General features: G+C 44.3%; 54 protein-coding genes, 1 pseudogene, 1 riboswitch and 1 other annotated feature (2 of these 57 running past the window's edge). Of the genes and pseudogenes, 31 read left to right on the top strand and 24 right to left on the bottom strand.

The genetic code is table 11. The annotated features are described in order from the left end of the window. The 5 genes from IHV80_RS05490 to IHV80_RS05510 all read left to right on the top strand — a co-directional run. Positions 1 to 1965: the 3' portion of a DNA translocase FtsK 4TM domain-containing protein gene (locus IHV80_RS05490; protein WP_192890337.1), read on the top strand. The gene continues 1155 nt to the left of window position 1, outside the view; the window shows 1965 of its 3120 coding nt (coding positions 1156-3120); the start codon falls outside the window, past its left edge; it ends in the stop codon at positions 1963 to 1965. A 75-nt stretch (positions 1966 to 2040) separates the two neighbouring features. Continuing rightward, complete coding sequence (gene lolA, locus IHV80_RS05495) at positions 2041 to 2637, top strand: outer membrane lipoprotein chaperone LolA (protein ID WP_192890338.1); 597 nt, start codon at positions 2041 to 2043, stop codon at positions 2635 to 2637. 64 nt (positions 2638 to 2701) lie between these two features. Continuing rightward, positions 2702 to 4057, top strand: a complete 1356-nt coding sequence (locus tag IHV80_RS05500; protein WP_318842412.1) for a replication-associated recombination protein A — start codon at positions 2702 to 2704, stop codon at positions 4055 to 4057. Positions 4058 to 4200: 143 nt separating this feature from the next. Continuing rightward, positions 4201 to 5508, top strand: coding sequence for a serine--tRNA ligase (serS, locus tag IHV80_RS05505; RefSeq protein ID WP_017093537.1), 1308 nt, complete (start codon positions 4201 to 4203; stop codon positions 5506 to 5508). Between the two features lie 220 nt (positions 5509 to 5728). After that, entirely contained in the window at positions 5729 to 5995 is a 267-nt protein-coding gene (locus tag IHV80_RS05510) for a DksA/TraR family C4-type zinc finger protein (RefSeq protein ID WP_192890340.1), read from the top strand. A gap of 103 nt (positions 5996 to 6098) precedes the next feature. On the opposite strand, the gene bioA is transcribed toward IHV80_RS05510, so the two are convergent. Further along, a complete protein-coding gene (gene bioA / locus IHV80_RS05515; protein ID WP_192890341.1) occupies positions 6099 to 7376 on the bottom strand; it encodes an adenosylmethionine--8-amino-7-oxononanoate transaminase in 1278 nt (425 codons plus the stop codon). 160 nt (positions 7377 to 7536) lie between these two features. Here bioA and bioB point away from each other — a divergent pair, with 160 nt between their 5' ends. The 4 genes from bioB to bioD are packed head-to-tail and all read left to right on the top strand — an operon-like array spanning position 7537 to position 11271. After that, positions 7537 to 8589 (top strand): biotin synthase BioB, encoded by a 1053-nt coding sequence (bioB, locus tag IHV80_RS05520; protein ID WP_192890342.1) that lies wholly within the window; start codon positions 7537 to 7539, stop codon positions 8587 to 8589. After that, on the top strand, positions 8576 to 9787 hold the full coding sequence (bioF, locus tag IHV80_RS05525) for an 8-amino-7-oxononanoate synthase (RefSeq protein WP_192890343.1): 1212 nt from the start codon (positions 8576 to 8578) through the stop codon (positions 9785 to 9787). The genes bioB and bioF overlap by 14 nt, the downstream gene beginning before the upstream one ends. After that, positions 9788 to 10591, top strand: a complete 804-nt coding sequence (gene bioC, locus IHV80_RS05530; protein ID WP_192890344.1) for a malonyl-ACP O-methyltransferase BioC — start codon at positions 9788 to 9790, stop codon at positions 10589 to 10591. Further along, on the top strand, positions 10588 to 11271 hold the full coding sequence (bioD, locus tag IHV80_RS05535; RefSeq protein ID WP_192890345.1) for a dethiobiotin synthase: 684 nt from the start codon (positions 10588 to 10590) through the stop codon (positions 11269 to 11271). The genes bioC and bioD overlap by 4 nt, the downstream gene beginning before the upstream one ends. Positions 11272 to 11381: 110 nt before the next feature. On the opposite strand, the gene IHV80_RS05540 is transcribed toward bioD, so the two are convergent. Together IHV80_RS05540 and IHV80_RS05545 are read right to left on the bottom strand one after the other, a co-directional pair. Then, positions 11382 to 11603: a hypothetical protein gene (locus tag IHV80_RS05540; protein ID WP_192890346.1), complete on the bottom strand. Its 222-nt coding sequence runs from the start codon at positions 11601 to 11603 to the stop codon at positions 11382 to 11384. A 36-nt stretch (positions 11604 to 11639) separates the two neighbouring features. Further along, positions 11640 to 12887 carry an MATE family efflux transporter gene (locus tag IHV80_RS05545; RefSeq protein WP_264158415.1) on the bottom strand — a complete coding sequence of 416 codons (1248 nt, stop codon included), beginning with the start codon at positions 12885 to 12887 and terminating at the stop codon, positions 11640 to 11642. 238 nt (positions 12888 to 13125) lie between these two features. On the opposite strand from IHV80_RS05545, the gene IHV80_RS05550 reads away from it, so the two are divergent. After that, positions 13126 to 14016 carry a LysR family transcriptional regulator gene (locus tag IHV80_RS05550; RefSeq protein WP_192890348.1) on the top strand — a complete coding sequence of 297 codons (891 nt, stop codon included), beginning with the start codon at positions 13126 to 13128 and terminating at the stop codon, positions 14014 to 14016. Between the two features lie 109 nt (positions 14017 to 14125). Here IHV80_RS05550 and IHV80_RS05555 read toward each other — a convergent pair whose 3' ends face one another. Next, on the bottom strand, positions 14126 to 14293 hold the full coding sequence (locus IHV80_RS05555; RefSeq protein ID WP_017078977.1) for a hypothetical protein: 168 nt from the start codon (positions 14291 to 14293) through the stop codon (positions 14126 to 14128). Between the two features lie 277 nt (positions 14294 to 14570). Here IHV80_RS05555 and htpX point away from each other — a divergent pair, with 277 nt between their 5' ends. Continuing rightward, entirely contained in the window at positions 14571 to 15434 is an 864-nt protein-coding gene (htpX, locus tag IHV80_RS05560) for a protease HtpX (RefSeq protein WP_192890349.1), read from the top strand. A gap of 309 nt (positions 15435 to 15743) precedes the next feature. Here htpX and purB read toward each other — a convergent pair whose 3' ends face one another. From purB to mnmA, 3 genes are all read right to left on the bottom strand, one after another. Next, complete coding sequence (purB, locus tag IHV80_RS05565) at positions 15744 to 17114, bottom strand: adenylosuccinate lyase (protein ID WP_065103839.1); 1371 nt, start codon at positions 17112 to 17114, stop codon at positions 15744 to 15746. A gap of 144 nt (positions 17115 to 17258) precedes the next feature. Continuing rightward, positions 17259 to 17876 (bottom strand): high frequency lysogenization protein HflD, encoded by a 618-nt coding sequence (gene hflD, locus IHV80_RS05570; RefSeq protein ID WP_017073329.1) that lies wholly within the window; start codon positions 17874 to 17876, stop codon positions 17259 to 17261. 40 nt (positions 17877 to 17916) lie between these two features. Then, positions 17917 to 19053, bottom strand: a complete 1137-nt coding sequence (gene mnmA / locus IHV80_RS05575) for a tRNA 2-thiouridine(34) synthase MnmA (protein WP_054546659.1) — start codon at positions 19051 to 19053, stop codon at positions 17917 to 17919. Between the two features lie 204 nt (positions 19054 to 19257). Between mnmA and IHV80_RS05580 the strand changes: the two genes are divergently transcribed. After that, positions 19258 to 19527 (top strand): hypothetical protein, encoded by a 270-nt coding sequence (locus IHV80_RS05580; RefSeq protein ID WP_192890350.1) that lies wholly within the window; start codon positions 19258 to 19260, stop codon positions 19525 to 19527. Positions 19528 to 19629: 102 nt separating this feature from the next. Then, the gene (locus IHV80_RS05585; protein WP_004734568.1) at positions 19630 to 20934 is read left to right on the top strand and encodes an inosine/guanosine kinase; all 1305 of its coding nucleotides are present in this window, start codon (positions 19630 to 19632) and stop codon (positions 20932 to 20934) included. A gap of 171 nt (positions 20935 to 21105) precedes the next feature. Here the strand turns inward: IHV80_RS05585 and IHV80_RS05590 are convergent, their stop codons facing one another. Next, positions 21106 to 21516, bottom strand: a complete 411-nt coding sequence (locus IHV80_RS05590) for an H-NS family histone-like protein (protein WP_017109924.1) — start codon at positions 21514 to 21516, stop codon at positions 21106 to 21108. Between the two features lie 364 nt (positions 21517 to 21880). Continuing rightward, positions 21881 to 22058, top strand: a riboswitch (Lysine riboswitch). A 112-nt stretch (positions 22059 to 22170) separates the two neighbouring features. Between IHV80_RS05590 and IHV80_RS05595 the strand changes: the two genes are divergently transcribed. From IHV80_RS05595 to hisIE, 9 genes are all read left to right on the top strand, one after another. Continuing rightward, positions 22171 to 23763: a Na+/H+ antiporter NhaC family protein gene (locus IHV80_RS05595; RefSeq protein WP_065103837.1), complete on the top strand. Its 1593-nt coding sequence runs from the start codon at positions 22171 to 22173 to the stop codon at positions 23761 to 23763. Between the two features lie 190 nt (positions 23764 to 23953). After that, positions 23954 to 24089: a sequence feature (His leader region), on the top strand. 53 nt (positions 24090 to 24142) lie between these two features. Further along, positions 24143 to 25039: an ATP phosphoribosyltransferase gene (gene hisG / locus IHV80_RS05600; RefSeq protein ID WP_017060264.1), complete on the top strand. Its 897-nt coding sequence runs from the start codon at positions 24143 to 24145 to the stop codon at positions 25037 to 25039. A gap of 5 nt (positions 25040 to 25044) precedes the next feature. Continuing rightward, positions 25045 to 26340 carry a histidinol dehydrogenase gene (gene hisD, locus IHV80_RS05605; protein WP_192890351.1) on the top strand — a complete coding sequence of 432 codons (1296 nt, stop codon included), beginning with the start codon at positions 25045 to 25047 and terminating at the stop codon, positions 26338 to 26340. Between the two features lie 9 nt (positions 26341 to 26349). Continuing rightward, positions 26350 to 27390: a histidinol-phosphate transaminase gene (gene hisC, locus IHV80_RS05610; RefSeq protein WP_192890352.1), complete on the top strand. Its 1041-nt coding sequence runs from the start codon at positions 26350 to 26352 to the stop codon at positions 27388 to 27390. 130 nt (positions 27391 to 27520) lie between these two features. Continuing rightward, positions 27521 to 28609 (top strand): bifunctional histidinol-phosphatase/imidazoleglycerol-phosphate dehydratase HisB, encoded by a 1089-nt coding sequence (gene hisB, locus IHV80_RS05615; protein WP_192890353.1) that lies wholly within the window; start codon positions 27521 to 27523, stop codon positions 28607 to 28609. 9 nt (positions 28610 to 28618) lie between these two features. Beyond that, complete coding sequence (gene hisH / locus IHV80_RS05620; protein WP_017109918.1) at positions 28619 to 29233, top strand: imidazole glycerol phosphate synthase subunit HisH; 615 nt, start codon at positions 28619 to 28621, stop codon at positions 29231 to 29233. Between the two features lie 43 nt (positions 29234 to 29276). Then, complete coding sequence (hisA, locus tag IHV80_RS05625; protein WP_102278365.1) at positions 29277 to 30014, top strand: 1-(5-phosphoribosyl)-5-[(5-phosphoribosylamino)methylideneamino]imidazole-4-carboxamide isomerase; 738 nt, start codon at positions 29277 to 29279, stop codon at positions 30012 to 30014. After that, positions 29996 to 30769, top strand: a complete 774-nt coding sequence (gene hisF, locus IHV80_RS05630; protein ID WP_192890354.1) for an imidazole glycerol phosphate synthase subunit HisF — start codon at positions 29996 to 29998, stop codon at positions 30767 to 30769. The genes hisA and hisF overlap by 19 nt, the downstream gene beginning before the upstream one ends. After that, positions 30766 to 31416, top strand: a complete 651-nt coding sequence (gene hisIE, locus IHV80_RS05635; RefSeq protein ID WP_192890355.1) for a bifunctional phosphoribosyl-AMP cyclohydrolase/phosphoribosyl-ATP diphosphatase HisIE — start codon at positions 30766 to 30768, stop codon at positions 31414 to 31416. Before hisF ends, hisIE begins: the two co-directional genes overlap by 4 nt. Positions 31417 to 31599: 183 nt before the next feature. Here hisIE and IHV80_RS05640 read toward each other — a convergent pair whose 3' ends face one another. The 4 genes from IHV80_RS05640 to IHV80_RS05655 all read right to left on the bottom strand — a co-directional run bounded on the left by IHV80_RS05640 (position 31600) and on the right by IHV80_RS05655 (position 34894). Beyond that, entirely contained in the window at positions 31600 to 32124 is a 525-nt protein-coding gene (locus IHV80_RS05640; RefSeq protein ID WP_192890356.1) for a YchJ family protein, read from the bottom strand. Between the two features lie 117 nt (positions 32125 to 32241). After that, on the bottom strand, positions 32242 to 33459 hold the full coding sequence (locus tag IHV80_RS05645; protein WP_192890357.1) for an EAL and HDOD domain-containing protein: 1218 nt from the start codon (positions 33457 to 33459) through the stop codon (positions 32242 to 32244). A 123-nt stretch (positions 33460 to 33582) separates the two neighbouring features. Further along, positions 33583 to 34317, bottom strand: a complete 735-nt coding sequence (lpxH, locus tag IHV80_RS05650; RefSeq protein ID WP_192890358.1) for a UDP-2,3-diacylglucosamine diphosphatase — start codon at positions 34315 to 34317, stop codon at positions 33583 to 33585. Positions 34318 to 34399: 82 nt separating this feature from the next. Further along, complete coding sequence (locus tag IHV80_RS05655) at positions 34400 to 34894, bottom strand: peptidylprolyl isomerase (protein WP_004734582.1); 495 nt, start codon at positions 34892 to 34894, stop codon at positions 34400 to 34402. A gap of 190 nt (positions 34895 to 35084) precedes the next feature. Between IHV80_RS05655 and cysS the strand changes: the two genes are divergently transcribed. Next, positions 35085 to 36470: a cysteine--tRNA ligase gene (cysS, locus tag IHV80_RS05660; RefSeq protein ID WP_192890359.1), complete on the top strand. Its 1386-nt coding sequence runs from the start codon at positions 35085 to 35087 to the stop codon at positions 36468 to 36470. Positions 36471 to 36571: 101 nt separating this feature from the next. Next, positions 36572 to 37150 carry a thymidine kinase gene (locus IHV80_RS05665; protein WP_017109910.1) on the top strand — a complete coding sequence of 193 codons (579 nt, stop codon included), beginning with the start codon at positions 36572 to 36574 and terminating at the stop codon, positions 37148 to 37150. A 134-nt stretch (positions 37151 to 37284) separates the two neighbouring features. Here the strand turns inward: IHV80_RS05665 and IHV80_RS05670 are convergent, their stop codons facing one another. From IHV80_RS05670 to IHV80_RS05680, 3 genes are all read right to left on the bottom strand, one after another. Then, complete coding sequence (locus IHV80_RS05670) at positions 37285 to 37944, bottom strand: YdcF family protein (protein WP_192890360.1); 660 nt, start codon at positions 37942 to 37944, stop codon at positions 37285 to 37287. Continuing rightward, positions 37937 to 38791, bottom strand: a complete 855-nt coding sequence (locus IHV80_RS05675; protein WP_192890361.1) for an NAD(P)H-binding protein — start codon at positions 38789 to 38791, stop codon at positions 37937 to 37939. Before IHV80_RS05675 ends, IHV80_RS05670 begins: the two co-directional genes overlap by 8 nt. A 114-nt stretch (positions 38792 to 38905) precedes the next feature. Further along, entirely contained in the window at positions 38906 to 39136 is a 231-nt protein-coding gene (locus tag IHV80_RS05680) for a TIGR02647 family protein (protein ID WP_004734587.1), read from the bottom strand. A 260-nt stretch (positions 39137 to 39396) separates the two neighbouring features. Here IHV80_RS05680 and IHV80_RS05685 point away from each other — a divergent pair. Together IHV80_RS05685 and focA are read left to right on the top strand one after the other, a co-directional pair. After that, positions 39397 to 40645 (top strand): annotated as a pseudogene (locus IHV80_RS05685) (ATPase). 363 nt (positions 40646 to 41008) lie between these two features. Next, positions 41009 to 41851, top strand: a complete 843-nt coding sequence (gene focA, locus IHV80_RS05690) for a formate transporter FocA (protein ID WP_192890362.1) — start codon at positions 41009 to 41011, stop codon at positions 41849 to 41851. A 299-nt stretch (positions 41852 to 42150) separates the two neighbouring features. Here the strand turns inward: focA and IHV80_RS05695 are convergent, their stop codons facing one another. Further along, positions 42151 to 42945, bottom strand: coding sequence for an ABC transporter permease (locus IHV80_RS05695; protein ID WP_192890363.1), 795 nt, complete (start codon positions 42943 to 42945; stop codon positions 42151 to 42153). Positions 42946 to 43383: 438 nt separating this feature from the next. Here IHV80_RS05695 and torE point away from each other — a divergent pair, with 438 nt between their 5' ends. The 3 genes from torE to torA are packed head-to-tail and all read left to right on the top strand — an operon-like array spanning position 43384 to position 47284. Beyond that, complete coding sequence (torE, locus tag IHV80_RS05700; RefSeq protein ID WP_017630464.1) at positions 43384 to 43566, top strand: trimethylamine N-oxide reductase system protein TorE; 183 nt, start codon at positions 43384 to 43386, stop codon at positions 43564 to 43566. Between the two features lie 52 nt (positions 43567 to 43618). Next, on the top strand, positions 43619 to 44797 hold the full coding sequence (gene torC, locus IHV80_RS05705) for a pentaheme c-type cytochrome TorC (RefSeq protein ID WP_192890364.1): 1179 nt from the start codon (positions 43619 to 43621) through the stop codon (positions 44795 to 44797). A 24-nt stretch (positions 44798 to 44821) separates the two neighbouring features. Then, a complete protein-coding gene (gene torA, locus IHV80_RS05710; protein WP_192890365.1) occupies positions 44822 to 47284 on the top strand; it encodes a trimethylamine-N-oxide reductase TorA in 2463 nt (820 codons plus the stop codon). Between the two features lie 354 nt (positions 47285 to 47638). On the opposite strand, the gene IHV80_RS05715 is transcribed toward torA, so the two are convergent. Further along, on the bottom strand, positions 47639 to 48853 hold the full coding sequence (locus IHV80_RS05715) for a putative manganese transporter (protein WP_192890366.1): 1215 nt from the start codon (positions 48851 to 48853) through the stop codon (positions 47639 to 47641). Positions 48854 to 49053: 200 nt separating this feature from the next. Between IHV80_RS05715 and IHV80_RS05720 the strand changes: the two genes are divergently transcribed. Together IHV80_RS05720 and IHV80_RS05725 are read left to right on the top strand one after the other, a co-directional pair. Beyond that, a complete protein-coding gene (locus IHV80_RS05720) occupies positions 49054 to 49959 on the top strand; it encodes a manganese-dependent inorganic pyrophosphatase (RefSeq protein WP_192890367.1) in 906 nt (301 codons plus the stop codon). Positions 49960 to 50099: 140 nt separating this feature from the next. Continuing rightward, positions 50100 to 50489 (top strand): DUF2750 domain-containing protein, encoded by a 390-nt coding sequence (locus IHV80_RS05725; protein WP_004734596.1) that lies wholly within the window; start codon positions 50100 to 50102, stop codon positions 50487 to 50489. A 169-nt stretch (positions 50490 to 50658) separates the two neighbouring features. Here the strand turns inward: IHV80_RS05725 and IHV80_RS05730 are convergent, their stop codons facing one another. The 7 genes from IHV80_RS05730 to pspF form a co-directional block, all read right to left on the bottom strand. Beyond that, positions 50659 to 51498: a DUF2927 domain-containing protein gene (locus tag IHV80_RS05730; RefSeq protein ID WP_404818317.1), complete on the bottom strand. Its 840-nt coding sequence runs from the start codon at positions 51496 to 51498 to the stop codon at positions 50659 to 50661. A gap of 38 nt (positions 51499 to 51536) precedes the next feature. Further along, positions 51537 to 52319, bottom strand: a complete 783-nt coding sequence (locus IHV80_RS05735) for a peptide ABC transporter ATP-binding protein (protein WP_017108396.1) — start codon at positions 52317 to 52319, stop codon at positions 51537 to 51539. After that, positions 52316 to 53317, bottom strand: a complete 1002-nt coding sequence (locus IHV80_RS05740; RefSeq protein WP_192890368.1) for a peptide ABC transporter ATP-binding protein — start codon at positions 53315 to 53317, stop codon at positions 52316 to 52318. The genes IHV80_RS05735 and IHV80_RS05740 overlap by 4 nt, the downstream gene beginning before the upstream one ends. Continuing rightward, positions 53317 to 54204, bottom strand: coding sequence for an ABC transporter permease subunit (locus IHV80_RS05745; protein ID WP_017108394.1), 888 nt, complete (start codon positions 54202 to 54204; stop codon positions 53317 to 53319). The genes IHV80_RS05740 and IHV80_RS05745 overlap by 1 nt, the downstream gene beginning before the upstream one ends. Further along, a complete protein-coding gene (locus IHV80_RS05750) occupies positions 54191 to 55153 on the bottom strand; it encodes an ABC transporter permease (protein ID WP_192890369.1) in 963 nt (320 codons plus the stop codon). Before IHV80_RS05750 ends, IHV80_RS05745 begins: the two co-directional genes overlap by 14 nt. Then, entirely contained in the window at positions 55153 to 56775 is a 1623-nt protein-coding gene (gene sapA, locus IHV80_RS05755; protein ID WP_192890370.1) for an ABC transporter substrate-binding protein SapA, read from the bottom strand. The genes IHV80_RS05750 and sapA overlap by 1 nt, the downstream gene beginning before the upstream one ends. 102 nt (positions 56776 to 56877) lie before the next feature. Further along, positions 56878 to 57671: the 3' portion of a phage shock protein operon transcriptional activator gene (gene pspF, locus IHV80_RS05760; protein ID WP_192890371.1), read on the bottom strand. The gene runs 229 nt beyond the window's last position; the window shows 794 of its 1023 coding nt (coding positions 230-1023); its start codon lies off the right edge, out of view — the gene reads right to left on this strand; the stop codon is at positions 56878 to 56880.

The raw sequence follows: 57671 nt of genomic DNA on the forward strand, positions 1-57671 counted from the left end.
AATGAGCAACCTGCAGTTAATCCTACTGAAACGGTAGTTGAAAGTGCAGAACCAGTAATGGATAGCTCATCAGAAGTAAATAATGAGTTCGATGCAGAAGATGTTCAACCAGAGTCTCTATACGCTTCGCCAATGGGTGAAATAGAAGAAACACCACAAGAATTCTCATCGTCTTTCGATACAACGGAAGAGCAAAGCTGTGAACCTAATTCAGAGCTAGACGTTGAACCTATTGATAATGACGAAGACCAACTTGCTTCTTCGGCTTACGAACAAGAGCCTACGCAAACGACTGAACAGAACCAAGAGCCAGTTGTTGATCTTCCTTGGGAAGAAGTCATAGAAGACGAATCGCAAAACCAAGATAAAGATGTAGAAGCGTTCCAAAATATTGTCTCTGAAGCACAAGCAAACATGGCTGCAGCGCAAAATCCGTTCCTAGTTCAGCAAGATGTTAACTTGCCTAAACCAGCAGAACCATTGCCAACACTTGAGCTGTTGTTCCATCCTGAAAAGCGTGAAACCTTCATTGACCGTGATGCACTTGAAGCAATCGCTCGTTTGGTTGAATCTAAATTAGCCGACTACAAAATCAAAGCTGATGTGGTTGATATTTTCCCTGGCCCTGTTATCACTCGATTCGAGTTAGACCTCGCTCCGGGTGTGAAAGTAAGTCGTATTTCTGGCCTTTCTATGGACTTAGCGCGCTCACTTTCTGCATTGGCAGTGCGTGTCGTAGAGGTAATACCGGGTAAACCTTATGTTGGCTTAGAACTGCCGAACATGAGCCGTCAAACGGTGTTCTTCTCTGATGTGGTTGCTAGCCCGCAGTTCCAAGAAGCAAAATCACCAACGACTGTCGTGCTAGGGCAAGACATCGCAGGTGAAGCGGTCATTGCTGACCTATCGAAAATGCCACACGTTCTTGTCGCGGGTACAACCGGTTCTGGTAAGTCGGTGGGTGTGAACGTGATGATCTTGAGTATGCTTTACAAGGCATCGCCTGAAGACGTTCGTTTCATCATGATTGACCCGAAAATGTTGGAATTGTCTATCTATGAAGGTATTCCACATCTGTTGTCTGAAGTAGTTACTGACATGAAAGATGCGTCTAACGCCCTTCGTTGGTGTGTGGGCGAAATGGAACGTCGTTACAAGCTGATGTCGGCGCTTGGTGTTCGTAACATTAAAGGCTACAACGACAAATTGAAGATGGCAGCGGAAGCCGGTCACCCAATTCATGACCCATTGTGGAAGCCGGGTGATAGCATGGATCCTGAAGCGCCATTGTTGGAAAAACTGCCTTACATTGTGGTTGTCGTCGATGAATTTGCCGATTTAATCATGGTAGTCGGCAAAAAAGTTGAAGAACTGATTGCACGTTTGGCGCAGAAAGCGCGTGCCGCTGGCGTACACTTGATCTTAGCAACTCAACGTCCTTCGGTTGATGTTATTACGGGTCTTATTAAAGCAAACATCCCGACACGTGTTGCCTTTACCGTATCGACTAAAACGGACTCTCGTACCATTTTGGACCAAGGTGGTGCTGAATCACTACTTGGTATGGGTGATATGTTGTACTTACCACCGGGTTCAAGTCACACAACTCGTGTACACGGTGCGTTTGCTTCTGATGATGATGTTCACGCGGTCGTGAACAACTGGAAAGCACGCGGTAAGCCAAACTATATTGAAGAGATTACTAACGGCGATCAAACCCCAGAGACACTATTACCGGGTGAGAAGATGGAAGGCGATGAAGAAGTCGACCCTCTGTTTGATCAAGTTGTCGAGCACGTGGTTCATTCACGCCGTGGTTCGGTTTCTGGTGTACAACGTCGATTTAAGATCGGCTACAACCGTGCCGCACGAATTGTCGAGCAATTAGAAGCTCAAGGTATTGTAAGTGCTCCAGGACATAACGGTAACCGAGAAGTCTTGGCGCCAGCGCCACCAAAAGATTAGTTCCGATAGGAACTCATAACAATTCAGTCGGTCAAAACCAAAACATGACCGACTTATGATTTAACAGGACTATTGATGAAAAAAGTATTCGCACTTTTATTTATGAGCTTCTCAGTATTTGCTTCTCCGAAAGAAGAGTTGAGTAGCCGCTTGTCGCTGAATGCAGGTTTTAGCGCTGACTTTAAACAAGTCGTAACCAGCCCTGACGGTGATGTTGTGATGGAAGGCGAGGGCACGGTAGAGATTGCACGCCCAAGCTTATTCCGTTGGGAAACCACTTTCCCTGATGAAAACCTATTGGTATCCGATGGTCAAAGCTTGTGGTACTACAGCCCGTTTATTGAACAAGTGAGCATTTACTGGCAAGAACAAGCCACATCGCAAACACCGTTTGTATTGCTGACTCGTAACCAAGAAAGTGATTGGGACAACTACAACGTCGCGCAAACGGGTAACCAATTTACGCTAACGCCAACGGCTGTGGATTCTAATCAGGGCGATTTCCAGATTAACATCACTGAGAAAGGCATTGTTCAGGGCTTTAATGTGATTGAACAAGACGGCCAAAAAGGTGAGTTTACCTTTAACAATGTTGATTTAGGTAAACCTTCTGCAGACCGCTTTACTTTTGTGGCGCCGGAAGGTGTCGAGGTCGACGACCAAAGAAACTGATCCAAACTGGCAGATCGTTTGGTAGTAAGTCGATAGGCATTGATGCCATCAACGAATCAAGAGATTGCAATTGAGTAATTATAGCTTAGATTTTGCAGGGGACGAAGATTTTCGTCCCCTTGCTGCTCGTATGAGACCTGAAACTGTTGAACAGTACATCGGTCAGCAGCATATATTAGGTCCAGGTAAACCCCTTCGCAGAGCGTTGGAAGCGGGCCATATCCACTCCATGATTTTATGGGGGCCTCCGGGCACCGGTAAAACCACGCTGGCAGAAGTGGCAGCAAATTACGCCAATGCAGAAGTTGAGCGCGTATCAGCGGTGACATCGGGTGTAAAAGACATTCGTATCGCCATTGAAAAAGCGCGAGAGAACAAGCAAGCAGGGCGCAGAACGATCCTGTTTGTGGACGAAGTCCATCGCTTTAACAAAAGTCAGCAAGATGCGTTCTTACCTCATATCGAAGATGGCACGGTTACGTTTATTGGCGCGACCACAGAAAACCCTTCTTTTGAATTGAACAACGCTTTGTTGTCGCGTGCGCGTGTCTACAAACTGACTTCTCTTAATACTGAGGATATCTCCCTCGTTATTCGCCAAGCTATTGAAGATAAACAGCGTGGTCTGGGTGATGTGACGGCTGATTTTGCTGATAACGTATTAGATCGCCTTGCGGAACTGGTCAACGGTGACGCTCGTATGTCGCTCAACTATCTTGAGCTGCTGTATGACATGGCAGAAGACAACGATAAGGGCGAGAAAGCGATAACGTTGCAGTTGTTAGCTGAAGTGGCGGGCGAGAAGGTTGCTCGTTTCGATAACAAGGGCGATATTTGGTACGATCTAATCTCTGCCGTTCACAAGTCGATTCGTGGCTCTAATCCCGATGCTGCGTTGTATTGGTCGGCGCGAATGATTGCTGCGGGTTGCGATCCTCTGTATATCGTAAGGCGTTTATTGGCGATTGCTTCTGAAGATATTGGTAACGCCGACCCAAGAGCAATGCAGGTCGCGATGTCGGCTTGGGATTGCTTCACGCGTATTGGTCCAGCAGAAGGGGAGCGTGCAATTGCACAAGCGGTTGTCTATTTAGCGTGTGCACCTAAGAGTAATGCCGTTTACACCGCTTGGAAGCAAGCCTTAACGGATGCACATAATCTCCCTGAATATGAAGTGCCGCATCATTTGCGAAATGCACCCACAACTTTGATGAAGGACATGGGCTACGGGCAAGAATACCGTTATGCTCATGACGAACCAGGTGCCTACGCGGCTGGAGAAAAGTATTTGCCGCCTGAAATGGGCGAAACACAATACTATTTCCCGACAAAACGAGGCTTAGAGACCAAAATTGGCGAGAAGCTAGATTATCTGGCGGATTTGGACGCAAAAAGCCCACAAAAACGCTATGAAAAGTAGTCTTTTTTGGATATCGTTACCTAGTCATAAAATTTATATTAAATCGTTAAAAATTGGTCGAAATAGCACCACTTTTAAGGGTTTAGCAGTGATTCAGTAGTCAAGCTACTGAATATTCAAATAACTAAAGCATAGGATTAGCAATGCTGGATTCTAAATTACTTCGAGCTGAGCTGGATGAAACAGCGGCAAAATTAGCACGTCGAGGCTTCACCCTTGATGTAGAGACAATTCGTGAACTTGAAGAAAAACGTAAGTCCCTTCAGATGAAAACTGAAGAGCTACAAGCGTTACGTAACTCTCGATCGAAGTCCATTGGTCAAGCGAAAGCAAAAGGCGACCATGAAGAAGCTGAGCGTATCCTTGCAGAAGTAGGCAACTTAGGCGCAGAACTAGACCAAGCTAAAGTAACATTGGCTGAGCTTCAATCTGAGCTAGAAACGATCACAATGTCGATTCCTAACCTGCCTGACGCAGAAGTGCCAGATGGTAAAGATGAAGACGACAACGTAGAAGTTTCTCGTTGGGGTCAACCTAAGACTTACGACTTTGAAGTGAAAGATCATGTGGATCTTGGCGAAATGTCTGGCGGTCTTGATTTTGCAAGCGCAGTTAAAATCTCTGGTTCTCGTTTCATCGTGATGAAAGGCAAATTCGCACGTCTACATCGTGCTATTGCTCAGTTCATGTTGGACCTTCACACTGATGAGCACGGTTACACAGAAATGTACGTACCGTACCTAGTGAACCACGATAGCCTATACGGTACTGGTCAACTTCCTAAGTTCGGCGAAGACTTGTTCCACACAAGCCCGCTAACAGAGCAAGTAAGTGATGTACCTCTTAAGACGCTATCGCTTATCCCTACTGCGGAAGTACCGGTAACGAACATGGTTCGTGACACGATTACTGATGAAGCTGAACTGCCACTTAAGATGACAGCTCACACTCCATGTTTCCGTTCTGAAGCGGGTTCTTACGGTCGTGACACTCGTGGTCTTATCCGAATGCACCAATTCGATAAAGTTGAATTAGTACAAATCACTAAGCCAGAAGACTCAATGGCAGCGCTTGAAGAGCTAACTGGTCACGCTGAGAAAGTACTTCAACTTCTAGAGCTTCCTTACCGTAAAGTGATTCTATGTACAGGTGACATGGGCTTCGGTTCTGCGAAAACTTACGACTTAGAAGTATGGGTTCCAGCACAAGAGACTTACCGTGAAATCTCATCTTGTTCAAACATGTGGGACTTCCAAGCGCGTCGTATGCAAGCTCGTTTCCGTCGTAAAGGCGAGAAGAAGCCTGAACTAGTGCATACACTAAACGGTTCTGGTCTTGCTGTTGGTCGTACTATGGTTGCTATCTTAGAAAACAACCAAGAAGCTGATGGTCGTATTGCGATTCCAGCAGTACTTCAACCATACATGGGCGGCGTAACGCACATCGGTTAATTAGACTGATTCAGCATTAGATTGCTAATAAAACCCAGCCAGCAGGCTGGGTTTTTTATTGCCTATAGAATAGGGCAATGGTGAGAAACAAATAAGTTTGTTACCTGTGCGTAATAGTGTTTTCTTAATTTTGATGATTATTGCAAGTCGATAATGTGGTTATAATATGCTCTTACCGCGGTAGGTATAGATTTTCTCGTTCAAATACTGAGGAGGGCTTATGGCCGTAGGATGGGCTGGTGACGATAGTGTGAGCCAGCAAATTCAAAATACCATTGATGATGAGATCTCTCGAGTTAGAGGTAACATTCAAGGCGGAGAAAGCTTACGTTATTGTGATGAATGCGGTGGTGAGATACCAGAACAAAGGCGGCTTGCGATAAAAGGCGTACGTTTCTGTATTGAATGCCAGTCAATGTTAGAGCATGCAGCACATCGACATTCATTGTTTAATCGTCGAGCAAGTAAAGATAGTCAATTACGTTAAATTATTAGCTATCACCGAAAATAGAGTAAGGCCTTACGTTCACGTAAGGTCTTTTAATTTATGAGATTCACCAACAAAGAAAGATAAGGGTAAACTTCGTTTTTTACTTAAAGCAGTTCTTATCTTGTAATGCACTTTCAATGGCTGAAACAAGTTGTTCGATATGTTCAGGTTTGCTAATGAAAGGAGGCATCATATAAATCAATTTACCAAATGGGCGAATCCAAACACCTTGTTCAACAAAGTGAGCTTGGATGGTTTCCATATCGACTGGTGTGTGTGTCTCAACAACGCCAATCGCTCCTAGCCAGCGTACGTCTTTCACCAGATCATGCTCCCGCAGAGGTGGCAGCAATTCTGAAAAGATCTGTTCAATCTGTAGAGTCTGATTTTGCCAATGGCCTTGCTCTACGATGGACAAACTTGCCGCACCGACTGCACAAGCCAATGGGTTGCCCATAAAGGTTGGCCCGTGCATAAAACAGCCCGCTTCACCGCCACATACCGTGTCAGCAACTTCTTTACTAGCCAGTGTTGCTGAAAGGGTCATATAGCCGCCAGTTAAAGCCTTTCCAACGCATAAGATGTCCGGTTGAACATCTGCATGCTCGCAAGCGAACAGTTTCCCAGTGCGGCCAAAGCCGGTCGCAATCTCATCCAAGATCAGTAAGACGTTAAATTCATCACACAGTAAACGTACTTGTTTCAAGAATTCAGGGTGGTAAATGCGCATACCGCCAGCACCTTGAACGATTGGCTCTAAGATCACGGCTGCGACTTCTTGACGGTGTGCTGCTAGCTTTTCTCGAAAGCTGTTGATGTCGTTCGCGTTCCATTGATCCCAAAAACCTGTTTTTGGCGAATCAGCAAAAATGTGTTCCGGCAAAAAGCCTTTGTAGAGGCTGTGCATCGAGTTATCTGGATCGGTCACCGACATCGCAGCAAAGGTATCACCGTGGTAGCCATCTCTCAGTGTTAAGAACTTTGAACGAGGTTGCCCTTTAGCGTGCCAGTATTGAAGTGCCATTTTAAGGCTAACTTCTACGGCGACTGAGCCTGAGTCGGCTAAGAATACATGCTCTAGGTTATCCGGGGCTAAGCTAAGAAGCTTCTTACATAAATCGATAGCGGGTTGGTGGGTGATACCACCAAACATAACGTGTGAAACTTTATCGATTTGGCTGTGAGCCGCAGCGTTTAGAGCTGGATGATTGTAGCCGTGGATGGTTGACCACCAAGACGACATGCCATCAATAATTCGTTTTCCGCCTTCTAATTCTAAGTAAACACCGTCTGCGTTGGTGACTGGGTAGCAGGTCAGAGGTGTTAACGTTGATGTGTAGGGATGCCAGATATGCTGGCGATCAAAGGCGAGATCCATAGTAACTTCCATTCTTGATGTGATTAAAAAATAACCAAGTGTAAACTTTTGATATTATCAATGTGTTGACAGTCTAAAGCTTGTCGGTAGACTAGCCAAGCATAAATGCAAACTCTAGACACAGAGTTGTAACATCAAAAAAATAAAAAAGGATCGACACGTGGAAGTTCGTCATGACTGGACAGTTGCTGAAGTAACAGCGCTGCTTGAAAAACCGTTTATGGATTTAATGTTTGAAGCTCAAGTCGTTCATAGACAGTACCAAGAGCACAACCACGTGCAGGTGAGTACGCTTTTATCGATAAAGACAGGTGCTTGCCCTGAAGATTGTAAGTACTGCCCTCAAAGTGCTCACTACCGAACGGATGTCGACAAAGAACGCTTAATGGAAGTTGAGCGTGTTTTGGATGCGGCGAAAAAAGCTAAGAATGCGGGCTCAACTCGCTTCTGTATGGGCGCGGCATGGAAAAACCCGAAAGAACGCGATATGCCTCACCTAACTGACATGATCAAAGGTGTGAAAGGCATGGGTCTAGAAACCTGTATGACACTGGGCATGTTAACGCCGGAGCAAGCAGGTGAGCTAGCAGACGCAGGTTTGGACTACTACAACCATAACCTTGATACGTCTCCAGAATTCTATGGCAGCATTATTACCACTCGTACTTACCAAGATCGTTTAGATACGTTATCTCACGTACGTGATGCCGGGATGAAGATCTGTTCTGGTGGCATTATTGGTATGGGCGAAAGTACCAATGACCGCGCAGGCCTTCTTGTAGAGCTAGCGAACCTTCCTGTACACCCTGAGAGTGTACCAATCAACATGCTCGTAAAAGTGAAAGGCACACCGATGGAAAACGTCGACGATGTTGAGTCTTTCGACTTCATTAAGTTGATTGCGATTGCTCGTATCATGATGCCAATGTCTGCGGTTCGTCTATCTGCAGGTCGTGAGAATATGAACGAACAGATGCAGGCGATGTGCTTCATGGCAGGCGCGAACTCAATTTTCTACGGTTGTAAGCTACTGACGACACCGAATCCAGATGAAGACACGGATATGCAGCTGTTTAAGAAGCTGGGTATCAACAGCCAACAAGTGGCTCAAAAGCCTGACGAAATTCAAGAAAACGAACTGTTAGATCAAGTGGTGGAGCGCGTTGCGGCTCGTCCAACTAAAGATGACATGTTCTACGATGCCACTGTTTAAAGCTCGCATTAAAGAAGCTCTTGTTCATCGCCATGAGCAAGGGTTGACTCGTCAGCTCAAGGTGCTCGAAAACAGTAATGGACCTTTGCTTACTTGCGAAGGTTCTAGTTTCATCAATTTTTCGAGCAATGATTACTTAGGCTTGGCGAACGACCCTGAATTGGTGAATGCATGGCAAACAGGGCTCTCCCAATATGGTGCTGGAAGTGCGGCATCGCCATTGGTCACAGGGTTTAGTTCCGCTCATCGAAATCTAGAGGCTCAGCTGTGTGAATGGCTTGGTTTCGACCGTGCCATTCTCTTTAGTTCTGGTTTCAGTGCTAACCAAGCTTTGTTGTTTTCTCTGCTCGAAAAAGACGACTCATTGCTGCAAGACAAACTTAACCATGCCTCTTTGATGGAAGCGGGGATGCTTTGTCCTGCAGCAATGAAACGCTTTAAACACAACGATACGCAACATCTAGAGTCGTTGTTAAGCCGTTCTCCACAATCCTTGATTGTGACGGAAGGCGTGTTCAGCATGGATGGCGACCAAGCTCCCCTCAATCAAATATCTAACTTGACCAATCAATACGACAGTTGGCTAGCGGTTGATGATGCCCACGGTATTGGCGTATTGGGTGATAAAGGGGCTGGGAGTTGCAGTGTGGCACAAATCTCACCCGATATTTTGGTGGTGACCTTTGGTAAAGCATTTGGCCTTTCTGGTGCTGCGATTCTTTGTTCGTCAGAAGTGGGTGATTACTTAACTCAGTTTGCTCGTCATCATGTGTACTCGACGGCGATGCCACCTTCACAAGTGGTGGCTTTGTCTCATGCGTGTCAGATGATTCAGACGCAAGAGTGGCGGCGACAGAAGCTCATGGAGTTGGGTGCTCTTTATGCTGAGCAGATGAGTGGCGTGAAAGGTTTCATTGATACTCATACTCCGATTAAGCCGTTTGTGATTGGTGAAACTCAAGCTGCATTATCTATTGCCGAAGAATTGAAGCGTAACCAAGTTTGGGTAACGGCGATAAGGCCACCAACAGTTCCGACCGGGACTGCTCGTTTACGAATTACGTTAACGGCCAACCATAGTCAGAAGCAGATTCTTCAGTTAACTGATTCGTTACTTCAAGCAATAGATCGAAGCAACGATTCTGGAAGCAAATCAAACATAGAATCTAGCTTTGAATTAGAGAAAGAGGCTCAGTAAATGTCACAAGAAGCAGTAGTGCATAATTACGTAGGCCAAGATAAGAGTGCGATTGCTGAAGCTTTCGGTAAAGCAGCAACAACGTATGATAAACACGCAGAGTTTCAGCGCGATGTCGGCCACCGACTTCTGGATAAGCTATCGACAGACCTCTCAGGTTTAAAGGTGCTTGATTTAGGTTGCGGGACTGGCTACTTCTCTGAGCAGCTGGTGAAGCGCGGTGCTGATGTGGTATGTGCCGATCTTTCTGTTGGAATGTTAGAAAGGGCAGAGCAACGTTGTGGCGCATCGGTCTCTTTATACCAACAAGCCGACGCAGAGCAATTACCGTTTGAAGATGGGTGTTTTGACATCGTTTTTTCTAGCTTAGCGTTGCAATGGTGTGATGATTTATCGTCGCCTCTAAAGGAGATGAAGCGCGTTGTAGCGGTTGGTGGACGTGTGATTTTTTCAACTTTGCTTGATGGATCACTGTTTGAACTGGAAAAATCATGGTCCAAAATTGACGCACATCAACACGTTAACCATTTTATTACAATCAATCAGGTAAAAATTGCGTTAGCGCAATCTAGCTGTACTGCTCATCAACTAGACTTGCCCACCATCACCGTTTGGTACGACACTGCGTTTGAACTGATGCGCGACCTTAAAGGTATCGGCGCTAATCACGTAAGTGGTCGCTCACAAGGTTTAACAAGTCGCCACATGTTGCAGCTTGTTGAACGGGAATATCGAGAGTTTAAAAACCATCAAGGTTTCTTACCAGCAACATATCAAGTTTGTTTAGGGGTTATTCAATTATGATTGATGCATTATTCATTGCAGGTACGGATACCGAAGTGGGAAAAACTGTGGTTTCAAAAGCGATTCTTCAAGCTTTGGCCGCACAAGATTTATCAACAATTGGTTATAAACCAGTTGCTGCAGGGTGTGAAGAATACCCTGAAGGGTTACGTAACAGTGATGCATTACATCTTCAAGAAGCGGCGACGCAAGATGTTGCTTACGAAGACGTTAACCCGTACGCATTGTTACTACCATCCTCACCTCACATTGCGGCAAAGCATGACGGTGTCGTGGTTGATGAAGCGGTATTATCAGCGAAGCTAGAACAGCATAAGCAAAACTCTGACATCGTTTTAGTTGAAGGTGCTGGTGGTTGGCGTGTGCCAGTTTCAGATGACGAATACTTGTCTAGCTGGGTTAAGAAAGAGCAGCTTCCTGTGGTGCTAACTGTAGGTATTAAGCTTGGCTGTTTGAGCCATGCTTTGTTAACCGCAGAAGCGATCCGTGCAGATGGTCTAAACCTAGTAGGTTGGGTGGCGAACCGCATTAATCCAGGCACGGAACATTATGCCGACATTATTGCGATGCTTGAAGATAAGCTAGGTGCGCCGAAATTAGGTGAAATCCCTTATGTGCCAAAAGCCAAGTCTAAGAACATTGGTAAATACATCGACGTAACGCCTCTACTCAACCTTTAACAAGTGATCTTGCCTAATAGAGGCTACTGTTATCGGCTTGTAGTCGTTTCTACGTATTAACTTTATAAAAGCCGAGTGAAGTCAATTCACTCGGTTTTTTGTATTTCGGGCTAAGCCTTTCGATCTTCTTTTTTATCATCCGGCTTATAACCCATGGTACGAATATGCTCGCCGTGGATGGTGTTTTTCATTAACGCCCACAAAGCTTCAAGAAATCGTTTATGTGCTGCTTGATGTCGAATGTACTTAATATGGATAAATATATAAATGGCGATGAAAAGTAAGATCGCAATGGTGACACCATAGGCTTCATATAAAGTAATTATATTCATTTTTAATCTCTTAATTTTTGTGTAGGTAAATTGTGTCTATTGAGCTAAGTAGTTAAACCAACGCTTACTGCGGAATCGATAGATACAAGCGAACCACTTAAACAAAGTTTCTAAAAAGAAAAGCGCGAAGATCCACTCTGGGCGCAACCCCATCAGTAAAGCGCCTATTGCGGCTAAAGGGATGCCAAAACACCATTGAGTGATCAGGTCTTGGTATAAGCAAAACTTTACATCACCCCCGGCTCGGAGCACGCCAACGACCATGGTTGTTGGGAGGGAACGCAAAATAATGCCTAAACACAAAATCACATAGAATTTGTTCGCTAGTTCGGTGGTCGTTGTTTCTAAGGAAGTGAAGAGACCGAGAATGGTGTCTTTTAGTGCATACAATGATAATGAAACACATAAAGTAACAATGAATGCGACCACAGTGATCATGATGGCGTGGCGGTATGCAGAATCAAAGTCATTGGCACCGATGTGGTTACCGACAATAACAGCAGACGCATTTGCAATACCGATCAAGAAGCTAAGAGAGAAAGCTTCAATCGGGGTGATGATCGACAAGACGATAAGCCCTTCATCGCTAGACCGCCCCATGATTGCGGTATAAGCAAATAAACCGCCCGACCATAATGCAAAGTTGATGGTTGTAGGAAGAGCCAAACGGGTAAGCTGTTTTATATGAGAAAACTGTAGCGCTTGTTTTATATCTGACAAATTAAACAAGACTACATTTTTGTTCAGCTTCAGGTAAATAATCGTTATTACCACTTCGAGCAAGCTACTGATTAACGTTGCAACCGCAGCTCCTTTTAATCCCATTTGGGGGGCGCTGAAGTGACCAAATATCAATACCCAGTTAAGTAAGATATTGAGAATGATGCCAAGACTACTCAGATATAAACTGATTGAAGCTTGATGTATTGACCGTAGGTAAGCTGCGATGCTCCCCGTAAATGCCATGCAAAATAAACTAAAGCTAGTAATAAATAGATATTGAGAGCCCAGAGCTTGAACTTCGATGTTATTGGAAGAGAGCCCCATAACGTGCGAATTAGCCAGTGCTAGAGCACAGAAAGGTATTAGTGCCAGTAAACTTGATAGCACCCAAGTTAATGTAGTACTTCGTTTGGTTCCTTGGTCGTCCTTTTTCCCAAAGTACTGAGCAATTAAGATTGCTCCAGCTGTTGTCACACCGGAGAGGATGATGGTCGCAACAAACAAGGCTCGGCTAGAAACACCTGCCGCTGCGATATCGTTCTCGCTCAATTGACCAATCATGATCAGGTCAATGACTCCTTTGCTAGAAAAAAAGATACTCTGTAGCGTTATAGGAATTGCGAGAGCAAAAAGCGGCTTTAAGAGCGGAGCATTAAATTGCATCAATGGGGTTGAGGTTATTGATCGAGTTTTGGGAGTCATAGCACCAACAAGTAAGAAATACTGCTGGTAATTATGCTAGGAGTTTAACACTCTAAAAAACCACTTATGATGGGATTGTACGTTCAAAAGGTGTTTTATGCATACGTTAGAACAATTGCGAGCTTTTATTGCTGTTTACCAGAATCATTCATTTAGCTCGGCCGGCAGGTTTTTAAATAAAGATCGTACAACGGTTAGAGAGTTGGTGAAGTCTTACGAAGATGCTTTAGGTTATGATCTTTTTAATATCGTAGGGAGGAAAGCAGTAGCTACATTTGCGGCAGAGACGCTTTATCCACATGTGATCTTGGTAATTCGGCAGGAGAGTAAACTGGCCGAAGTGAGTCAGTTCTTATTCTCTACGTCGAGAACACATTTTAATATTGGATATGATGTTGATTTCCCATTTGATTTTTTGAAGAGTGTCGAATTGTGGGCGGCCAAATGCTTTCCATTAGTGAGTATTAACTGGTTGGCGAGAAATCGTGAGGTTGGCCTTGATGAGCTGAAATGTGGCGAACTCGATTTTGCTTTTTTTCCGACTAGAGGTGCAATTACCTTAGGTTTTCCTGCTCATTTCCAACACCTTGGATATATTGATTATGGTTTATACGTTGGGAGCAATACTTCATTGGCGCATAAACCTACTTTTGATCTCGAAGATGCTCAGTTGGAAATTCAATATCTGAGTGAAAATGCATTGAAAGCCGAGGGGGCGATAAAAGCGTTTTCATATAGTACTCGTATTGTCAGCAGTAGCGACTTAATTATACAGCTGCTTCAATATCAAGGGTGGGCATTATTGCCGAATCGAGCTGCTGAGAGTGGCGTTAAAATGGGTAATATAGAAAAGAAAGAGACGAGCTTGCTAAGTAATGATTTGAAAGTGCCGTTTAGCTTGTTTCACACCATTGAATTAGAAAGAGACCCATTTATTAAGGCTCTTCGAAATGAGTGTGATTTGTTGGCGAAGAGATATTTCAATTAATGTTGCTGTGATTAAAACAGTGAAAGGGCTGCGATTGCAACCCTTTCACTGTTTTAAGCCTTTAGACCTTAGGTTGATAAACAACCGATCTTTTTTAAGCAAGCAGGGATTAATGTTCTTTTGTCAGTCCCATTAAAGCTTGTTGTGTTTCTGTGATTTTTGTCTGTGCCGTTTGTGGTGTTAGGATTCCAATCTGCTTTTTCGCTTCTTCTTCAGTAATCCCTAGGTGACAGCACAGTAAATCAATAGCCATTTGAGTGTTAGTACCTTCAACCATGATCGTTCCCTTTTTGTACATGGACTAGCCAATAAATCATCTGAAGTCACTGTAAACGGATTGTTATATCGACACCATACGACTTAGGTCTAATAGACTAAGATTAATTCGGACATAGTCTCGTAATCAAATGTTGCAATTTAATGCTTAACCTTGTTTTCTTAATCTAAGACTATATGTATAAGTAAGTATAAGTCTTCAAGGTTGGAATAAATTGCTGTCTGCCTTGTCTATAACAATAAGTTTTATAAAAACAGCTTTCATGCGGAGATAAGTAATGAAGCGAGTAATGTTGTTCCTTGCAACCAACCTTGCGGTTGTATTGGTACTAAGTGTTGTTATTAATATTGTATACGCAGTCACAGGTATGCAACCAGGAAGCCTCTCTGGCTTGTTGCTAATGGCTGCGGTGTTTGGTTTTGGCGGCTCATTCATCTCATTAATGATGTCAAAGAAAATGGCGCTACGCTCAGTTGGCGGCATGGTCATTGAAAGCCCACGTAACGAAACAGAACATTGGTTGATGGAGACGGTAAGCCGTCAATCTCAACAAGTTGGTATTGGTATGCCAACAGTGGCGATCTACGACTCGCCTGACATCAACGCATTCGCGACGGGTGCTAAGCGTGACGATTCATTGGTAGCGGTATCAACAGGCCTGCTACACAACATGACGCGTGACGAAGCTGAAGCGGTATTAGCTCATGAAGTGAGCCACATCGCGAATGGCGATATGGTGACCATGACGTTAATGCAAGGTGTAGTGAACACGTTCGTTATCTTCCTATCTCGTTTCATCGCCAACATTGTTGCGTCGAATGACAACGAAGAAGAGGGCGGCAGCAACATGATGGTGTACTTCGGTGTGTCTATGGTGTTGGAATTGGTATTTGGTTTCTTAGCAAGCTTCATTACGATGTGGTACAGCCGTCATCGTGAATTCCATGCCGATGCAGGTGCAGCGAACCTTGTGGGTAAAGAGAAGATGATTGCAGCGCTAGAGCGTCTAAAGGTGAGCCACGAGCCACAGCTAGAAGGTTCTATGATGGCATTTGGTATCAACGGTAAGAAGTCTCTTACTGAGCTTCTAATGAGCCATCCACCGCTAGACAAGCGTATTGCGTCTCTACGTAACATGTAATCGCGGCGTAATTTATAGCTAAGCGGCAATATGTATTTGAAAGGCTTCCTTCGGGAGGCCTTTTTTGATCTTGGTGTTTAAGACAGTAAGTATCCGAGGGATATGTGTTTAGCGATAGAGGGTTACTGGTGATGAAGCGTTGTGATATTTATTGGTTGATATCGCACGGACTAATATGTGTAGGGAAATAAGGAGGGAGAGCTTAGTGTTCTTTTGATGACAGATCGTGCTTAGTACACTTTGTTCCGCTCAACAAAAAGGCTTCCACATGGGAAGCCTTAGTCTATTCTGTGATTCGAAATTCGAACCTTACAGCTTGTCAGTTAGCTCGATAGCTTGACCGATGTAGTTCGCTGGAGTCATCTCTTTCAGGCGAACTTTCTCGTCTTCAGGGATCTCAAGACCATCGATGAATGCACGCATGCCTTCGCCATCTACACGTTTACCACGAGTTAGCTCTTTCAGCTTCTCGTATGGCTTCTCGATGCCGTAACGACGCATCACTGTTTGTACTGGTTCAGCCAGTACTTCCCAGTTCTTGTCTAGTTCAGCAAGTAGTGCAGCTCGGTTAACTTCAAGCTTGCTAATACCTTTCAGAGTCGAAGTGTATGCAATGATTGCGTAGCCAACACCAACACCTAGGTTACGAAGAACCGTAGAGTCAGTAAGGTCACGCTGCCAGCGAGAAACTGGAAGTTTTTGTGCAAGGTGGCTGAATACTGCGTTAGCTAGACCAAGGTTGCCTTCAGAGTTTTCGAAGTCAATTGGGTTAACTTTATGCGGCATTGTAGAAGAGCCGATTTCGCCAGCAATAGTCTTCTGCTTGAAGTGACCAAGAGCGATGTAGCCCCAAACGTCACGGTCGAAGTCAAGAAGGATAGTGTTGAAACGAGCAACTGCATCGAATAGCTCAGCGATGTAATCGTGAGGTTCGATTTGAGTTGTGTACGGGTTCCAAGTTACGCCAAGAGATTCAGTGATGAACTCTTCGCTGAACTGGTGCCATTCAACTTCTGGGTATGCAGAAAGGTGTGCGTTGTAGTTACCTACAGCACCGTTGATTTTCGCTAGGATCTCAACGTTTTCGATTTGCTTGTATTGACGTTCCATACGGTACGCAACGTTAGCCATCTCTTTACCCATAGTAGAAGGAGAAGCTGGCTGACCGTGTGTACGAGATAGTAATGGAATATCACGGTACTCGTTCGCAAGTGCTTTGATAGCATCAATTACGTTACGGATTTCTGGAAGAATCACTGTGTCACGAGCTTCTTTAAGCATAAGCGCGTGAGAAGTGTTGTTGATGTCTTCAGAAGTACATGCAAAGTGAATAAATTCGTTTACAGCGTGAAGTTCAGGAACGCCAGCAACTTTCTCTTTCAAGAAGTACTCAACAGCTTTAACGTCGTGGTTAGTCGTGCGCTCGATCTCTTTGATACGTAGAGCATCTTCTTCACTGAAGTTAGCAGCTAGTTCATCAAGAAACTGGTTAGCTTCTGCACTGAACGCTGGTACTTCTTTGATTGCATCTGTAGCTGCAAGCTTTTGTAACCAACGAACTTCAACGATAGAGCGGTACTTTAGTAGGCCAAACTCACTAAAGATGCTGCGTAATGCAACAGTCTTACTTCCGTAACGGCCGTCTACTGGTGAAACAGCAGTCAATGCTGACAGTTCCATGGTGTTCTCCTGAATTGAGTTTTCTAAATTTTGAGAGGTTTATACCAGTAACAATCTCAATTGTCACGCACATTGCGCAATCGTTTGCGTGAGAATTGTGTTGGTACAAAAAAACAAGCTCGCGACGAGGCGCGAGCTAATAAATTACATGCGAGCTAGCAGGATTTGAGCCTGCTCGATCATTTTTTTGCGACCGAAGATAAGGTGGCGACGTTTGCCGCCAACTTGACGCCATAATACAGCGCTTCGAATTCCTGATAGCAGCAGAGCACGAACCTTATGCTGGCTCGATGTCTGTTGAAGTACTGCTGGCGTACCAGAAACCTGAATACGAGGGCCAATAGGGCTCACTACATCTAAGTAGATGCTCGCAAGATTGCTGATCATTTGCTCGTCAAACAGATCGAAGTGTTCAGTTTGACGCTCTGCAGTTTGAATACGATCGCCAAGCTGTGACATAGAGTCATTGCGTGAGGATAGTTTGCGTTCAAGCGCCATCAAGCTGATGATGTAGCGAGTAATGTCGCTACCAGCAGGAGTACTGTCGATACCTTTTACTAAGCATTCAAGACCTAGCTTTAGGTTTGCCTCACGGCCAAATACACCCACAGTGTTCGCTGGGTTAGTATTTAAAATGGCATTGAGTGAAGCTTCGAAGGCATCTTTATCACAACGGCCGTCTTTCGCTACTTGTTGAACCAAAGCCACAGCTTGGCAAATTCCAGCGAAAGCAATAGTACGGTCATAAAGTGTATTAGCCACGTAGTAACTCCTAGTTGTTTTCTATCGTTTGTTCGAATAGTTAGATGCGTTTTTCGATGATACCACCACCAAGACATACCTCATCTTGGTAGAACACAGCCGATTGGCCTGGCGTTACAGCGATTTGCGGCTCATCGAAGATAACCTTAATGTTATCATCGTCAATTGGGATGATTGTACAAGGAATATCGGTTTGACGGTAACGTGTTTTTACCGTGCATGTCATAACTTCAGTAATTGGTGTGCGATTAACCCAATGAAGCTGAGATGCGAACAAACCTTCTGATTTAAGAAGCGGGTGGTCTTTACCTTGAACCGCGATCAGAACGTTACGCTTAAGATCTTTTTCACCAACAAACCATGGTTCTTCGTTACCGCCGCCACCTTTAGTGCCACCAATATGAAGACCTTTACGTTGACCCAAAGTATGGTACATCAAGCCTTGGTGTTGACCAATTACTTGACCGTCTGGCGTCTCGATATTACCCGGTTGAGCAGGTAGGTATTTGCCTAAGAACTCAGTGAACTTACGCTCACCGATAAAGCAGATACCGGTAGAGTCTTTTTTCTTCGCAGTGATCAAGTCTTGCTCTTCAGCAATACGACGCACTTCAGGCTTCTCTAATTCACCCACAGGGAATAGGCTGCGTGCCACTTGATCTGAACTTAGCGTGTATAGGAAATAGCTTTGGTCTTTATTGCCGTCTAGGCCACGTAGCATTTCTGGTTTCACGCCAGCGTCTAGCTCTTCTTGAGTTGGGAAAGTACGACGAACGTAATGACCCATAGCAATGTAGTCTGCGTCTAATACTTCATCCGCAAACTCTAAGAATGCTTTGAATTTGATTTCTTTGTTACAAAGGATATCTGGGTTCGGTGTACGACCCGCTTTGTATTCTTCAAGAAAGTACTCGAATACATTATCCCAGTACTCTGCTGCAAAGTTGATAGTGTGAAGGTGGATACCTAACTTGTCACATACCGCTTGAGCATCAGCAAGGTCTTCAGCTGCCGTGCAGTATTCTTCGTTATCGTCTTCTTCCCAGTTTTTCATGAAAAGGCCTTCTACCTGATAGCCTTGTTGCTGAAGAAGATACGCCGATACTGACGAATCTACACCGCCGGACATACCGACAATTACTTTCTTTTCGCTGTTTCCAGAGCTGATATCTGACATGTCTAAACACCGTTACTATTACTTGGTCGCAGATTCTAACAGAAAGAGAAACACCGTGACAGATCCGAGACCGGAATCACAGTTTCATTTGCACAAATATTGCGCTGACTTCGTTAGAGAATCGCATGAACGCGAGGAGACTCGCTAGGATGTCAGATCTATATGTGGCATAGTCGCTCGAAATCCAAGACCCGAGATAAAAAAATGTCTGAACAAAATGAGTTTATGCAAGAAGAACAGTTGATCGAGATTATCGAGAACCAACTTGAAGACGGACAACCCGTAAAAGTGAAAGAGACACTGATGCGTTTAATGATGACAGGTACTCCTCGTGAAGAGGCAGTTGCTGCGATGGCATGTGCACTGGCAATTGAAGTATTTGACGTGATGAAAAACGGCGCTGAATTTAATCAAAAACGTTACGCCGAGCATTTGAACATGCTGCCTGATTTAAGCTTTATGGAAGGCGAATAAAAAAATAGCCTGGCAAACGTTTGCTATAGTTTGAAAGATTGCCGCGTTAAATATAGCGCGGTAGAATCCGCCACCTATTTCCCCTTGACTTAGACTAGCCTTATGAAATTCCCTGGACAACGTAAATCAAAGCACTATTTTCCGGTTCACGCTCGTGATCCTTTAGTAAGCCAAGCTCAAACTAGCAAAAGAATGTCACGTACTCATATTATCGGTATTGACCAAACTTTGGTGGATATTGAAGCGAAAGTGAGTTCTGAGCTAATCGAAAAATACGGCCTAAGTAAGGGACATTCACTGGTTATTGGTGATGAAGCTGCTGAATCCTTATATCAAGAATTAAAAGAACAGTGCCTGATTACTAATGAATACGCTGGTGGCACGATCGGTAACACATTACACAATTACTCAGTATTGGCGGATGACCGTTCAACACTGTTAGGTGTAATGAGCCAAGATATTAAAATTGGTAGCTACGGTTACCGCTATTTATGTAATACATCAAGCAGAATGGATCTGAACCATTTACAAGGGGTAGATGGCGCAATCGGTCGCTGCTTTGCATTAATTACAGAAGATGGTGAGCGTACTTTTGCAATTAGCGAAGGACAAATGAACCAATTAAAACCAGAAAGCATCCCTGAGAAAATTTTCAAAAGTGCTTCTGCTTTAGTATTAACGGCGTATTTAGTTCGTTGTAAACCAGGTGACCCTATGCCTGAAGCAACTATGAAGGCGATTGAATATGCGAAGAAATACGATGTGCCTGTTGTTTTAACTCTTGGTACTAAATTCGTTATTCAAGATGATCCAGAGTTTTGGAAAGATTTCCTTGAACAACACGTAACCGTTGTTGCAATGAATGAAGACGAAGCAGAAGCCTTAACTGGTGAAAGCGATCCTCTTGCTGCTTCAGACAAAGCATTAGAGTGGGTAGACTTAGTTCTATGTACGGCTGGCCCAGTTGGCTTGTTTATGGCGGGTTACACTGAAGACGCTGTGAAGCGTGAAACGTCATTGCCGTTGTTACCAGGCTCGATTGCTGAATTTAACCGTTATGAGTTTAGTCGTCCTGCGCATAAAGAGTTATGTGACAACCCAACGAAAATTTATTCGCATATCGCACCTTACATGGGCGGTCCAGAAAAGATCAAAAATACCAATGGTGCAGGGGATGCGGCGTTGTCGGCTTTATTACATGATATGGCAGCAAATAAATATCATAAAGAAAATGTGCCGAACTCTAGCAAGCATCAACATGCATTCTTAACGTATTCATCTTTCTCGCAAGTATGTAAATATTCAAACCGTGCAAGTTATGAGGTGTTGGTTCAGCACTCTCCACGTTTGTCTCGCGGCCTTCCTGAAAGAGAAGACAGTCTAGAAGAAGCATACTGGGAAAGATAAGATATTTTTATCGTTTCCATTTATATTTCTAATAATGAAATATAAAAAAGGCTCCGAAAGGAGCCTTTTTGTTTCTGAATATATTGAAGCCGTAAATAATACTTTAGTCGACTTTAATATTAATTCTATTGCTTAGCGTGTAATTGATTACTCACTAAGTAAACTAAATGTTTAGATAGCAAACTCTTCTAGAGATTTACCAGCATCTAGTTGTTCTTGGATAGCTGAAGGCGTACGACCTTGACCAGTCCAAGTTTTCTCATCGCCATTGCCATCTACATATTTGTATTTAGCTGGACGAGGAGCACGTTTAGCTTTTGCTGTTTTTGTTTTTGCTTCACCAGAAAGCGCAGCAATAAGATCAGCAACATCGATGCCGTCTTTTGCAATTTGTTCAGCAATAGCAGAAAGCTTAGCTTCTTGCTCTGCTTTAGCAGCTTGTTCTTCAGCTTCAGACTCTTGACGCTCTTGTACAACAATAGTTAGCTTGTCTAGCGCTTCTTCAAGTTGTTCAAGAGTTAATTCACGTGAGAATGCGCGAAGGCTACGGATATTCAATAAAGTTTTTGTTAATTCAGACATGATATTTTCCATCAAGGTAAACTAAATAATCTTCCTAATAATAAACAGAGCCTAGGAATAAAACAAATAGTATTTCTCGTATTGGTTATTTAAATATAAAAGTGAGATGAATAGTTGAAAAAGAAACGGCTCACTTTTGATGAATTTATAATAATTATTAAGAATCTCTTAAAAATCGATATGTGACTGGTGGAGTAATTGCTTTATGTAGACTATTTTTGTATTGATTAGTTCATTAACAAAAAGCTATTTTTCTCGGAATGATATGTTGCATTGTTGCTCTTGATGAGTACAATTGCGGCTACCTGATGCGATGCTTTGGTTAATTTGTTGTTAAACTCTGGTTTGCACGGTTAATAATGTTATCGCACGTAGAGGTGCAATTATAAAAAGTAGTTTTCGTTGGGGTGATGCCAATGAACGGGAATGAAAGGTCTAATTGCCGAAGTAAATTGTATATCTAAGCAATTTGCTGGGGTTGTGCTCAATAGGTACAACACTGCCATAGTCTTAATTTTAAACTATGGAGCGCTACTGTAGGGTTGGGTGAAGTGTTCACTTCCCTTTCGCTTAGTTCAACATGAGCTTGATAAGTCGTATCAAGTTTGTCTGCAGTAGATCTCTAGCCAAATAAAAAACTGGTTTTTGAAGATCATGAATTTAATAGATTTTGCAACATCGCCTTTATCGCTGCTTCCTCCTTTGGTTGCATTGACTCTTGCTATTGTTACCCGCCGTGTATTGGTTTCTTTGGGTGTCGGTATCGTCATGGGTGCGATTCTACTTGCTGACTATTCAGTAGGTAACGCAGCTAGCTACGTGTTTACTAAAGCATCTGGTGTTTTCATCGAAGATGGTGGTATCAACACTTGGAACATGAGCATTATCGCATTCCTACTTATCCTTGGAATGATGACCGCTCTATTGACACTTTCTGGCGGTACTCGCGCATTCGCTGAATGGGCACAGTCTCGCGTGAAGAGCAAACGTGGTTCAAAACTACTTGCTGCCTTCTTAGGCGTATTCATCTTTGTTGATGATTACTTCAACAGCTTAGCGGTAGGTGCTATCTCTCGCCCTGTAACAGACCGCTTCTATGTATCTCGCGCTAAGCTAGCTTATATCCTAGATTCTACTGCTGCTCCTATGTGTGTGATCATGCCAGCATCTAGCTGGGGTGCTTACATCATTACTATTATTGGTGGCATCTTAGTAACGCACGGTGTGACAGAGTATTCTGCACTGGGTGCTTACGTTCGTCTTATCCCAATGAACTTCTATGCTGTATTCGCACTACTTATGGTATTTGCGGTAGCGTGGTTTGGTCTAGACGTTGGTAAAATGCGTGAGCATGAGATTGAAGCATCACAAGGTCGTGGCTTTGATGGTGATAACGATCAAAAGCAAGCTCATGACCTGAACGAAGAGCTAGACATTGAAGAGAGCGAAAACGGTTCTGTCTCTGATCTTGTTATGCCAATCGTATCGCTAATTGTAGCAACAGTTGCTGCCATGCTTTACACAGGTGGCCAAGCGCTGGCTGCTGACGGTCAAGCATTCAACCTGCTTGGTGCGTTCGAAAATACAGATGTAGGTAAGTCTCTTGTTTACGGTGGCGTTCTAGGTCTGCTTGTTGCACTAGCGACAGTCTTCAAGCAAAAGCTACCTATGTCTGATATCGCAAGAACAATGTGGATCGGTGCGAGCTCAATGTTTGGCGCTATCCTTATCCTTGTGTTCGCGTGGACTATTGGTTCTGTTATCGGTGACATGAAGACAGGTTCGTACCTATCATCTCTAGCGACTGGCAACATTGATTACCACTGGCTACCTGTTATCTTGTTCCTTCTTGCTGGCCTAATGGCATTCTCGACAGGTACATCTTGGGGTACGTTTGGTATCATGCTTCCTATCGCGGGTGACATGGCTGCAGCTTCTGACATCGCGTTGATTCTACCTATGCTAAGTGCGGTTCTGGCTGGTTCAGTATTTGGTGACCATTGTTCTCCAATCTCTGACACAACGATTCTTTCTTCTACTGGTGCTCGTTGTAACCACATTGACCACGTATCGACACAGCTTCCTTATGCATTGTCTGTAGCGTTCGTATCGTGTATTGGTTTCATCACGCTAGGTATGACGTCTTCAATTGGTATCGCATTTAGTGCGGCGTCTCTAACGTTTGTTGCAGTATGTTTTGCATTGGCTTACTTCTCTCGTTGCAAAATGGCGACGTGCAAAAGCTAAAAGTGAAAGCTAATCAGTAAAGTATCAGGGAGGCATTAGCCTCCCTTTTTTGTGCCTGTTAATTTAATTTTAAATTTCGTGAAAAAAGTTCGAATAAATGGTTGAAAAAGGATGTGACCTTAGTTAGTGTGGAGACAAGACAGCAAACAACCTAAGAGCTGATAAGTATGCGTAAACTAGTAATGAACATTCATCACCATCATCACCCTATCTAGTCTTTCGGGGAGATTTACGTATACCCGGGAGCAAGAATTCTCCCGGAGGTTAAGTCAAAGAATTTAGATTTAAACCCTCGGGACGACAAAGTCTTCCGGGGGTTTTTTAGTTTTAACGCTTTTAAATAATCAATAAATTCAAATATTTGCACAGGGATATAGCAATGCAGACACAACGCCTAAGAATCGCAATTCAAAAGAAAGGTCGCTTAAGTAAAGAGTGCCAAGATCTACTTAAAAAATGTGGTGTTAAATTTAACATCATGGGTGAGCGTCTAGTTGTTCATTCACTAAATATGCCAATCGACTTGTTATTAGTTCGTGACGATGACATCCCAGGTCTTATCATGGATGGTGTCGTTGACCTTGGTTTCATCGGTGAAAATGAACTGGAAGAAGTTCGCCTAGACCGTGTTGCTCTTAAAGAGCCTTCAGAGTTTCGCACACTACGTCGCTTAGACTTCGGTGGCTGCCGCCTCTCTATCGCTATCAACAAAGACGAAGAATACAACGGGCCACAAGATTTAGCTGGCAAACGTATTGCGACCACTTACCCACAACTACTAAAAGCCTACATGGACGAGCAGGGTGTTGAATTCAGCACTTGTATGCTAACAGGCTCGGTTGAAGTGGCTCCTCGAGCTGGCCTAGCAGACGCTATCGCCGATTTAGTTTCTACAGGTGCGACGCTAGAAGCAAACGGCCTTAAAGAAGCAGAAGCTATCTTCCAGTCTAAAGCAACACTGATTCAACGTGTTGGTGATTTCGACGCTGACAAGACTGCATTGATTGAAAAGCTACTGACTCGTATGCAGGGTGTTCAACAAGCGAAAGAGTCTAAGTACATCATGCTTCATGCACCAACCTCTCAGCTTGAGCAAATCAAAGCACTACTGCCTGGCGCTGAAGATCCAACGGTTCTTCCTCTATCAACAGACAAAGACAAAGTTGCCGTTCACCTAGTAAGTACAGAGAACTTGTTCTGGGAAACCATGGAACAATTGAAAGAGTTGGGTGCAAGCTCAATCCTAGTACTACCAATCGAAAAAATGATGGGGTAACTGCCATGAGAACCGTTGTTTGGCAATCATTAAGTGAATCACAGCAAGACTCAGTATTAGAGCGCCCAGCGATTGCTGAAGGTGCGAATATCACAGCGACTGTGTCTGGTGTAATTGCAAAAGTAAGAAATGAAGGCGATGCAGCGCTCAAAGAACTGACCGAAAAGTTTGATGGTGTGACACCGGAATCGATTCGAGTACGTTCTGAAGAGATCGAAGAAGCCTGCGCGCGTTTGACACCAGAGATGAAGCAAGCGCTTGAGCAAGCTTATCGTAATATCGCTAAGTTCCACGAAGCTCAAAAACCTCAACCAATTAAGGTTGAAACTCAACCCGGTGTGGTTTGTGAGCAAGTGACTCGCGCTATTAATACGGTGGGTTTGTACATCCCTGGGGGCAGCGCTCCACTTCCATCAACGGTTCTTATGTTGGGTGTTCCTGCTCAGATTGCTGGTTGTCGTAAGGTTGTGCTTTGTTCGCCTCCGCCAATTGCCGATGAAATCTTGTATGTCGCTAAGCTTTGTAAAATCGATGAGGTCTACAATGTCGGCGGTGGTCAAGCGGTTGCTGCAATGGCTTACGGTACAGAGAGTGTTGCGAAGGTCGATAAAATCTTTGGTCCAGGTAACGCTTACGTAACCGAAGCTAAACGCCAAGTGAGTAACGATTTCCGCGGCGCGGCGATTGATATGCCTGCAGGCCCATCTGAAGTGTTGGTGATTGCTGATGAAACCGCAGACGCGGACTTCATTGCGGCAGACCTACTAAGCCAAGCAGAACACGGTCCTGATTCACAAGTGGTATTGGTAACACCATCTCCAATTGTGGCAGACCAAGTAACCGAAGCGGTACAAAAGCAGTTGAAAGAGCTGTCTCGCGCTACGATTGCTCAGCAAGCATTAGCATCAAGCCTAATTATCATTGCAGAATCGATCACTCAAGCAATTGCGATTTCGAACTTCTACGGACCTGAACACTTGATTGTTCAAACCAAGAACCCACGCGAACTTCTGCCATTACTAGATAATGCAGGTTCAATCTTCCTTGGTGACTGGTCTCCAGAGTCTGCGGGTGATTACGCTTCCGGTACAAACCACGTATTACCGACTTATGGCTATACCAAAACCTATTCAAGCCTAGGTTTGGCTGATTTTTCTAAGCGTATGACGGTACAAGAGTTAACGGCTGATGGCTTAAAAGGCCTAGCGCCAACAGTAGTAACAATGGCGGAAGCCGAAGGTTTGGATGCGCACAAACGTGCGGTGACTATCCGAATTGAAAAGTTAAATAAAGCGAAATAAGGGTAGAGCATGGAGAAGTTAGCAAGAAAACAAGTTCAGGCTCTTACACCTTACTTGTCTGCAAGACGCATTGGTGGCAGCGGAGATGTATGGTTGAATGCCAACGAATCTCCGTTTGATAACGAGTACAGCTTAAATCTGACTCGACTTAATCGTTACAGTGAGTGTCAGCCGAAAGAACTGATCGACGCTTACGCACAGTATGCAGGTGTTGCAGCAGAGCAGACGTTGACTACTCGTGGTGCTGACGAAGGTATCGAACTTTTAATTCGTGCGTTCTGTGAGCCAAATGAAGACGCGATTCTTTACTGCCCACCAACCTACGGTATGTACGCTATCAGTGCCGAGACGATTGGTGTTGAGCGTAAGGTTGTGCCTTTGACGTCTGAATGGCAATTGGATCTTCCTGCTATTGAAGCTCAACTCGATAATGTAAAAGTCGTCTTTGTTTGCAGCCCAAATAACCCAACCGGTAACTTGGTCAATCGTAAAGACATCATCAAGCTGCTTGAAATAACTCAAGATAAAGCGATTGTGGTGATGGACGAAGCATACATCGACTTCTGCCCTGAAGCATCAACGGTTGATTTACTGGCTCAGTATCCGAATCTAGCGATTCTTCGTACTCTCTCGAAAGCATTTGCATTGGCGGGTTTACGTTGCGGATTTACTTTAGCAAACCAAGAACTGATTGATGTGCTGTTGAAAGTGATAGCACCTTATCCAGTACCAGTACCTGTTGCTGACATTGCTGTTCAGGCGTTGTCAGAACACGGGTTAGCAAGAGCGAAATTTCAGGTTCTTGATTTGAGTGCCAACCGAGCTTATTTACAAGCGGGCCTTATGGGCATGCCTCAAATTACGGTATTCGATGGTTGGGGTAATTACCTTCTGGTTAAATTCCCTAACGGTGATGATTTATTCAAAGCAGCATGGGACAGCGGTATTATTTTACGTAATTCGCCTATTGAAGACTGTGTTCGCATTAGTATTGGTAACCGCGAAGAGTGCGAAAAGACACTTGGATTCATTCGTAACTTTTATCAGTAACGAATAGCTTATCAGTAATAACATTGGTCAGTCTTGAGTTGATTAATAACTGGCTGGAAAATGAAACCATTATTTGGGTTAGCGTTGATTTTAGCTAGGCCAGCAGATTTAAAATTAAAAGGAAGTTCAAGTGAGTAAACAACAGAAAATACTTTTTATAGACCGTGATGGCACCTTAATTGTTGAGCCGCCAGTCGACTTTCAAGTAGACCGTTTAGACAAACTAAAATTCGAACCGTTAGTGATTCCTAGCCTACTTGCACTGCAAGATGCTGGCTATCGCTTAGTGATGGTCACCAACCAAGATGGTCTAGGTACAGATAGCTACCCACAAGAAGAGTTCGATGCTCCACACAATATGATGATGGAGTTCTTTGAATCTCAGGGCGTTAAGTTTGATGATGTTCTAATCTGCCCTCACTTTGATGAAGACAACTGTTCTTGCCGTAAACCAAAGCTAGGTATGGTTAAAGAATACCTTCAAGGCGGTAAAGTCGACTTCCAAAAGTCAGTTGTGATTGGCGATCGAATGACGGATCTTCAACTTGCAGAGAACATGGCAATCCGTGGCATCCAATATGGACCGGATGCGCAAACGGAAGGCACACTCAACTGGCCACAGATCGTTAAAGATCTAACGGTTAATGCTCGTATTGCTGAAGTGGTTCGTACGACTAAAGAAACTGACATCAAAGTAGCGGTAAACCTTGATGAAACCGGTGGTAACAAGATCGATACTGGCATGGGGTTCTTCGATCACATGCTTGATCAAATTGCGACGCACGGTGGTTTCCAAATGAACCTGACCGTGAAGGGTGATCTACACATTGATGATCACCACACGGTAGAAGACACGGCGCTTGCGTTAGGCCAAGCTCTGAAAGATGCGCTAGGTGACAAACGTGGTATCGGTCGCTTTGGTTTCAGCCTACCAATGGATGAGTGTTTAGCTCAGTGTGCGCTAGACCTTTCTGGTCGCCCATACCTTAAGTTCGATGCTAAGTTCAGCCGTGAGCAAGTGGGTGACCTTTCGACTGAGATGGTGGTTCACTTCTTCCGTTCTCTAACTGATACGCTAGCTTGTACGTTACACCTTTCTTCTGCTGGCAATAATGATCACCACATCATTGAGAGCTTGTTTAAAGCGTTTGGTCGTACTCTTCGCCAAGCAATTAAAGTTGAAGGTAACGAGTTACCAAGCAGCAAAGGCGTCCTGTAAGGAATCGGTATGAAAGAGCAGAAAGTAGTCATCATTGATACCGGTTGTGCCAACGTTTCATCGGTGAAATTTGCGATTGAACGTTTGGGCTATGCGGTTGAGATTTCAAAAGAACCAGAAGTCGTCCTTGCTGCCGACAAGCTATTCCTACCCGGTGTAGGCACAGCGAGTGAGGCAATGAAGAACTTGCAAGAGCGTGACCTTGTCTCTCTTGTGAAGCAGGTAGAGAAGCCTCTGCTGGGTATTTGTTTAGGTATGCAACTGTTAGGTAAATTGTCTCAAGAGAAAGGCCAAAAGGCAGACGCGTTAGTTGAATGTTTAGGCTTGTGTGATGGTGAAGTTCGTTTGCTTGAAACGGGTGATTTACCGCTACCACATATGGGTTGGAACACAGTCACCGCGACACCTAATCACCCTCTATTCAAAGACATTGAAGAAGGCGAATACTTCTACTTTGTACACAGCTTCGCAATGCCTGTGGGTGACTACACAATCGCACAATGTGATTACGGTAATCCGTTTACAGCTGCAGTGCAAAGTGGCAACTATTATGGTGTTCAGTTCCACCCAGAGCGTTCGTCAAAAGCTGGCTCTAAGCTGATTCAGAACTTCTTGGAATTGTAGTAAGGATTAGGCAGCCGCTAACGTTGCCATATAAGGAATGTAAATGATTATTCCCGCATTAGATTTAATTGAAGGCCAAGTAGTTCGCTTATTCCAAGGGGATTACGGGCAAGTAACAGAATACAAAGTCGATCCAGCAGAGCAGTTTAACTTGTACCACCAAGCTGGCGCAGGTTGGCTTCACCTTGTTGACTTAACGGGTGCAAAAGACACAACTGCTCGTCAACTTGATCTCATTGCTAAGCTACTTGCTAGTACGCCTGCCAATATCCAAATTGGTGGCGGTGTTCGTAACGAGCAAGACGTGGTAGACCTACTTGAAGCAGGCGCGCAGCGCGTTGTAGTTGGTTCAACAGCGGTGAAACAACCTGAGCTTGTTAAAGGTTGGATGGAAAAATACGGGGCTGAAAAAATCGTGTTGGCTCTGGACATCAATATAGATGAAACCGGGACTCGTAAAGTCGCGATTTCAGGTTGGCAAGAAGATTCAGGTGTGACGATTGAAGCACTAATTGAAGACTACCTAACGGTTGGCCTGAAACATGTTCTGTGTACTGATATTTCACGTGACGGCACGTTAGAAGGGTCAAACGTAGAGCTCTATGTTGATCTTTGTAAGCAGTACCCACAGGTTCAATTCCAATCATCGGGTGGCATTGGCAGCTTAGCTGATATCGAAGCGCTTAAAGGTAGCGGCGTTGCTGGTGTGATTGTGGGTCGTGCGTTACTTGATGGCAAATTCACAGCAGAGGAGGCATTTGCATGTTGGCAAAGCGAATAATCCCTTGTTTGGATGTCCGTGATGGACAAGTGGTAAAGGGTGTTCAGTTCCGTAACCACGAAATTATTGGCGACATCGTTCCGCTAGCACAGCGCTATGCAGAAGAGGGCGCGGATGAATTAGTATTTTACGATATCACGGCATCAAGTGATGGTCGTGTTGTCGATAAGAGCTGGGTGAAACGTGTAGCGGAAGTGATTGATATCCCTTTCTGTGTAGCTGGTGGTATCAAATCGGCTGAAGATGCAGCACGTATTCTTGAGTTTGGTGCGGATAAAGTATCCATCAACTCACCTGCATTGGCTAACCCTCAATTGATCACTGACCTTGCTGATAAGTTCGGCGTGCAGTGTATCGTTGTCGGTATCGATTCATACTTCGATAAAGAATCGGGTAAATATCAGGTTTATCAATTCACTGGTGATGAAGCGCGTACTAAAGCAACCAAATGGGAGACCAAAGACTGGGTGCAAGAAGTACAAAAACGCGGCGCAGGTGAGATTGTGTTAAACATGATGAACCAAGATGGTGTTCGCAACGGCTATGATATCGAACAGTTAAACATGGTGCGTGAAGTGTGTAACGTGCCATTGATTGCCTCTGGTGGCGCTGGCGCGATGGAGCACTTTGCTGAAGCTTATAAAAAGACCAACGTGGACGGAGCATTAGCGGCTTCGGTATTCCACAAACAAGTCATCAATATTGGTGAACTTAAACAGTATTTAAAACAACAAGATGTAGAGGTGCGACTATGAGTTTTGAACCCGTAAGCTTATCAAAAACAGAAGTAGGCGCATTGTCAGAGCGTATTGATTGGAAAAAAGTGGATGGCTTAGTGCCAGCTATTGTTCAGGATTACCAATCTAGCCAAGTGTTGATGATGGGATACATGAACCCAGCAGCGCTTGAGAAAACCGGTGAAACTGGCCACGTGACGTTCTTCTCTCGTACTAAAGAGCGTCTTTGGACGAAAGGTGAAACCTCGGGCAACGTATTGCAACTGCAAAACATCGCCTTGGATTGTGACAATGATACCTTGCTGGTTAAGGTTAATCCCATTGGCCCAACGTGCCACACAGGCACAACAGCGTGCTGGGATGGAGACAAACAGCAAGAGTCTCAGATGGTGTGGCTTCATCAGCTTGAGCAGCTACTGGCTGCCCGCAAGGACGCAGACCCTGAGTCTTCTTATACTGCCAGTCTATATGCCCGCGGTACCAAGCGTATTTCGCAAAAAGTGGGCGAAGAAGGCGTTGAAGTCGCGCTTGCGGCGACGTCGGGCGATAAGGCGGAACTAGTGTGTGAATCGGCAGATTTGATTTATCACCTAATGGTATTATTGCAAGACCAAGGCCTATCGATGAACGATGTGGTGAACAAGCTAAAAGAGCGTCATAAGTAAGCCTCTTTAGATTAATAGAATCACGTAAAAGACAGGCAAAAGCCCCGTAAACAAATATGTTTACGGGGCTTTTTTTGCGTTCAATTCCAGAGTACATCTCTTCACCTTTAGGCCTCGCCATTCCGAGGAGCCTAAGCGACATCAGGAATCTCTTCTCTTAAGCTTACTTTCTAGGTGTTCGAGTTACCCGCAGCACTTTTTATATTTCTTGCCGCTGCCACAAATACATGGGTCGTTACGGCCGATCTTAAAGCTCTCAACGGTCTGATTTAAGCGAGGGTCAATCTCTGGCTCTGCTAACTCTTCTTGTCCGCTTTCTTGAGCGGGGAAAGTGCCATCAATATAGTACCAAAGACCATCTTCACGCACGAAACGCGAGCGCTCTTGCATGCAGTATTGTTCGCCGTCTTCATTGAAGTAAGCTTTAAACTCAACAAAGCCTTCGTTCTCTCGTGAACCTGCTTCAGTATTTATGACTTCTAAGCCCGCCCAATCACTATCTATGGATTCGGCAATACCTTCTCTCTGTGCTTCTGCATTACAACTCGGGTGGTAAGTAGCAACCACATAATCAACCAAACCAAGTACATGTGCAGAATAACGTGAGCGCATCAATTGCTCGGGTGTTTCAACTGCACTGTGGTTAAGGTGTGCTGATTCGCAACATTGTTGGTAAGTATTTTTGCTACCGCATGGGCATGAAGACATAGTCAAATCCTGTAAAAATGGCCTCTATTAAGAGGCCATAAATGAATGCGTGGAGTTTACCAAGAAACGATAGCTCACCAAAGCTTAGTTTCCATTGGGGCGGGTGTGTGAAGTGAACTATTTCAATGTCGGGGACAAGAGCTCTTGAGCCCAAGTCGTCGCTTCGTCATAAGCTTGCCCGAGTTCTGCTTCACTTAACTTGAGCAGTTTACGAATGCGTGTTGCTTCATCCCATCGAGCTTGCTCATAAGCGATAACCATCGCCAAGATTGCACCTAATACACCTTTACGTTGTATCAGAGCCTGTTTTATCTCTTCATCAATCGGTACAGAATCCAACACTTGTTTCAACGGTTGGTCAAACAGTGAATCGAGTAGCGAGAACATACCGGTCAAAAAGGCTTGTCCAGGTTCAACCTTCACATTCATCTTTTCGACTAACAGTTCACACTCACGTGCGCGTAACACCGCTAAGCCATAGAGTGAATCTGGCTTGTCTTCTTTCGCAGATGCAATCGCCACAAGTGAAACGAACTTGCGTAGCTTTTGCTCGCCAAGGAAAATAAGCGCTTGGCGGAATGAGCGGATGGTTGTTGCTGATCCGCCAGCGGAGTTCACATAGGCAAGTAACTTGTAAGACAGCGTTACGTCTAATGTAATCAGACGTTCTACTTCACCGAAGTCGATAGGGTCGTTAGCGATCTCTTTCAACAGCTGAACAATCGTCAAAAACGCAGGGTTGAGAGCGCGAGTTTGGATCATTTCCGGCTTACTAAAGAAATAACCTTGGAAGTAGGTGAAGCCTGCTTGGTTTGCTTCTTGATATTCATCGTAAGTTTCGACCTTTTCGGCGAGGAACTTAATGTCCAACCCTTTGAGAGAGTTCATGAACATCGAAGCTTTCGCGATTGAGATCAAACGGATATCAAACTTGATAATTGAAACGTACGGTAAGAAACGCTTCCACGCTTTGCTTGGTACAAAGTCATCCAATGCGATGGTATAACCCGCGTTATAGATGGTTTTGATTGCTTCAAGTAATTCGTCGGTTGGTTCGCAGTCTTCAAGAACCTCAACAACAAGGCTTTCTTTTGGAAATAGGGTAGGGACCAAGTTAATCAGGCTTGCATAAGGAAAGTTCACGAACCCCAGCTTATCACCCAACGTATTATAGTGAGTTGATAAAAAGTGGTCGGAAAGCAAACGGCTAGTAGCGAGCTCCGGCTCTACTTCAGGGAAAGTGTTCTTAGGACCATCCCTGAATAGCAACTCGTAACCTATGGTTTTCTTGCCTGTGTCGAGTATTGGTTGACGCGCTACGTATGAATATTTCAACTTGGTACTGTGTTCGGTTTATTTCTGATAGAGAGATAATAGCTAATTCAGTGAAAATTACCATACACAATCTAAGAAAGTCTGACCGACAATAATAATCAAAGTGAAAGTTTAAGACGGATGTTAAAAGCTATTGCTAAACTCTCGATTCTGTAGGTCAAAACTTTGCGGAGTGAACACCAGCACTGAACCTTGAGTATACCAATCACCCAATACGATACGGGTTTTAGTGCAATCATTTACATTAAACGTGTGGATATCAGGGCGATGAGTATGGCCGTGGATCATAAGATCGACATTGTTTCGCTCCATCACATCTTCGACTTCTTGTTGTGTCACATCCATGATGTCGAGAGATTTTGTCTGCTTGTCATCTTTGATATCAGATTGAACCTTCGAGACAATTTTCTTCTTGATGAAAAATGGAATTCTGTTGAAGACCCATTGCAGCCATGGTTGATGCACTTTTTCGCGGAAGGCGAGATATTTTACATCTTCGGTACACAGGGTATCACCATGTAACACGACTGCTTTTTGTCCGTAGATATCGATCGTTGATACTTCGTCTAGAAGTTGCACGCCCGTTTGCTTGGCAAATTTTTTGCCGACGAGGAAATCACGGTTACCTTGTGTGAAGTAACAAGGTACGCCTGTTTTCACTAAATCAATAAACGCTTGGCGAATAGAAGTCGCGAACTCACTTTTGTCGTCGTCACCAATCCAGAATTCGAAAAGGTCACCTAATACGTAGAGCGCATCTGCTTCTACCGCTTCGTTCTTCATGAAAGTAAGGAAGCAGTCGGTGATGTCTGGTCGTGACGGAGCAAGGTGCAGATCTGATATAAAATATGTTTTCATAGGTCTAAAAAAGGGAGCGATTCGCTCCCTATATCCTGATTTATCGGCTCATCTATAATTAATACTAATCGAAAGCGAGTAATTAAGCTTCGATTGTAGTACCAGTGATGATCACTTCTTCTAGAGGTACATCTTGGTGCATACCCATAGAGCCAGTGCTAACACCTTTGATCTTGTTTACGATGTCCATGCCTTCAACAACTTCTGCGAATACACAGTAGCCCCAACCGTCTAGGCTTTCGCTACGGAAGTTTAGGAAAGAGTTGTCGTTAACGTTGATGAAGAACTGAGAGCTCGCTGAATGCGGTTCCATAGTACGAGCCATTGCTAGTGTGCCCACTTTGTTCGCAAGGCCGTTGTTTGCTTCGTTCTTGATAGTCGCGCGAGTTGTTTTTTCTTTAAGGCCAGAAGTCATGCCGCCGCCTTGAACCATGAAACCATCGATAACACGGTGGAATAGCGTGTTGTCGTAAAAACCGTCACGGCAATACTGTAGGAAGTTTGCGCTTGTTTCTGGTGCTTTTTCTTCGTTAAGTTGAACTTTGATGTCACCAAAATTTGTGTGAAGGATGATCATGATTGTTACCTTACTGTCTTTTTAATATGAAGTTCGAATTCTAGCGCATGTTGGCGGACTTTCAAATCACCAAATCATTAACTTAACTCGGATGTTTGAGGTAATTACTGCTTTGGGGGATTACCTATTAAGGTATGACTTGTTATACTGCGAGCTTATTTTTGATTAATCCATAAAATAGATAGAGATCATGCTGAAGATATATAACACGCTCACAAGACAGAAAGAGGAATTCAAACCAATTACAGCTGGCAAAGTCGGTATGTATGTCTGTGGGGTAACCATATACGATCTCTGTCATATTGGTCATGGCCGTACGTTCGTTTCTTTCGACGTAGTAACTCGCTACCTTCGTTACCTTGGTTACGATCTGAACTTCGTTCGTAACATCACGGATATCGATGACAAAATCATCAAGCGTGCTAACGAAAACGGCGAATCTTGTGATTCGCTGACTGAGCGTCTTATCGGTGAAATGCACGCAGACTTCGATGCATTGAACATGAAGCGCCCAGATGTTGAGCCTCGCGCAACGGAATTCATCACTGAAATCATTGAGCTTGTTCAAAAGCTGATTGATCGTGGTTTTGCTTATGTTGCAAGCAACGGTGACGTAATGTTCGAAGTTAAGAAATTCGACGAATACGGTAAGCTTTCTAAGCAAGATCTTGACCAGCTTCAAGCTGGTGCTCGTGTTGATGTTGATTCTGCAAAACGTAGCCCGTTAGATTTCGTTCTTTGGAAGATGTCTAAGCCAGGTGAACCTACGTGGGAATCGCCATGGGGTCCAGGTCGTCCAGGTTGGCACATTGAATGTTCAGCAATGAACTCGTCTATCCTTGGTAACCATTTCGATATTCATGGCGGTGGTTCAGATCTACAGTTCCCGCACCACGAGAACGAAATTGCACAATCTTGCTGCGCACACGGCACCCAATATGTGAATACTTGGATGCACAGCGGCATGGTGATGGTAGACAGAGAAAAAATGTCTAAGTCACTAGGTAACTTCTTCACTATCCGCGACGTGCTCCAGCACTACGATGCAGAAACCGTGCGTTACTTCCTAATGTCTGGTCACTACCGTAGCCAACTGAACTACAGTGAAGATAACCTAAACCAAGCTCGTGCATCGTTAGAGCGTTTATACACATCACTTCGTGGCCTAGACCTAAAAGCAGCTCCGGCTGGTGGTCAAGAGTATGTAACTCGTTTCTCTACGGCAATGAACGATGATTTCAATACACCTGAAGCTTATTCAGTGCTGTTTGAAATGGCTCGTGAAATCAACCGTATCAAGACTGAAAGCATTGAAAAAGCAAGTGCTCTAGGTGCATTGATGCGTGAACTTGCCGACATCATCGGTATTCTTCATCAAGACCCAGAAGCTTTCCTTAAAGGTGATGCTGCTGGCAATGATGACGAAGTAGCAGAAATCGAAGGCCTTATTAAGCTACGTAATGACTCTCGTGCTTCGAAGGATTGGGCTAACGCTGACCTTGCACGTGATAAGCTAAATGAGTTGGGCATTGTTCTGGAAGATGGCCCAGAAGGCACGACTTGGCGTCGTAAGTAAATCTTATAAAAAGGGCTGATTTTCAGCCCTTTTTTCTAGCAAAAATTCTTTAATTTCACCTTTGCTTTTATCTTCAACTTTTAATTAACAGGAATATTTCTGTGGCTCAGATGTATTTTTATTACTCGGCAATGAATGCGGGTAAATCAACAACGCTTCTTCAATCTTCATTCAACTACCAAGAGCGCGGCATGACGCCAGTGATCTTTACGGCAGCATTAGATGACCGCTATGGTATTGGTAAAGTGAGCTCGCGAATTGGTCTTCAATCTGAAGCTCAATTGTTTAAAAGCGACACCAATATGTTTGACGCGATCCAAAAGCTCAATGAAGAAGAAAAGCGTCATTGTGTTTTGATCGATGAGTGTCAGTTCTTATCGAAAGAGCAGGTTTACCAGCTAACAGAAGTCGTGGATAAGCTGCACATCCCTGTACTTTGTTACGGTTTACGCACTGACTTCTTGGGTGAACTGTTTGAAGGTAGCCGTTACTTGTTATCTTGGGCGGACAAGTTAGTTGAGTTGAAAACGATTTGTCACTGTGGTCGTAAAGCGAATATGGTGATTCGTACTGACGAGCACGGTGTTGCGATTGCTGAAGGTGACCAAGTTGCTATTGGTGGTAATGACCAATATGTTTCAGCTTGCCGTTTGCACTACAAAGAAGCGTTAGGTAAATAAACGGCTCTTTGGTTGATTTTTCTTAAGCGAAAAAAGTCAAAATCAACAAGCTCAAGTAATAACTAAGAATAAGAAACGGTGGCCAAGTGCCACCGTTTTGTTTTCTGAAAAGGAGTATTACGTTACTTAAAGCTTTAGTCGAAACCCAGCTTCTTCAATGCTTGGTAGGCATGGTCAACGTCATCGGGGATTGGCATTTCAATCTGAAATCCTTGCGCAGGATAAGACTTGATTCGTTCGAAATCAGCAATTAGAGCACCCAAAACCATGTCTAGTGGTAACTCCTCATTAAAGTAATCAACCCAGTCTTGCCATTGTGAAGTGACTTGAATCTCGATAACTTCGTCAGGCCACTGCTTTGCAAACGTGGCGTAAGTACGTTTCTCCATAAAGGGTTTCTGTACTAAGGTCAGCCGTTTCGGTGATAGCCCGCGCTCAGCCAGCAATTTGTGGGTGAATCGTACATTCTCCCCAGTATTGGTTGCGTGTTTCTCAATGATAATGTCAGAGTCTGGCACGCCAGCGTCTCGTGCAATAGCCGCGAATGTTTCGGCTTCTGAACGTTCAAAGCTCCCTTCTGTAAAGCGTCCCACACCACCAGAAAAGACAATGTAAGGCGCCACACCTTGGTGATAGAGCTCGGCTGCGTATTCAGCAACGCGAGTATCATTACTACACAACACAAATATACAGTCTGAAGGTGAAACCTTGTGACCCATCGACATGAAGTTCCAAAGGGTGTCGACCGAGCGATGCAGCTTGGCCCTTGAGTTATTTACAGATTGCTTAGTCATAAAGCGCGTCCAATGTGGAATCGAATTTAAACGAGTAACCTAAACCGAGGATCTTTTTAGAAGAGATCAGCTTGTCTGGGGTGTCGACAATAGGAGGGAGTGGCTCACTGCTATTGGCACTTTTTAGCGCTGCTGCGTAGAACTCCGCCTTGCTCACTGTATTTGGTGTGGTGACATTTACGACTTCATTGTGCAGTTGATTGATTGCGAAATCGACCGCACCAATCGCGTCATCAAGGTGAAGCATGTTGGCTGGCGCTTGAGAGCTGACCTGTTTTAGCTTGCTTGCGAATCGGGATGGGTGACGACTAGGGCCGATTAACCCACTGAAGCGAAGAATGGTGTAATCGATACCGGAATCCATCACCAATTGTTCAGCTTGCAGCATGACACGGGCATTGTCCGAAAATGCAGATGCTTGGTCGCTTGATGAAGTTGAAAGAGTGAGTGAGGCGTCTTGCTCGTACAGAACTCCGGGCTTGGTTGGGTATACCGTCGTCGAACTGACCATAATGAGCTTTTTCACATTTGCCCTCTGGCAAGCATTGGTCAGTTGTTGCCAATAGTCGGCGTACTCGACACCAGAGCCTTTTCTAAAGCCGGGAGGAAAGCTACCAATAACTATCTCAGTGTTGTTTTCCAATAGGAGTGAGTAGAGTTGGCCAATAGAGCGTTCAGGTTGTATTGCATCAAAACTGAACACTTCACAGGGAATACGTTCGTTGCCAATCGCATCAGCGCCTACTTGGGTGGTCTTCGTCACCACGACTTGGTTACCATGTTTGACAAGATGTTCAGATAAGGGCGCACCAACCCAGCCTGCACCAACAATAAATATAGAAGCCATGTGTTCCTCACAACTGCAAGTTATGGATTGATAGTAAGCCTAACAAACCTTGGCCCAAAAATGAAAAAACTCCACGGCCGAGGCGAGTGGAGTCTTTACTAGAACAGTGGAGCTTTAGTTTAGTACGCGAAGTAGTTTGTCTGCGCGCTCTGCCATCTGTATACCTTCATCTGTTAGGTAACCGCCGTCTGGCTGAGTACAAAGGTTCTTTTCGAATAGGCGCTTAACAGCGTCTTGAGTTTCTTGAGCTGCCTCTTGATGAACTTTAATTCCAGTAGCGGCGCTACTTACATCAAATTGAAGAAGGAGGTTTAAATCAGCAATGTTTTCAGCGTTGTACTTCATAATTAACCTATATATTCATAACGTTCTCTACCTTCACCTTAGTGCGCATTCACAACTCAGGCAATAGCAAATAAAGAGAATTGATAAGTGATACCAAATTGAATGATTAATCAGCGCATGAGCGGTTGTTTTTTGTTTAATTGGGCGAATTTCACACGCTTCATTAATGAATGATGTTTATTGCTAAGTGGTTGTAATATATTGTGAGACTAGAAATATAATGCATCGAGCAAATATTGTTTAAAAAAGGAAATGCATCAGTGAGAGCTAACAAAGTAGCATTAATGATCAGTATGCTATTTGCAATTGCAGGGTGTCAGAGCACTCCCTCTGAACAGACAGAAGCGAACCAAAGCACGAATGGCAGTGAGTCTTCATCAAATGCCCGCACGTTTGATTCTGTGCAAGGTGTTCATCTCGAATGGGAAAGTAAGCTTGAAAACCATGTTAAATTGTCTCTTTATGCGCCAGAAAATTACAATGAACTATTAGATGCTTGGGATGATGCGGAAAGCATTTATGCCGATTTACTGAAAGACGAAACTCGACTAACGAAAAGCTATTCAATTTTTTCTAGCCTAACGTACGCCGAAGCTTTTGATGAAAAAATCGCTTTGGTTAAATCAAACTATGATTCGATTCTAGTATTAAAGCAAAAGGCCGATAGAGTATTAGCGGATTCGATCGTTCAGATGGATTATCTGAAATACCTCGGTGCCGATACGATGTTCGCGTCTAGCTATAAGAGGCTTTACGCTGAATACAGTGAGTTATTTGAATACGTATTGGTTGATGAACTTGAAGATGCTCAGGAAGCACAGGTTGAGTTTCTTGACCACGCACGCTCCTTAGAAGTCAAAGTCGCGCATAAGAAATATATTGAACCGTTAAAGAACGAATTAGAGTTCTTAGAGGACGAAGACTTTGATGATGTGGTGCCGCTTACTTTTGCTAAGGCCAGTTCTCAAATTGCGTTGGCGGAAAATCAAGTTAAGGCGAGTCCACGTGCGCAGTATCGCGCATGAAGTCAAGTTGCTTGCTAATGTGAAGGGTGATCGATTTGAGCAATCGGTATTGAATGCCGAGAACCAGTTTTTGAGTATTTCTCAGATCCTGAATGATCAAGACTACCGTGATGTGGTTTTGCGTCTTCAAGCTCAGAAGATCGTCGAGAGTATTAAAACGCTTAAAAGCTCTGATATGACCACGCAACTGAAATCTGAGGTCGAAGCACTTTCAGAACAACTTGCTAATTTAGAACTCGAAAATCAGAAACAAGCCCAACAGCTTGCTGAGACAAACAAGCATAATGAGTTTTTGGTTGAGCAGGTTACTAAGAGTGATGCACACATAAAGAGCTTGGAAGAGCTGGTGGACAGTTTGAAAAGCTTAGGCGGTAAAGTTGCCACTGACAGTCGCTCTGACGTGACACCGACTAACGTTGAATCTAACCTTGAAGACGCCGCTTTAGAGCAATCATCAGAACAAGTGATTGAACCTTCGGTTTAGCATAACTAATTCCTTTATTTGTGATTGACTTAAAAGCGCCTTAGGGCGCTTTTTTACGTTCTGTTGATCTATGTCAAAATCTTGAGATAAAAGGGACTAGATAGTAAGTATAGTGTACGTCATCCCTTTTGTTTTAACGTAACTTGTTGATATTTATAGATGTGTTGTTTTTATTGTTGATAAGTTTTCATTCATCAGAGTTTTCTTTTTACTACTAAAGTCGTATGAATTTTCAATATCGTTGAAGGTTTGGTGTTTTCTCGGTTGTTGAAGGTTATTTGAGCGCAAAATAGCTCTTGAATTAAGAAATGAAAGAGAGGATTATCGCGCTCCCCAACGACATGTTTCAAAATGTAAATCATCATGAATCTAAACCAATTTGACTCATTATTACCGCCACAAATGGCTGAGCGCGCTGCTGATATTGGCGTAGGTAAAGCAACCAAAGATCCAATTAAATCCTTTCTTCTCGCGATTTCAGCGGGCATACATATCGGCATTGCGTTTGTGTTTTACACCATCGTGACGACCGGTGCTGGTGATTTACCGTGGGGCATTACTCGCTTGCTCGGTGGTTTGGCATTTAGCTTAGGCTTGATCCTTGTGGTCGTTACTGGCGGCGAGCTATTTACTAGCTCTGTTTTAACGTTAGTGGCAAGAGCAAGCGGTAAGATCACTTGGGTGACCTTGATTAAAAACTGGGCGACGGTTTATGTAGGTAACCTTATTGGTGCTTTATTGCTGGTTGCGTGTATGCTCGCGACTAAACAATACATGTTTGACAATGGCCAAGTCGGCCTCAATGCAATGGCTATCTCTCAGCACAAGATGCATCACGACTTTATTCAAGCGATCGCGCTCGGCATCATGTGTAACGTGTTGGTGTGTATTGCGGTGTGGATGACATTCAGTGGGCGTACCCTAACGGATAAAATCGCGGTTATGATTTTACCTGTAGCGATGTTCGTATCGGCTGGTTTTGAGCACTGTATTGCGAATATGTTCCAAGTACCACTCGCTATTGGCATCAAAACATTTGCTCCTGCTGAATTCTGGACAATGACGGGTGCTAACCCTGCCGACTATATTGACCTAAACATGATGGATTTCTTAACGAACAACCTATTGCCTGTGACTTTAGGCAATATCATTGGCGGCGGTATCTTTGTTGGCATGTGGTATTGGCTGATTTACTTACGAGATTAAGCATAAATCGGTCATCGTATCGATGTGAAGTATTACTTTTTAGAGACGGCCTGCATTGCAGGCCGTTTTTTATTGTGGAAAACCTTTTAGTTTCTCTTTTAAATAATCATCTAAACACTCAGTAGCAGGATCGAATTGGACAGCATAGGCCTTTGAAATTAAGTAAGGATCAATGTAAATGATCCTTAGTCGAGTCAAAGTGACTAAAAAAGGATCGATACTGTTTTGGTTATCCACAGTTTCTGTGGATAACCTGTCTCAAAGTCAGTGTGTAACCAGATCGTAAAGGAGGGAAGAGGTTAGTTTGTGGGTTTAATTCGTGCGAGGACTCGGCCTTCTTTCGTCAGAGATGTCTTTAAAGAGAGGTGAAGGGCTAGCGCCAATGAACTGCTCATCATCACGAAAATAGCCAACATGATCATCAGTTGATACTTAATTGCGATCATTGGTGAGGCTCCCCCTAGAATTTGTCCTGTCATCATCCCAGGAAGTGTCACTAAGCCCGTCGTTGCCATGGAAGCCATGATAGGAGACATCGCCTTCTGTATCGCATTACGTACAAAAGGCGCTGCTGCGTAGGCTGGAGAAGCACCTAAAGCGATAGCAGCTTCGTACTCGGATTTTTGTGTTTCAAAAGCACCGAATAAGTTTTGTAGAGCCACTATATTACTGCTCAAGCTGTTCCCTAATAGCATCCCTGCAATAGGGATTAAGTACTGAGCATTGAAGAATGGGGTAGGTTTGATAATAAAGAAGCAAATAAATAGGACGATGGGTACGCAAGTTACCGCAAGGCTGAATGCCACAGGTGCTAATAGCAGTTGTTTCGGAAGCTTTGATTTTTCAACAATCGAGCTTGCACCTACCACAATCATAGCGAATAACCATAATAAATTGATCCATAAGCTATTCAAAGTAAACAGGTATTCGAGATAAAGGCCAACCAAGAATAGCTGCACCACCATACGAACGATACTAATAGAGGCTTCTTTGCCTAGGCCGAGTTTGAGCTTGTGGTTGATGGCGATGGGCAGTATGAGAAGTGAGCTAAATAACAGCAATTGCCACCAAGATATATCAATAACGTCTTGCATAGTGCTTCCTTTTAAGTAGGCCTCCATCATATCTGAAAGTGCCAAATGATGCATTTCAGCTTCATACCTGTCGATTTCAAAAATGGCTCAATTTATTAACAATCAAAGTACAAAATATTGGTTGTTTGAGGCTTTTTTAGCTACTACTTAGTAGGTAAAACGTTAAAATTAGTTACAATGTAGTTGCGTAAATGTTGGCTTTTAACATTTGTGAAATATACTTAATTCTTCACATTTGTTAATACTTTTTAATAACTTTGTTTAACTGAAAACAACTTTGGATGAGCTCAAAAAAGTATTGATTAGCAAGGGTTATAACGGGAGATTTGATTGAACCCTACTTTGTGTATGGTCTAAAATTCATCGTTAGATACTCAAGAACTTTAGCCCCTTAGAATGGGTTACTCGAAATTACTAAATACAAAATAGGCAAAATGTATGAGTGATGTTAAGAAAATTGAAACTGGCGAAAAACGCTCGTTGGAGTGGAAGTCATTCCTCTTCATTGCGGTGGTTCTCTTTCCAATATTAAGTGTGGCTTTTGTAGGAGGCTACGGCTTTCTAGTTTGGGCTCTGCAAGTGTTTGTATTCGGACCTCCAGGTGCACACGGCGGCATGTAATGCCCTCTTGCTATCACATTTTTATTAGAACTAATTTTTAAGAGAGCTAAACATGAAATCATTTTTAGTTAAATTATGGCGCACAATGACTCGCCCAGCAGTACACATTAGTCTTGGTGTACTAACCATGGGTGGCTTTATCGCCGGTGTTATTTTCTGGGGTGGTTTTAACACTGCGTTAGAACATACAAATACAGAAGAGTTCTGTGTAAGCTGTCACACCATGCGTGACAATGTTTACGTAGAACTACAAGAAACGGTTCACTGGAAAAATACATCTGGTGTACGCGCAACTTGTCCTGACTGTCACGTTCCACATGAATGGACAGCAAAAATTGCTCGTAAGATGCAAGCATCTAAAGAAGTATTCGCTCAAGTATTTGGTGACCTAGACACACCAGAGAAATTTGAAGCTCGTCGTATCGAACTGGCTAAACACGAATGGGATCGTTTCTCTTCGAACAAATCTCTTGAATGTAAAAACTGCCACAACTACGACTCGATGGATTTCGAGAACATGCGCCCAACAGCGCGTATCCAAATGAAGAACGCGGCAGAGCGTGATCAAAGCTGTGTTGACTGTCATAAAGGTATTGCTCATAACTTACCTCTAGATATGGCATCTGCGAGCGGTATTGTTGGTGAGCTAGAAAATGTTGCGGGCAGCACGTCTTACGCATCAGGAAGCAATGTTATTTCAATCCGTCACCTACCTATGTACACGGATGAAACAGCAGAAGTTGAAGCGGGTCTATTAAGCCCTGCAAGCCAAGTTGCCGTGATCGAAGAAAAAGGCGACATGATCAAGATTCAAATCGACGGTTGGCGTAAAGCGAAGGGCTTCGGACGTGTAATCCAAGAAGACTTCGGTATGAACATCTCAACGGCAATCTTGACGAAAGAAGTTTCTCAAAGTGACGTAATCATTGTTGGTGAGAAGAAAGAAGATGAGCTAACGGGCCTTCCGTGGGAAAAAGTTGACCTAGCACTTTGGATGAAGAAAGAGTCTATGGTTGATAACTTCGATCCAATTTGGAGCGCAGCAGGTCAGGCTTACCAGTCAAACTGTTCTACTTGTCACTCACAACCAGATGAAGGTCACTTCAGCGCTAACGGTTGGGTAGGCATGCTAGATGGTATGATCGCATTCGTGAACTTTGATACAGATACAGAAGCATTGGTTCTTAAGTATCTACAGAAGCACTCATCAGATTTTTCTGAAGGCCACTAATAAGACGTCAATTGGAGTAACACAATGGCAATTACAAGAAGAAGTTTTCTGAAAGGTGTCGCTACAACAAGTGCGGCATCGGTTATCGGTCCTAGCTTATTGGCGTCAGCATCGGCTTCAGCTGCAGAAACTGATGGTACGTGGAAAGTCTCTGGTTCTCACTGGGGTGCATTCCGAGCTCGCGTTTATGCGGGTAAAGTACAAGAAATTAAGCCTCTAGAAATCGATCAACATCCAACAGAGATGTTGAAAGGTATCAAAGGCATTATCTACAGCCCATCACGTGTGCGTTACCCTATGGTTCGCCTAGATTGGTTGAAGAAGCATAAATACAGCGCAGACACGCGTGGTAACAACCGTTTTGTTCGTGTGACTTGGGACGAGGCATTAGATCTTGTTTACCGCGAACTAGAACGTGTACAGAAAGATTACGGTCCATGGGCGCTTCACACTGGTCAAACAGGTTGGAGACAAACAGGTCAGTTCCACAGCTGTACTAACCACATGCAACGCGCAATGGCACTTCACGGTTACTCTGTGAAGAAAATCGGTGACTACTCGACAGGTGCTGGTCAAACGATCATGCCTTACGTGCTAGGTTCTACTGAAGTATATGCTCAAGGTACATCTTGGGAACTTATCTTAGAAAACAGTGACAACATTGTTCTTTGGGGTAACGATCCAGTGAAGAACCTGCAAGTAGGTTGGACATGTGAGACTCACGAATCATTCGCATACCTAGAGCAGTTGAAAGAGAAAGTTGCTAAGAAAGAGATCAACGTCGTTTCTGTTGACCCTGTTAAGAACAAAACAGGCCGTTACCTAGAGAACGAGCAAATGTACATCAACCCACAAACAGATGTGGCGTTCATGCTGGGTGTTGCTCATGTTCTTTACAACGAAGGCCTATACGACAAGAAGTTCATTGAAACTTACTGTCTAGGCTTTGAAGACTTCATCAAGTACGTTCAAGGTGAAACGAAAGATAAAGTTGAGAAAACACCTGAGTGGGCATCAGCTATCTGTGGCGCAAGCGCGAACTCTATCCGTGACTTCGCTAAGATGCTAGTTAACGGTCGTACACAGATTCTTGTTGGTTGGAGTATCCAGCGCCAAGAACACGGTGAGCAGCCTTACTGGATGTGTGCAGTTATCGCAGCAATGGTTGGCCAAATTGGTCTTCCGGGCGGTGGTATCTCTTACGGTCACCACTACTCAGGTATCGGTGTATCTTCGACAGGTTTCGCTGCTCCGGGTTCTTTCCCGCTGAACATCGACCAAGGTCAATCACCTAAGTACACCAACACAGACTACAACGGCTACAGCCGTGTAATCCCAGTAGCTCGTTGGGTAGATAGCCTGCTTGAACCTGGTAAGAAGATCAAAGCGAACGGTTCTACGGTAACGCTGCCAGACATTAAGATGATGGTCTTCAGTGGTAACAACCCGTGGCACCACCACCAAGATCGCAACAAGATGCGTAAAGCATTCAAGAGCCTACAAACTGTAGTTGCTGTTGATTTCGCTTGGACTGCAACTTGTCGTCACTCTGATATCGTACTTCCAGCTTGTACTCAGTGGGAACGTAATGATATCGATGGTTACGGTGCGTACTCTGGCCGTGGTTTGATCGCAATGCACAAGCTAGTTGATCCTCTGTTCCAGTCTAAGACTGATTTCGAGATCATGTCTAGCCTAACTAAGCGTTGGGGTCGTTACGACGATTACACACGTGGTATGGACGAAATGCAGTGGGTTAAATCTCTGTATGATGATTGCCGCGCTTCGAATGAAGGCACGATTGAAATGCCTGAGTTTGCTGAATTCTGGGAGAAAGGTTTCCTAGACTTCGGTAAAGGTAAGCCTTGGACTCGTCACGCTTCATTCCGTGAAGATCCAGAGATCAACGCACTAGGTACGCCTTCTGGTTTCATAGAAATCACAAGCCGCACTGTTGGCAACATGGGTTATGAGCACTGTCAAGAACACCCAATGTGGTTCGAGAAATCTGAACGTTCACATGGTGGTCCAGGCTCTGACAAACACCCGTACTGGCTACAATCTTGTCACCCAGACAAGCGCCTTCACTCTCAGATGTGTGAATCTGAAGAGTGGCGTGCGACTTACGCGGTACAAGGCCGTGAGCCAATCTACATCAACCCAGTAGATGCTAAGAAGAAAGGCATCAAAGACGGCGATGTAGTACGTGTGTTCAACGACCGTGGTCAACTACTAGCAGGTGCTGTTCTTATGGATAGCTACGCGCCTGGTGTTGTTCGTATCGAAGAAGGTGCTTGGTACGGCCCGATCAACGAGAAAGTAGGTGCGCTAGATACATACGGCGATCCAAACACACTGACTCAGGACATCGGTACGTCTGAACTGGCTCAAGCGACGTCAGCAAACACTTGTTTGGTTGATTTCGAGAAGTTCCAAGGCAAACTGCCTCCAGTCACTTCATTCGGTGGTCCAATCGAAGTTTCTTAAGTCTGGTACATAAGAAACAAGATTAAAGCTTGAATTAAAGCCCCTGTAAGCACTCTTATAGGGGCTTTTTGTTTTTCTGTTGTCTGTATTGGGATTTGTACTTAAGCATTGTGGCAACGCTTATGGATACTTATTTGAGAAGGACTATAACGTGCTGCTACTGAAGCAATTGAGCCGAGAGGGTAAGTCAAAAGAATCTCTTGTGAGAAACTTAGGTTACTGGAAACAAAAAGGCCGATACAAAGTACCGACCTAATAGAAACCTATGGAGTTAAGCGTAAACCTTGAAGATAAACCTGAGCCTTGAATAAAAGCTTAAGCCTCGGAGATAAATTCTAAGCCTTGAACGTAAATCTACAGCTCGAACATAAACCAATACCCGTACGCACAGATTAAAGCGGGTACACTTGAATATAAGGTCGCGACAAGCGCTGCTTTAGGCGCCATTGCAATCGCTGGGAATAGTGCATCGCCGTCGTTAGAAATTGCGTTACCGACTTGAGCAGAAAGTGGTAGTGCTCCTGAAAGATAAAGACTAGTAACCAATAACTGAGGCCCACAGCCTGGCAATAGCCCCATCAGCACCCCGGCCAGGGGGAGCATCATGCCCCAACTTGAGAATAGCGTCGCAAAATCCACATTTGCTATCACAGAGCCAAATTCAAAGAAAAGAAAGGCAACCACAACCCACGCTGTCACGAAGTTAGTATCTTGAGCCGTTTTTTGTAATGGGTGAGAGCCTACACATTTCTCATCTTCACTTACGGCCGATTTATAATCTTTAATTTCACGAGTCAACCCCCACAAAAACATCGAGCTAATCAGCAATATAGTGCCTGTCCACTCCATCGACATTTCAGGTAACGCAAGCAACTCGTTGACATCCACTTGAAAAGAACCAAGTAGGGCAACTACTGCACCCGGAATAATGAGCACAGACCATAAATAACCTTGCAGGTTGATCGCTTTTTTAGACACCGTTTCTTTGTCATGAGATTGTGATGAGCAGCTACGCGCTACTTCATTTTTCTCTGTCTGTTTTGGACGTAAGAAATCATCAGCGTGAAAGAGGTTGATGATGCGACCGGACGCAGTGCCGACAATTACGCCCATTGCCATCATGGCTAAGCCTGTTTTTGGTTCGCTCGCAATCAACAAGAAGGCTGCGTCACCCATGGTGGAAACCAGCACAGCAACGACGGCTCCAAATCCCAACTTCCCAGAAATAAATTGCGTGGTAACGACTATCGCACCACCACAACCAGGGAGTGCTCCCATGAATGCAGCAAACACTACTTGGTTAGATCGTGATTGATGTACGAGTTTGTTGAAGACGTTGTCTTTGTTGATGTACAAGCTTAACCCGTGGTAAATGGCTAAGGTTAAAGCGACATAACAAGAGACTGCCCAGAATGCGTCTGATAACGTGGTGACAGTCAATTCTCGCGTAGCAGGAGCCGAAACTAAGGCTGCAAGTGAGATAGGTAAAAGCAGGCGCTTAAAAGACAGTGAAAACTGAGTTGTTTTCGCAGCGCTACTGCTTGGCAAAAAAGAGATTAGTCGATCCATAGATGTTACTCAAAATTAGTGGCTTAAGATAAATATATACGAATGATAATAATTATCAATTGCATTTGTTATTTTTTATCTATTGTTACCATTGGCTAAACCTAGGAAACATGACCAATCTAAAAAAATGAGGTAAAGTATAGCTAATAAAGAGGGGCTCTAAAGGTAGAGTCATAATTGTTAGTGTAATAGGAAGAAACATGATTTTAGTTGTTGGTCACAAAAACCCTGATAGTGACAGTATTTGTAGTGCGTTAGTTGCAACGGAGCTTCTTAAAGCTCGTGGCGAGGAAGCGACACCAATTCGCCAAGGCGAGATCAACCGCGAAACTCAACACATTCTAGAAGTCGCTGGTGCTGAAAAGCCAGAGCTTCGTACTTCTGTTGCTGGTGAGAAAATCTGGCTAGTAGATTACTCAGATCTAGCACAAGCACCAGACGATGTTGCTGAAGCAGAGATCGTAGGTATTGTCGATCACCACCGTCTAGGTGACGCGATGACAGTTAATCCTATGGAAGCTTGGATCTGGCCTGTTGGTTGTACAAACACTGTACTTTTCAACATGTTCAAGATTGAAGGTCACGCTATCTCTCAACAAATCGCTAAGCTAATGATGTCTGCAATTCTTTCAGACACGGTTGGTTTTGCTTCTCCAACATGTACTCAAAAAGACAAAGACGCTGTTGCTGAGCTTGCTGAAATCGCTGGCGTAACAGACGTTGATGCTTTCATCAAAGCACTTCTAATCGCTAAGACAAACATCGAAGGCCTATCTGCTGCACAGCTAGTAGAAAAAGACCTTAAAGGCTACCCATTCAACGGTCGCGATGTTGTTGTTGGTCAAGTTGAACTTGCTACTCTTGAGCAAGTAGACGGCATGATTGAAGCTCTAGAAGCAGATCTTGAAGCGCGTTGTGAGAAAGATGGTCTAGCGTTCGCTGCAGTAATGCTTACAGATATCACTACAGCTCAAACTCGTCTTCTATACAAAGGTGAGTGGGCTGATAAACTGGTTAAATTCGAGAAAGACGGTGTATTGATGATGGAAAATACACTTAGCCGTAAGAAGCAAGGTTGGCCTTGGCTTCAAGGCGAGCTTGTTTAACCAAGTCGCTTAATTATAAACGCCTGCTAATTTAGCAGGCGTTTTTCTTTGAAGTAGACTTTCTTCTCAATAGAAATATTTGAAGTTAATACTACTCAGCATAAAATGAACAAAGTTACTGACTAACGTAGGAAATTAAGATGACTACACAGCTAGACGATAAAAAAATCGCTGAAATTAATAAGTATACGGGTGAGCAACGCCTGAAATACTGTGTGAAAGAAATCGTAGCAAACCGTGAAGTATGGATCTTAACCGATGAGCACGGTTGTGTGATGCTGAACACCGAAGACGAAGATTGTGTTCCAGTATGGCCAAACCAAGAGTTCGCAGAATCGTGGGCGACGGGTGATTGGTCTGAGTGTAAAGCAGAGTCTATCTCTTTGAACAAGTGGCACAGTCGCTGGACGAATGGTCTAGAAGACGATGAACTTGCCGTTGTGGTATTCCCGAACGAACAAGAAGAAGGGGTTATCTTGTTCCCTGATGAGTTCGACTTTGAACTGAAGAAGCAGGCGGCTAAGCGCTAACTCTCTCGTGAAATTGTAAGCCAGCGTTGTCTTACCTCGGACAGCGCTGTCGTTCTATTCTTCCCTTCTAAGCTGCTTTCCAAAAAAGAAAGTAACACTTAACTGAGTTCCGTTAGTACCCAATTCTTCTGTTAGTAACCAGTTATTCCGTTAATACTTGATCATTCCGTTAGTAACCAATCAATTGATACAAAGGCGCCTGCAGTGCAGCTTTAGAAGCTTGTTGAAGAACGCCTGTTTCGCTGTATCTCTTCAATATCTTTCGAACAATGGGCTTTGCTTCTGTTTCGGTCATTCCAACCTTCAATTCTGGTTCATACAACAGCTTTAGCAGCACCACATCTAATGGCGATAATAAGTCTTCAGGCGTGTAGTCATTGAATATAGAAGGGTAGGCTTTGTCTGAGTCATTGGGTAACCCAAGTACCTGTGTGATTTCTTCAACAATACATGCGACCAGCTTTCCTCTTGCTCTCGCTTGATCCACTGGGATCACAATCCCTGCATATACAATCTCCCCTTTGGAATTAGTTCGATAGCCTGCAGTACAGATAGCGCTATTTAGATGCTGTGTTGATTTCAGTTTGAGTACTGTTTTGGCTTCTGCTATCCATTTGCTTTGTCGCGTGTATACCCATTTGACGTTGGCTTCGGACTCTCTTCTAACGAGTGAAATAGGATGCTGGGTAACTTCAGCTAAGTGTTGGATATGAAGCTCTGTAAGCTCTTGATGTAGTTCTTTGTCGCCGACTCTGTGATCGACCCAAATCTTAATAGGTTGCTTCCACTTGGCGAGCGGTTTGTTGCCTTGAGCGTATTCATGGCGTAAAGCGACATCATAAAATGCGTTTTCGACAAACGTTTTATCAAGCCAAGTGAGTGGTGTGCTGGCAACGTTGAAAGAAAGCAGTGTTAATAAAGGAAGTGCAAGTAAGATAATTGGTGTGAGGTTTGGAATTGGTATCAACAAGTGTTTCTCCTCCTTGAGAACCACATCGAAACCTCCCATCTCTACGTTCTTATTAGCGATGGGAGCGAGGTTATGAGCTAGTGGTTTGGCGCTTTGAAGAAGTGACTTTCTACCAGTCTTTGAGTGATCTGGTGGGTCGGGTTGGTGAGCACCTCATGTGTTTCACCAGACTCAACGACATTTCCTTCGTGCATGACAATGATCTTATCGGTGATGTGCTTAACGATACCGATATGCTGAGACACGTAAACAAACGATACGCCCATCTCTTCTTGCAGCTCTAAGAACAGGTTGATGATCTGAGAACGCATCGCCATGTCTAAACCATTCAATGCTTCGTCTGCAACAATGATTGATGGTTGAAGGATTAAGGCGCGCGCCAAACATACCCTTTGTTTTTGACCAGCAGCTAACATCTGCGGGTAAAAGTAGGCGTGCTCTGGTAAGAGTCCAACACGCAGCAAAGTCTCTTTCACGCGCTTCATGCGCGCTTCTGGAGGCATTCCCGTATTTCGCTTTAAAGGGCCTTCAAGGATTCGACCTATCTGTATACGCGGGTTAAGTGAGGTGTTGGGATCTTGGAAGATCATACGAATCAGCTTACAGCGCGTCGAATAGTCTTTGTGCTCCAGTCTTTCACCGTTAACTCGAATTTCGCCTGAAGTGGGCTCTACCATACCTGCAAGCATTCGTGCCAATGTAGATTTGCCAGAGCCGTTTTGGCCGATAAAACCAATGGTTTGACCGGCTTCCAGACTAAAGCTCACAGGTTTGACTGCCTGATGAATCTTTTTACGAAAAAGGCCAGAGCGTGTCGTAAAGTCTTTTGATAACTCACTGACTTCTAATAGTGCACTCATGATTTCTTTTTCTTCTCCATATTAAGAGGGAAGTGACAACTAAACTTGTGGTTTTTAAGACGTTTGGTATGAGGGATCTCAACACATTGCCTCTGTGCGTACGGGCAACGCGGACCTAGCCGGCAACCTATCGGTAGATGCTGCAATGGAGGAATTGACCCTGGCAGCGATTGCAACTTTTCTTTGTGTGGAATCCAATCGTTGAAGTCGGGCATCGCTTTTAGTAGCGCGACTGTATAGGGGTGCTTTGGTACATCCAACAGCTTTGCTGTATCAGCAGATTCGACGGATTGACCACAATACATAACGGTAATTCGTGTCGCCCACTGAGTGATGGTCGTTAAATCGTGTCCGATGAGGAGAATTGTCGTGTTGTGAAGTTGATTCATCCGACTCAACAAGCGCAAGATCTGCGATTGAGTAATTGGATCGAGATCGTTAGTCGGCTCATCAGCAATCAAGATCTTTGGCTTGGCAGCAATCGCCATCGCAATCATGACTTTTTGACATTCACCATCAGTCAGCTCATACGAATAGCTTTCCATCAGGCGAGAATGATCTTTAATGCCGACTTTATGCAGCAGAGCAATGGCCTGTTTCTTACGCCATTTGAATCGTTGCCACCATCGACCCTCGAATGAATATGAAGGAATCGCTTCAATCAGCTGATGACCCACTTTTTCAGAGGGGTCAAGACAGGTAGATGGTTCTTGGAAGATCATCGCGATATCGCGTGCTATGACACGGCGTCGTTCTCTGGGTGTCAGCTGAAGTAAATCGATATTGCCAAGGCGCATTCGGTCAGCGGACACTTTCCAGTTTTCTTTACAAACACCGACGATCGCTTTCGCAACCAAGCTTTTGCCTGAACCAGATTCACCTACCAGACCACGAATTTCCCCTTCATTCAGGGTAATACTCATTCGATCAACGGCTTTAACCATCCCTTGCGGCGTTTCAATTTCGATGGTTAGGTGTCGAATATCAAGTAACGGCATTATTCGATTCCTGCATTTAGCGCTTGGCGAACACCTTCACCCACGAGGTTAACAACGATAACGGTAAACATAATAGCTAAGCCGGGTAGGGTTACTGTCCATGGTGCGAGGTAAATCAGTTCGACTGAGTCACCCAAGATTGAGCCCCACTCAGTACTCGGTGCTTGTGCGCCTAAACCTAAGAAGCCCAAAGCGGTAATATCGAGAATGGCGACTGACAGTGCAAGTGTAATCTCAAGCGCAACAACGGTTAGGATATTAGGAACAATCGAGTTCCATAACAAATAGAAGTCGTTCGCACCATCAAGACGTGAAGCAAGAATATAGTCTTTCTCTACCTCGGCATGCACGGCAATGTACACCGAGCGGATAAAGCGCGGGATCAAAGCTAAGCACAGCGCCAGTAAGATATTAAATTCACCAAAGCCGAGAAAAGCCACAAAGATGATAGCGAGCAGCAAAGACGGAATCGACATAACGGTATCAAGCAGGTGGTTTAGCGTGCTTGATAGCAACCCACGAGTCATTCCCGCGAGAACGCCAATCAGGCAGCCTATGACCGCTGCAATGAAGGTAATGATAACCGCTGCGCCAAAGGTCAGCTGTGATCCAATAATCAGACGAGAGAGAATGTCTCGACCCAAGTCATCAGTACCAAGGAAGTATTCAACCGTGCCAGCTGGATCCCAAGAAGGCGGTGTTAACAAATGCCCCGTTTGTTCTTGAGAATCGTGTGGAGCCAACCAAGGTGACGTTATCGTCACTAAAATGATCAGTCCCAAACACCATAATCCAAACATCGCTAGATTGTTGGCACGAAAGCTTCGCCAGAAACGCTCAAACTGGGTTGGAATTTGTTCTTCCTGGTAGACGTTATTTGTTAGCATACCATTCCTTCCTTACCAGTGGATTGACCATTGCGCCCAATAGATCTGACAAAATATTCGCAGTCAGAACCAGCGTCGCGACCACAATCACGCCCGCTTGAATTGAAACATAATCTTGATTAGACAGAGCATCGAGTAGCCAACGACCAATACCTGGCCAGTTGAAGATAGACTCAGTGATAATAGCCAGCGTTAACATACTTGATAGTTGAACACCGACCTTTGGAATGATCGGTGGAATCGCATTTCTTAGCACGTGCTGGGTGATGATCTCTCGCGTTGAAAGACCTTTAATTCGTGCTGCACGGATGTAGTTTTGTGTCATGACTTCCGCCACAGATGCACGCATCAATCGAATTACCTGAGTGGTTGGCGCTAGTGCTAAAACCAGACAAGGCAATGCCATATGCTCTATGACACTTTGCAAAGCGTGCGCGCGATATTTACCTTCAGCGAAGAACGCATCGATCATCGCAAAGCCAGTCACATGTTCAATTTCGTAGAGCAGATCGTAACGACCACCAACCGGGAACATCTCGAAGTGCAAAGAGAACACCATGATCATTAGCAACGCAACCCAAAAGATCGGCGCCGAGTAACCTGCCATCGAGGTAAACGATATGGTGGTATCGACAAACTTGCCTTGTTTCATGCCCGCAATCGTACCAAAAGGAATACCGATAAATAGCGCGAGAATAAAGGCAAAGAAACACAGCTCTAGAGTGGCAGGAAACACCACAACCAGCTCATCAATGATAGGGACACCATGCTTGCTCAAACCAAAGTTAAGCGTTGATAACTCTGTGATATAGCTAATCCAGCCAGGCCAGAAATCTTGAATCGCCCAAGGTGAAGTCTGATCTAGTCGAAGCAGGGAAAAGCCCACTAATGTAAGAATAGCGAGGGTAATGACGAATAAGTTAACGCGTCTCAGTGTGTACCAAAACATCAGCGCACCTCTCTTCTGACTTGATCAAAAGGTTGGGCATTGAACGGACTCTGTTTAAATCCGGTCAGTGAGCGGTCGTGCACGCGAAATTGAACACCGTGAGCCAGAGGTATCACAGGAACTTCTTCATTGAGAATATTTTGGGCTTGTCGATACAAGTTCACACGGTGCCTTTGTTGATTGATTTCCAAAGCGAGATCCAGAAGGAAGTCAAAGTCTGAGTTACACCACATAGAAACGTTTAATCCGGCACGTTCAGAGCTGCAAGAGAGCAGGGGACGTAAGAAGTTATCTGGGTCACCCGTATTACCAATCCAGCCAGTCAGAAGCAGATCGGTAGAGGCGATAGAAGACAGCTGTGTGCGGTCGAATCGGTCATCGGTATAGAGTTTCAGTTCGATGCCTATGTCGGCCAAGTTAGCTTGGATTAATTCTGCGGTTTTTCTTGGGCTCGGGTTGTAAGCTCTTGGCTCTAGAGGAACCCACATTGAAAGCTCTAGCCCCGGTTCCACGCCTGCTTCTTTAAGAAGCGCAACGGCGTAGTTGCGGTCATAGCGAACTTGAACACTGTCTTTTTGGTAAGCCCAAGAGGTAGGTGGTAACAGAGTGTAGGCTTTCGTGCCCGTACCGTAATAAACAGAATCGAGAATGTTTTGGCGGTTAATGGCTAAATTCAAAGCCTTTCTTACACGAGAGTCACGCAGTGCAGGGTGCTCAGTGTTGAGCGCGATGAAAGAGACATTGACCGCTGGCGTGGCGGAAATTTTTAACTCTTCATGAGCTTGAATAATAGGGATTTGGCTAGAGATCGGTGAATTCAACACGTCACACTCACTGCGCAGAAGCTTGGCAAGCGTCCCCGTACCACGTTGTGAAGTGTCGAACACAACTTGGTCCATTTGCACGTCACCCTTCCAGTAGTGCTTGTTCTTTTTCAATCGCACTAGGTCATTGATTTGGTATTCGTCTAGGTAAAAGGGGCCCGTACCGACAGGCTTAGAGTCGAGTTCGTTTTTCTCGTCAGAGGCCACAAGCTTGTTGGCGTACTCTTTGGAGTGAATGACGGCGTAGCTGGTAGCGATATTGTTGAGGAATGAATTGTCAGGGCGACTTAATTGGAATTTTACGGTTAGATCATCGACCGCCGTAATATCAACAATCAGGTTTTGAAAATCGATGCCAGCAAACCATGGATATAAACCGCCACCCACATAATGGAATGGGTTGGAGCTATCAACAATACGTTCGAAACTAAAGACCACATCTTGTGCATTCAAGCTACGAGTCGGTGTAAACCAATCGGTGGTTTGGAACGAAACGTTTGGTCGCAATGTGAAGGTGTACTCTGTACCTGATTTATCGACAGACCAGCTGGTTGCTAGGTTCTGTTTTGGTCGATATGTCATGGGATCAAGAGTGAGCAGCGTGTCGAAGATTTGAGGACTCAACGATTCTGAGGTAATGCCACTATCAACCAGTTGTGGATTGAACGTACTAGGGTTACCTTGGCCACAATAAGTGAAGCCTTTTTCACGGATTTGCTCGTGATCGACACTTTCACCACATCCAGCTAAAAAGCCCAGCGTGCAGATGCTCAGTGATAGTCTTATTAGTGCTTTCATAAAAAGAAATACTTTTCGAAACGAGGCGTTAGAGGAGCCTCAAGATCCGGACAATTTAACATTTTATTTATTCGGCTCCAAATAATAATCAAGCGTGGACAGCTATTTATCGTTCGCTTGTCCGACAATCGCGTACTTCCTCACCATTCCACGTAATTGGTTGTAGGTTAACCCAAGTAATTCGGCGGCTTGTTTCTGGTTGTATTTACTTTGCTTTAAGGCTTGATTGAGTAGTTTGATGTCTTGTTGTTCTTGCCATGCTTTGTAATCGAGAGGTAAAGAAAAAGAGCCCTCTGATGAAGTATGGTCGTTGGCTGGCTCATTGCCAATTTCCAGAGTGGAATCTTGGTCATTTTCCCACGCTGGCTGAAACGGGTTAAATACCAAATATTCAATAGGATATGGGTTCTTGCCGTGCTGATAGATAGCGCGCTCTACAACGTTTTTCAGTTCTCGGACGTTTCCGGGCCAAGAGTAATCGAGCAGCGCCTCAACAGCTGATGGTGCAAAGCCGACAAAAAGATCCAGTTCGAGCTCTCGACACATCTTGATGGCGTAATACTCCGCGAGCAAAGTGATGTCTTCTTTTCTTTCGCGAAGAGGAGGAATGGTAATGACATCGAAGGCGAGTCTGTCTAAAAGGTCGGGTCTGAATTCACCTTTGAGTGCCATTGCGGGTAAGTCGGCATTGGTCGCACAGATTAGCCTTACATTGGCACTTAATGCCTTTTGCCCACCTACACGTTCGTACTGGCCGTATTCAATAACGCGCAACAGTTTTTCTTGAACCGAAAGAGGGGTTGTTGCTAACTCATCCAAAAACAGCGTTCCACCTTCTGCTCTTTCAAAGCGCCCTTGATGGCGTCCTTTCGAGCCGGTAAAAGATCCGGACTCAT

Origin of the sequence: Vibrio bathopelagicus, from assembly GCF_014879975.1 — a bacterium.
Lineage (GTDB): Bacteria > Pseudomonadota > Gammaproteobacteria > Enterobacterales > Vibrionaceae > Vibrio > Vibrio bathopelagicus.

What these genes read in the sequence shown, in the direction of transcription:
- serS (WP_017093537.1), top strand. Translation starts at nt 4,201, where the DNA reads ATGCTGGATTCTAAATTACTTCGAGCTGAGCTGGATGAAACAGCGGCA.
- IHV80_RS05510 (WP_192890340.1), top strand. Translation starts at nt 5,729, where the DNA reads ATGGCCGTAGGATGGGCTGGTGACGATAGTGTGAGCCAGCAAATTCAA.
- hisG (WP_017060264.1), top strand. Translation starts at nt 24,143, where the DNA reads ATGCAGACACAACGCCTAAGAATCGCAATTCAAAAGAAAGGTCGCTTA.
- hisIE (WP_192890355.1), top strand. Translation starts at nt 30,766, where the DNA reads ATGAGTTTTGAACCCGTAAGCTTATCAAAAACAGAAGTAGGCGCATTG.
- IHV80_RS05540 (WP_192890346.1), bottom strand. Translation starts at nt 11,603, where the DNA reads ATGAATATAATTACTTTATATGAAGCCTATGGTGTCACCATTGCGATC.
- bioF (WP_192890343.1), top strand. Translation starts at nt 8,576, where the DNA reads ATGCCACTGTTTAAAGCTCGCATTAAAGAAGCTCTTGTTCATCGCCAT.
- IHV80_RS05545 (WP_264158415.1), bottom strand. Translation starts at nt 12,887, where the DNA reads ATGATTGGTCAATTGAGCGAGAACGATATCGCAGCGGCAGGTGTTTCT.
- hisH (WP_017109918.1), top strand. Translation starts at nt 28,619, where the DNA reads ATGAAAGAGCAGAAAGTAGTCATCATTGATACCGGTTGTGCCAACGTT.
- IHV80_RS05680 (WP_004734587.1), bottom strand. Translation starts at nt 39,136, where the DNA reads ATGAAGTACAACGCTGAAAACATTGCTGATTTAAACCTCCTTCTTCAA.
- htpX (WP_192890349.1), top strand. Translation starts at nt 14,571, where the DNA reads ATGAAGCGAGTAATGTTGTTCCTTGCAACCAACCTTGCGGTTGTATTG.
- IHV80_RS05580 (WP_192890350.1), top strand. Translation starts at nt 19,258, where the DNA reads ATGTCTGAACAAAATGAGTTTATGCAAGAAGAACAGTTGATCGAGATT.
- IHV80_RS05745 (WP_017108394.1), bottom strand. Translation starts at nt 54,204, where the DNA reads ATGCTAACAAATAACGTCTACCAGGAAGAACAAATTCCAACCCAGTTT.
- IHV80_RS05720 (WP_192890367.1), top strand. Translation starts at nt 49,054, where the DNA reads ATGATTTTAGTTGTTGGTCACAAAAACCCTGATAGTGACAGTATTTGT.
- focA (WP_192890362.1), top strand. Translation starts at nt 41,009, where the DNA reads ATGAATCTAAACCAATTTGACTCATTATTACCGCCACAAATGGCTGAG.
- IHV80_RS05715 (WP_192890366.1), bottom strand. Translation starts at nt 48,853, where the DNA reads ATGGATCGACTAATCTCTTTTTTGCCAAGCAGTAGCGCTGCGAAAACA.
- mnmA (WP_054546659.1), bottom strand. Translation starts at nt 19,053, where the DNA reads ATGTCAGATATCAGCTCTGGAAACAGCGAAAAGAAAGTAATTGTCGGT.
- IHV80_RS05675 (WP_192890361.1), bottom strand. Translation starts at nt 38,791, where the DNA reads ATGGCTTCTATATTTATTGTTGGTGCAGGCTGGGTTGGTGCGCCCTTA.
- IHV80_RS05550 (WP_192890348.1), top strand. Translation starts at nt 13,126, where the DNA reads ATGCATACGTTAGAACAATTGCGAGCTTTTATTGCTGTTTACCAGAAT.
- hisA (WP_102278365.1), top strand. Translation starts at nt 29,277, where the DNA reads ATGATTATTCCCGCATTAGATTTAATTGAAGGCCAAGTAGTTCGCTTA.
- sapA (WP_192890370.1), bottom strand. Translation starts at nt 56,775, where the DNA reads ATGAAAGCACTAATAAGACTATCACTGAGCATCTGCACGCTGGGCTTT.
- hisC (WP_192890352.1), top strand. Translation starts at nt 26,350, where the DNA reads ATGGAGAAGTTAGCAAGAAAACAAGTTCAGGCTCTTACACCTTACTTG.
- cysS (WP_192890359.1), top strand. Translation starts at nt 35,085, where the DNA reads ATGCTGAAGATATATAACACGCTCACAAGACAGAAAGAGGAATTCAAA.
- torA (WP_192890365.1), top strand. Translation starts at nt 44,822, where the DNA reads ATGGCAATTACAAGAAGAAGTTTTCTGAAAGGTGTCGCTACAACAAGT.
- hisD (WP_192890351.1), top strand. Translation starts at nt 25,045, where the DNA reads ATGAGAACCGTTGTTTGGCAATCATTAAGTGAATCACAGCAAGACTCA.
- hisF (WP_192890354.1), top strand. Translation starts at nt 29,996, where the DNA reads ATGTTGGCAAAGCGAATAATCCCTTGTTTGGATGTCCGTGATGGACAA.
- IHV80_RS05555 (WP_017078977.1), bottom strand. Translation starts at nt 14,293, where the DNA reads ATGGTTGAAGGTACTAACACTCAAATGGCTATTGATTTACTGTGCTGT.
- bioA (WP_192890341.1), bottom strand. Translation starts at nt 7,376, where the DNA reads ATGGATCTCGCCTTTGATCGCCAGCATATCTGGCATCCCTACACATCA.
- IHV80_RS05735 (WP_017108396.1), bottom strand. Translation starts at nt 52,319, where the DNA reads ATGAGTGCACTATTAGAAGTCAGTGAGTTATCAAAAGACTTTACGACA.
- IHV80_RS05595 (WP_065103837.1), top strand. Translation starts at nt 22,171, where the DNA reads ATGAATTTAATAGATTTTGCAACATCGCCTTTATCGCTGCTTCCTCCT.
- IHV80_RS05670 (WP_192890360.1), bottom strand. Translation starts at nt 37,944, where the DNA reads ATGACTAAGCAATCTGTAAATAACTCAAGGGCCAAGCTGCATCGCTCG.
- torC (WP_192890364.1), top strand. Translation starts at nt 43,619, where the DNA reads ATGAAATCATTTTTAGTTAAATTATGGCGCACAATGACTCGCCCAGCA.
- IHV80_RS05695 (WP_192890363.1), bottom strand. Translation starts at nt 42,945, where the DNA reads ATGCAAGACGTTATTGATATATCTTGGTGGCAATTGCTGTTATTTAGC.
- IHV80_RS05740 (WP_192890368.1), bottom strand. Translation starts at nt 53,317, where the DNA reads ATGCCGTTACTTGATATTCGACACCTAACCATCGAAATTGAAACGCCG.
- IHV80_RS05730 (WP_404818317.1), bottom strand. Translation starts at nt 51,498, where the DNA reads ATGGGAGGTTTCGATGTGGTTCTCAAGGAGGAGAAACACTTGTTGATA.
- IHV80_RS05590 (WP_017109924.1), bottom strand. Translation starts at nt 21,516, where the DNA reads ATGTCTGAATTAACAAAAACTTTATTGAATATCCGTAGCCTTCGCGCA.
- purB (WP_065103839.1), bottom strand. Translation starts at nt 17,114, where the DNA reads ATGGAACTGTCAGCATTGACTGCTGTTTCACCAGTAGACGGCCGTTAC.
- torE (WP_017630464.1), top strand. Translation starts at nt 43,384, where the DNA reads ATGAGTGATGTTAAGAAAATTGAAACTGGCGAAAAACGCTCGTTGGAG.
- lolA (WP_192890338.1), top strand. Translation starts at nt 2,041, where the DNA reads ATGAAAAAAGTATTCGCACTTTTATTTATGAGCTTCTCAGTATTTGCT.
- IHV80_RS05655 (WP_004734582.1), bottom strand. Translation starts at nt 34,894, where the DNA reads ATGATCATCCTTCACACAAATTTTGGTGACATCAAAGTTCAACTTAAC.
- IHV80_RS05725 (WP_004734596.1), top strand. Translation starts at nt 50,100, where the DNA reads ATGACTACACAGCTAGACGATAAAAAAATCGCTGAAATTAATAAGTAT.
- IHV80_RS05640 (WP_192890356.1), bottom strand. Translation starts at nt 32,124, where the DNA reads ATGTCTTCATGCCCATGCGGTAGCAAAAATACTTACCAACAATGTTGC.
- lpxH (WP_192890358.1), bottom strand. Translation starts at nt 34,317, where the DNA reads ATGAAAACATATTTTATATCAGATCTGCACCTTGCTCCGTCACGACCA.
- bioC (WP_192890344.1), top strand. Translation starts at nt 9,788, where the DNA reads ATGTCACAAGAAGCAGTAGTGCATAATTACGTAGGCCAAGATAAGAGT.
- IHV80_RS05750 (WP_192890369.1), bottom strand. Translation starts at nt 55,153, where the DNA reads ATGTTTTGGTACACACTGAGACGCGTTAACTTATTCGTCATTACCCTC.
- IHV80_RS05585 (WP_004734568.1), top strand. Translation starts at nt 19,630, where the DNA reads ATGAAATTCCCTGGACAACGTAAATCAAAGCACTATTTTCCGGTTCAC.
- bioD (WP_192890345.1), top strand. Translation starts at nt 10,588, where the DNA reads ATGATTGATGCATTATTCATTGCAGGTACGGATACCGAAGTGGGAAAA.